The sequence below is a fragment of the Hymenobacter nivis genome (assembly GCF_003149515.1).
Classification (GTDB): domain Bacteria; phylum Bacteroidota; class Bacteroidia; order Cytophagales; family Hymenobacteraceae; genus Hymenobacter; species Hymenobacter nivis.
The window spans coordinates 459,078-516,748 of the sequence record NZ_CP029145.1; the positions used below are offsets into that span (position 1 = coordinate 459,078).

The window sequence follows — 57,671 nt, forward strand, 5'->3', positions numbered from 1 at the left end:
CTTTAACCACTGGAGTCATTTGGCGTAGTTGCGGGCCGCTAAGAAGCTCTGCAGGTAGGTGTTAAGCTCCGCCTTCGTCTCGTGATGGAACCGCTTAATTATCGCCTCCTTCACCATGCGGTTCACCCGCTCGACCTGGCCGTTCGTCTAGGGGTGCGTGGGCTTGGTAAAGCGCTGCTCAATGCCCTGCCCGTCGCAGAACTGGCCGACCGGGTGGTGGCCTACCCGCGTATGGTGGGGCAAGCAGTAAAACTGGATACTGTTGTAAGTCAGTAGCTTATGTACTTTTTAGGGAATCTGAGGCACTAGCCAGCACAGGAGGTTCACCGCGAGGGCCTGTGTGGCCTGCGGGTGCAGTTCGGCAAAGGCCAGCTGGCTGGTGCGGTCGATGGCCGTAAACAAGTACTGTTTGCCCTCTTCGGTCTGGATTTCGGCAAAATCGAGGCGCAGGTAGCCGAGCGGATAGGCCTTGAAGTTCGCCTTTTTCGCCCCGTCAGCCGACGCGTCGGCGGGCGGTAGCCGGCTGCTGTCGTGGCGCTGAAAACAGCGGTGCAAAGCCGAGCGACGCAGGTGGAGAATCGATTCCTGCAGGGCGTAGAGGCAGTCATCCGGGGGCAACAGGGTCTGCTGGCGGAAGAGGACGATCGCCGCTTCTTCGGCCGGGCTCAGGACCGTGGAAGCCGGTCTGGGGCCGCGCACGGCCTCTTCGGTGCCGGTGCGCCGGTGCCACTTGTGCGCCGTTTTGGGGTTGAGGCCCGAGCGGGTAGCTAGCGTTTGTACGCCTGCTGCACTTTGCTGGATAAGGCGCCGAGTTGCCGGCGTTGTCGTGGCGCAGCCGTGCGGTATTTCCCCCATAAGTTTGCCTGAAAACTACGACTCAAAATTCCTTCCCCATCCTCCGAGACCATACAGCTACCCCGATTTATTCTTGAAGCGGTTTCAGGTTTAGTGCCCGGTCCGCCGGCTTTTTCAGCCGTCCGACCGGTGGCAACGCTCCAAACCTTGCAACAACCTGGAAACCGCGCTCGACATGATGTTCTTTTAAATTCCCAACCCCGCCCTTACTGCCCCACCTTATGCCCGATTCTTGGCCGTGCCGCCAGCTGCGCCTGCTGCTAACGGCCGTGATGTTTTACACGCGGCTGCCCGTGCCGCCCTGGGTGGGGCACTCCGACGACCAGCTCAACCGGGCCACGGTGTACTTTCCGCTCATCGGCTGGCTGGTGGGCGGAGTGGCGGCGGGCGTGTACTGGGGCGCGGCGCAGCTCTGGCCGCCGCTGGTGGCCGTGCTGCTGAGCACCGGCGCAGGCGTGCTGCTCACCGGCGCGTTTCACGAAGACGGGCTGGCCGACACCTGCGACGGCTTCGGCGGGGGCTGGACGCGGGAGCGCATCCTCACCATTATGAAGGACAGCCGCGTGGGCACCTACGGCGTAGTGGGCCTGGGCCTGGTGCTGGCCACCAAAGTGGCGGCGCTGGCCGGGGCCCCCGGGCCGCGCGCCGGGGCCCTATCGGTGCCTGTGCTGCTGCTGGTGGCGCACCCACTGAGCCGGTTGGTGGCCGCCAGCTTCGTGCGCACCCTGCCCTACGCCCGCGCCGACCTGGCCGACGGCAAGGCCAAACCCATCGCCCAAAGCCTGCCTCCCGGCCGGCTGGCCGCGGCTGCGCTGCTGGGGCTGCTGCCGCTGCTAGCGGTGGCGCTGTGGCAGCGGCGGCCGGGGCTGCTCCTGGTGCTGGGGCCCCTGGCAGTGCTGCAAGTGGTGCTGGGCCGCTGGTTCAAAAAATGGCTGGGCGGCTACACCGGCGACTGCCTGGGGGCCGCGCAGCAGCTGGCCGAAGCCCTGATTTATTTGTTCTTAACCGCCCACTTGGTATGACTATCCACCTCATTCGCCACACCGCCGTGCAGGCGCCCGGCATTTGCTACGGCCACCACGACGTGCCCCTGGCCGACACCTTCGCCGCCGAAGCCACCGCGCTGCTAGCCAAGCTGCCGCCCGCGCCGGCTGGCGGCTACCGCGCCTTCAGCAGCCCCGCCGCCCGCTGCCGGGCCCTGGCCGACGTCGTGACGAGCGACTACGCGCTTGACGAGCGCCTGCGCGAAATGCACTTCGGGGCCTGGGAAAACCGTCCCTGGACCGACCTGCCCCGCGCCGAAACCGAGCCCTGGATGGCCGACTACGTGGCCCTGGCGCCGCCTGCCGGCGAAACCTTCGGAGCTCTGCAACGGCGCGCTGCCGCCTTCCTCGCCGAGCTGGCCGCCGTGGCCGACGGCGCCCCGGGGGCACCCGTGCTGGTGTTTACCCACGGCGGCACCATCCGGGCGCTGCTCTGCCACTGCCTCGAAATACCGCTGCGTAACGCTTTCCAGCTGCGGATTGATTACGCTTCCGTCACCAAAATCGAGCAGCAGCACGGCAAATGGAACGTGCTGACCATGAATGGATAAGCGGGCAACTTGCCCTGGAATATGGTTGTCGATTCTATTTGGAAAACCGCCAGAAATAATTAAAACGTCATGCTGAGCTTATCGAAGCATCTCTACCGCGCAACTAATCAATTTTAGTGCTGCGGTAGAGATGCTCCGACAAACTCGGCATGACAGCCTGTTTTTACAAGGTTTCTAATTTTAGGAACAAGTGTATTATATAAACATCAACATATTTATGCTTTACTTGCCGCGCGCAGTCATTTTCTAACGCTTGCTTCCGCCGCCGTCATGCAGATTTTGCCGCCTTCCGAATTGGAAACCCGCCAGTGGGCCACGTTTTTGCACCTGTCGCTGCTGGCGGGCCTACTGGTGCCGGGCGCGGGGTTTATCCTACCCATTATCCTGTGGCAAGTGAAGAAAGAGGAACTGCCTGGCATCGACGCCCACGGCAAAGTGGTGGCCAACTGGATTGTCAGCGCCCTTATTTATGGCGCGGTCGCCGGGGGCCTTTGCTTCGTACTGGTGGGCTTTCCGCTGCTGGGGCTCCTGGCACTACTGGCTTTCGTGTTTCCCATCATCGGGGCCCTGAAGGCCAGCGACGGCGTGGTGTGGGCGTACCCGCTCGTCATTCGCTTTTTCTCCTAATAAACTGTTTGCGTTAATGCCAACTCGCTGTAGAGATGCAAGTATGCGTCTCTGCAGCGCTTTAAGAGCCAAAAAATTAAGTTGAACAGCTTCTAAGCAACAGCAGTAAATGGCCGGCTGATGGCGGATAATTCTTGAGCCGGAGGGGCTGGATGCGGCGCGGCCGCGGCATTCTGTGAATACCTTGCGGCCCCAATAATTCTGAGCTTCTGGTCAACCCTATGCATAAGTATTTACTGGCTTTCACCGCGGCGGCGGTTGCCATGGCTACGGCGGCTTCGGCCCAGCAATTGCCCGCCCTTACGGCCGACGACTACGCCCGGGCCGAGCGCTTCCTGAGCTACAACACCCAGCCGCTGGTGGATGGCACCGCCGGCGAGCCCCACTGGCTGCCCAACGACCGGTTATGGTACCAGGCGTCAACGGCGCAGGGCAGCGAGTTCATCTTGGTGGACCCGGCCCGCAAAGCCCGCACCGCGGCCTTCGACCAGACACGGCTGGCCGCGGCGCTGTCGGCGGCCAGCGGTCAGCAATACACCGGGGCCCGACTGCCGTTCCGCAGCTTCACGTTTTCACCCGATGAGAAGAAGGTTTCCTTCACGGTGCAAGGCAAGGACTGGCAATACGACCTGGCCAGCGGGCAGGTGCGGCCCGCAGCCGCCGAGGGCCCCAGCGATAGCCCCAACGCGGCCAACGAAATTGAGTCGCCCGACGGTCGCCTGGCCGCCTACATCAAGGACAACAACCTGTGGGTGCGCGACACGAAAACCAATCAGCAAACCCAGCTCACCACCGACGGGGCCCCTAATTACGGCTACGCTACCGACAACGCCGGCTGGACCCACAGCGACCGACCGATCCTGCAATGGTCGCCCGATTCACGCAAAATCGCCACCTTCCAGCAGGACCAGCGCAAGGCCAGCGACATGTACCTGGTGACCACCAGCGTGGGCCGGCCAACCTTGAAAACGTGGAAGTACCCGCTGCCCGGCGATAAGGACATCGTCACCATCGAGCGGGTGATTGTGGAAGTGAGCCCGGCCAAAGTGGTGCGCCTGCAAGTGCCGCCCGACCCGCACCGCGGCTCGCTCTCCGACGATATTTCCAGCAGCGGCACTTTTGATGACGTGGACTGGGCCCCAGACGGCTCGCAGCTGGCGTTCGTATCCACCTCGCGCGACCACAAGCAGGAGAAATTCCGGGTGGCCGACGCCGCGACCGGTGCCGTACGCGAGGTATTCACGGAAACCGTGCCCACGCAGTACGAGTCGGGCCAACACGCCATCAACTGGCGCTACCTACCCAAAACCAAGGAGGCCATCTGGTACTCGGAGCGCGACAATTGGGGCCACCTTTACCGCTACGACGCCGCCACCGGCCAGGTCAAAAACCTGATTACCAAGGGAGATTTTGTGGTGACGCAGCTTCTGCGCGTGGACGAGCAGAAGCGCCAACTCTACTTCGTGGCCGATGGCCGCGAGCCGGGCAACCCGTACTTCAGCCACTTTTACCGCGTCGGGCTGGACGGGAAGGGGCTGAAGCTGCTCACGCCCGAAGCCGGCAACCACCGCATCGAGCTCTCGCCCTCGGGCCGCTACTTTGTGGATAGCTACTCGCAGCCCGACCGCCCCGGCGCCACCGTGCTGCGCGACTCGGACGGCAAGCTCGTGGCCACGCTGGAAAAAACCGACATCTCCCGCCTCACCGCCACCGGCTGGAAGGCGCCCACGCCCATCGCCGTGAAGGACCAGGACGGGCGCGCCGACCTCTACGGCCTGATGTTCGTGCCCACCGCGCTGGACCCGGCCCGCAAGTACCCCATCATCAACTACATCTACCCGGGGCCCCAGGGCGGCGGTGTGGGCAACTGGTCGTTCGCGGCGGCGCGCAACGACAACCAGGCGCTAGCCGAGCTGGGCTTCGTGGTCGTTGTCATCGAAGGCAGCTGCAACCCGCTGCGTTCCAAGAGCTTCCACGACGCCTGCTACGGCCACATGGAAGCCAATACCCTCGCCGACCAGGTGGCCGGCATGCGGCAGCTGGCCCAGCGCTACCCCTACATCGACCTCGACCGGGCCGGCATCTGGGGGCACTCGGGCGGCGGCTACGCCACGGCGGCGGCCATGTTCCGCTACCCCGATTTCTTCAAGGTCGGCATCTCGGAATCGGGCAACCACGAGAACCGCAACTACGAGGACGACTGGGGCGAACGCTACATCGGCCTGCTCACCCCGAACCCCGACGGCACCTCCAACTACGACGCCCAAGCCAACGCGCCCCTGGCCAAGAACCTCAAGGGCAAGCTAATGCTGGCCCACGGGCTGATGGACGATAACGTACCGTCCTCCAACACGATGCTGGTAGTTGAAGCCCTGATCAAGGCTAACAAGAGCTTCGACCTGGTAGTATTCCCCAACGCCGCCCACGGCTACGGCCTCTACTCGCCCTACATGATGCGCCGCCGCTGGGACTACTTCGTGCGCAACCTGGCCGGCGCTGAGCCACCCCACGACTACGAAATGCAGCCCCGGCCCGACCTGCGCAACGGGGGGCAATAGGGGGCTGCTTGTAGATGAGCATGACCTAATAAAGCTGTCATGCTGAGCGCAGCCGAAGCATCTCTACCGCAGCAGTAACCATTATTACTGCCACAGTAGAGATGCTTCGGCTGCGCTCAGCATGACGGTCTTATTTTGGGGCCCTGAAGGTGCGAAACGTCGCATCTCCAGGGCCCCAATGTGTGCAAACCTCCTTCAACTCACGCCGCCGCCCAGCAGCTTGTCCGGCGTAATCGGCAGCTCGCGCACCTACTTGCCGGTGGCGTGGAACCCAGCATTGGCCACAACGGTGTGAAGTCGATAAGGCCGATTTCGCCCAAGCCCTTGGCGGCGATGGGGTTGAGCACAGGGTCGAGCTCGCCGAGGAGGATAGCGTCGATGGCGGGCACCAAATGCCCCCACCCCGGGCGGCCGCGCAGGCGGGCCGTTCAGGGTGGGGGCATTGGCAATTGTGCGGCGAACCAGCGGCCGAGCCCGGGCTGGGGGCCCCGGCGGGTGGCGCTACTATTTCTTTTCCGCAACCGGGAATTTATCGAGGATGTCTTTGGCCACGCGGCTGAACTCGCTGCCCAGGCGGGCGGGGTCATCGACGGGGTTGGCAATGGAGCCGCGCCACACCAGGTTCTTGGTGCGGGCGTCGATGAAGTCGATAATCAGCGTGCCCTCGTTGTACTGCTCGGTATGGGCCGTTTGGTAGTATCTGGGGGTGTACCAGTAGCCGTAGTTAATGGGCAGGAAACCACCGCGGTACGACACAGCATACGGGTAGGCATAGCCATAGCCGGGCTGGGTGTTGTACACAGTTCGCTCGGCCTGTTCCACGTAGGTGTGGGTGGTGACGAGTAGGTTGGGCCGTTTGTCGGCTTGGCGCAGGCCGCGCTTCACGAGTTCCTCGGTAATGGCTTGCTTGATTCTGTCCTGTGCGATGGGGCTGTGCAGCAGCGGGTTGTCGTTGCCGTTGGTCTTCACCTTCATGTCGGCAAAGTCGAAGGTTCGGTACTTACTGAAGTTGACGTTGGCGCGCTGCTCCACGTTCACGGTAGGTGCGCAGGCTGTAACGCCCAGCGTCAGGGCCACGGCTACCGCTAAAAATATCCTTTTCATGCAATAAAATCTGAAATGAATGATGCCATTCATACTGGTTCTGCCGCCGGCAGGTTTCCGAGGAGCTTACTTAAGCCCGCCTTTCCGAAGCGGCCCAGAACCAAACAAAGTACCGGGGCCCCGGCGGCGCGGCCAATAAAGCCGTGCCGCCGGGGCCCCCGTTTCCCGAACCAACCGGGCTGCCTACAGCTCCATAATGTCCTCGTTCCAGAGCGTGGGTTCGGCTGCGATGAACTCATTCATCAGGTCCACGCACTCCTGCAAGTCGAGGATGACGACCTCTACACCGTGGCTCTCGAGGAATTCCTTCGACTCGCCGAACGTGCGCGACTCGCCCACCACGACCTTAGGAATCTTGAACTGCACGATGGTACCGGCGCACATGTAGCAGGGCATCAGCGTGGTATACAGCACGGTGTCGCGGTAGGTGCGCTGGCGGCCAGCGTTCATTAGCGCGTCCATTTCGCCGTGCTTGATGGCGTTGTTTTCCTGCACCCGCTTGTTGCGGCCGCGGCTCACGAGCTGGCCGTCGCGCACCAGCACCGAGCCGATGGGAATGCCGCCCTGCGCCCGCCCCATCCGGGCTTCGTCGATGGCGGCTTGCATGAATTCGTCTTTGGTAGCGGCGGTATTTTGGTCAGACATGGGTAGTGAGGGGTGGGGGCCCCAAGATTACGGGTAGAACGGATCAGAAATAAAAGCTACCGGGCGCAAATGCCGCGGTAGTCGCAAAACTCGCACTTAGCGAAGTCGTCGGTTTTGCGGATGGGCTCGGCGGGGTCGAGGATTTTGAGGATGATTTTCGTGATTAATTCTTCCGAAACCTTCACGAAATCCTGGCCCTCGCTGGTCAGAAACGATAAATCAGCCGAGAGCAGGCCGGCGTCGAGGTTGCGCATCGACACGATGGCGGTGTTGGCGGTTTCGCGCTTTTCGGTGCTGGCCAGCATAAAGCGGTAGAGCCAGAGCTGGCGCACCTTGTCGGCGCTGCTGCTGGCCTCGCCCACGAGGCGCTCGGTGGCTTCGGCGGGCGAGTAGCGGTTGCGGTAGCCGCTCAGGTTTAGCTCGTTGGCATCGACGAGGCCGGTTTTGTAGTCCACTACCCGCAGGCGGCCGTCGGGCAGCTGGTCCACGCGGTCGGCCATGCCGAAGAGGCGCACGGACAGGGGCCCCGAGCCGGGCACGTCCACGAACACGGTGGCGGCCAGGGGCTTTTCGAGGCTGAAGAGGCGCAGCGGCAGGCCCTCGCGGGTGGGCAGGCCCTGGAGGTAGCGGGCCACGAGGCGCGCGGCCACCTGGCCGTACACGTGGTTCAGGCCCTCGTCGGGGCGGGCGTAGCGTTCGGTGTCTTCCTGGCGCAGGGCCCTGGTCACTTCGGCGGGCACCTGGGCCAGCAGGGCGGGTAGGTCGGCTTCGGTGAGGGGGCGGGCGTCCTGCTCGAAGGGGCGGAGCAGGTTTTCCAGCGCCGCGTGCACCATCGTGCCGAAGCTGCTGGCTTCCAGGGTTTCCTCCACAGCCTCGTTCTCGTGGAAACGGGCCACCTTGGAGAAGTAAAACCGTAGCGAGCAGGCCAGAAAGTCGTTCAGGCGCGAGGGCGAAATGTTGCGCTCCAGCACGCCGCGCAGGGCCCCCAGCAGCTCGTCGTCCTTCTCTAGCACGAAGTCGCCGGCGTAGCTGGCGGTGGCTTCGGCACTGTCGGGCACGGCCACGGTCAGGTCGTCCACGGTCAGCAGCGGGTTTTGGGGGCGCAGGTCGTTTTCGAGCTGCAACAAAAACCGGCTGCGCTCGCCGCTTTTGGTGCCCTCGGCGCCGGGTAGCACGTGCACCAGGTCCACGCGCTGGGCGCGCTGGAGCAGGCGCCAGAAGTTGTAGGCCGTGCCGGCCTCGGCGTCCACGTTGGTGGGCAGGCCGAACTCTTGGAGCACGTCGTACGGGAACAGCGACTGCTGGCGCTTGGGCGCGGGCAGCACGCCCTCGTTGCAGCTCAGGATGATGACGTGGTCGAAGTCCAGGGCCCGGGTTTCGAGCAGGCCCATCACCTGCACGTCGGCCAGCGGCTCGCCGGCGAAGGGCAGGCGCGTGCGGCCCATCTGCTCGTACAAAAACCGCCGGAACGAGGCCACTGACAGGCGCTGCTCGCGGCAGTCGAAGGCCGAATCGAGCTGCTTGACGAGCGTATAAAACAGGTACAGGTACTCGGCGCCGAGGGCCGGCTCGTGGTCGGGGCTGGGCTTTTCGGCGGCGTACACCTGGTGCAGCAGGTCAATCAGCGCGTAGCAGGCCTTGAGGATGTCGTCGCAGTTGTTCCAGGTTTGGAACAGGGCTTCGAGCAGCGGCTGGTGCTTGCCCAGGGCCAGCAAATCTGTGGCGGGCAGCAGCACAGCGTTCAGGCGCACGATTTCGCGGCACACGTGGTCCAATATGCCGTGGTACTGCTCGTCGGGCTGCTGGTTCAGCCAGAGCTGGTAGCGGCGCAAGAAGGGGTGGGCCAGCAGCTTGCTCACCGCCAGGTGGTGGTAGCGGGGCACGCCGTAGCCGGTTTCGGCGCTGCCCTCCCGAATGCCGGTGAGGTGCACCTCGAACAGTAAATCGACCAGGTTGAACAGCGGCGTGGCCTGGAAGCTCAGGCCCATTGTCACGTTGTAGGCGGGCACGGCATCGGGCGGCAGGCCGTGCAGCACCGGCAGCAGCAGGGTTTCGTCGGGCAGCACCACGGCCACGGTGGCGGTGGGGTAGTCGCGCCGGGCTTCGGCCAGGAGCTGGCCGGCCAGCTTGCCCTGCATGCTGGGGTTGGCCACGCCCAGCAGGCGCACGTGGTGGGCGTGGCCGCGCAGCCACTCGGTGCCGCCGCCCAGGGCTCCCGCCGGCAAACCCCACTTTTTGACGTACAGGCGCAGGTGCTGGCCGGCGCGGTTGGGCGAGTCGGGGGCCAGGTAAAACGGGTCACCGTCGAAGCGCAGCTCGGCCCGCCCGGCCCGGTAGAGCAGGTGAATGAGCTTCTGCTCGGCCTTCGACAAATTGCCCAGGCCCACGAACACGTGGTGGGCTACGGCCGGGGCCCCCGGGTCGGCGTCCAGGGTATCCAGGCGCTTCTGCAACTTATTCACGGCCAGGCGGTAGGCCAGGCCGGGGTAGGCGAGGTGCTGGGCCAGCATACGGCGCTTCAACTCGCGGTACACCTTTTCAAGCTGGTCCCAGAAGCTGAATGCGCGGCCCGCCAGGTGGCTGCGCTCGGGCAGCGCCTCCAGCTTCCAGCGCTCCAGGGCCTTGGCCTGGCTGAGGTACTCGAATACCTTGCGCGGCTGGGCCAGGCTCTGGTCGAGGTTGGAAAAGTCGTTGAGCAGCAGGCCCGACCAGCCCACGAACCGGTCGAAGTTCAGGCTGGTGTCGTAGCCTTTCAGGATGTCGTAGAGCAGCAATTGCAACGCAATGGGCTCCTCCACCTGCACGCCGGCCAGCTCTACCATGTAGTCTTCCATGGCCGCCACGCGCGGGGCCCACAGGGCCTGGCCGGGGGGCAGGGCCAGGGCCAGCTCGTTCTTTAAGTACACCACCGCGCGGCGCGTGGGCACCACCACCACCAGCTCCGATAGCTCGTCATCGGGGCCCGCGCCGTAGCGCTCCAGTAGGTGGCGGGCCGTGTCGGCCAGGAACGTGGGGGCGTGGTCGGGCGGGGCGAAGGAAGGCAGGGTAGCGGGCGCGGCGGCGGGCATTGGGAGGGCAACTGGAAAGGGCCGGTAAGGTACGGCCGGGCGCGGCGGGTCCCCGGCAACTGGTCGGATTGCCGCGTCGGCCGCGCCGTGCGTTGGCTGCATTGTGGGCAGCAGGCCAGCATTTTAGGGCCCCCGAAAGTGCCGCCTGACATTGCCCGGCCCGCCGCCACCCACCTCAACCTTGCCGCAATGGAAGAAATACCCAATCTGCTGGCTGAAGGCCGCGCCGCGCCGTGGGCAACGCCCCCGCCCCCCGCGCACGCCGCCGCCGCCACAATTACCTGATCAATAAAATCGCGGCCGTAGCGGCCGTTGTGGAATAGTTTTTAGAGATTAGGCTTGGGTTGAGTGCCCGGTACCAGGTAAGCACCCGGCAGGAGTGGGGCCCCGGCGCGGCCAGTAGTGGGTGAGGACTGTTACTTTAGCCCGGTATTTTGCCCTCCCTGTATTTCCGTTTATGTCCCTTGTCGAGGCCCCCACACCTGCCAACTTCTCCCCCGAGTTGCTGCCCGCCCTGCTCGACCTCTCGCTGACGGGCGTGGTGTTGTACGAGCCCGTGCGCGGTGCGGGCGGCGCGGTGGTGGACCTGGCCTTTGCCTACCTCAACCCCGCCGCCCAGCGGATGCTGCGCCTGCCGGCCCGGCCCGCGGCCACCTTCCTGGCGCAGTTTCCGGACGCCCGCACCAGCGGGAGCTTTACCTTTCACCGCGATACCTTGTTGGGCGATGCGCCGGGCCAGTTCGAGATTAATTACCAGGCCGATGGCTACGACAACTACTTCCGGGTAGCGGCCCGGCGGGTGGGTGGCCAGCTGCTGGTGAGCTTCATCGACACCGCCGGCCAGCCCCGCACGCCCGTGGAAGAGGCCCTGCGCGCCAGCCAGGCCCGCGAGCAGGCTGCCGGTGCCAAGGCCGAGTGCCAGCGCCGCCAGCTCGACAACGTGCTGATGCAGGCCCCGGCCATGATTTGCGTATTTGAGGGCCCTGGCCACCGCCTCCAGTTCGCGAGCGGGCCCTACCAGGCCCTGGTAGGCAGCCGCCCGCTGTTGGGCCGGCCCATTGCCGAGGCCGTGCCCGTGCTGGCTGGCCAGCCCATTATTGGCTTGCTCGACGTCGTATACCGCACCGGCGAGGCATTTTTTGCTGCCGAGAGGCTCGTGCGGCTCGACCTCGACGGCCCGGGCCCCGCCGCGCTGGGGGAGCGCTACTACAACTTCACCTACCAGCCCCGCCGCGACTTGGCCGGGACCGTCGACGGCATCCTGGTGTTTGCCTACGACGTGACGGGCCAGGTGCAGGCCCGCCGCACAGTGGAAGCCAGTGCCTGGCCGGCGGCGGCGCTGAACGGCCAGCTGGATGTGCTCAACGAGGAGCTAGCCGCCACCAACGAGGAGCTAGCCGCCACCAACGAGGAGCTAGCCGCCACCAACGAGGAGCTAGCCGTCACCAACGAGGAGCTAGCCGTCACCAACGAGGAGCTAGCCGTCACCAACGAGGAGCTAGCCGTCACCAACGAGGAATCGCGGGTCACCAACGAAGAATCGCGGGTTACCAACGAGGAACTGCTGATCACCAACGAGGAGTTGGGGCGCACCCAGCAGAAGCTGGAAGCCACCAACCGGGCCCTGGTGAACGCTGCCTGCCGTGCCGCCGACGCGCAAGCCGCCGCCGAAGCCGCGCGCGCCGAGCTGGCGCGGGTGCTGGAGGGGGCCCCGGTGGCTTTTTCCTTGTTTCGGGGGGCCACGCACGTCGTCGAGTTGGCCAACGCCGAAATGACTGGCATTTGGGGCCAGCCGCCGGCCCAGGTGCTAGGCCGGCCCATCCTGGAAGTTCTGCCCGAAATCGTGGCCCAGGGCTTCGCGGACATTTTTGACGACATTTTCCGCAACGGCACGCCCTACGATTTTCAGGAAGCTCCCGTAACCATCAACCGGCCCCACGCTGGCCGGCCTACGCTGGGCTACTTCAACATCGCCTACCGGCCCCAGTACGACGCGCAGGGATGCATTGGGGGCATCGTGACGCTGGCCACGGAGGTAACCGAGCAGGTGCTGGCCCGCCAGCAGGTGCAGGCGCTGAATGAGGAGCTGGCCGCCATCAACGAGGAGCTGCGGGCCAGCAACGAAGAGTTTTTGTCGTCCAATACGGCCCTGGCCGAGGCCCAGCAGGCGCTGGGGGCCCTCAACCAGGAGCTGGAGGCCCGCGTGGCGCGGCGCACCGAGGAGGTGCGCGCCGCCCTGGCCGCGGCCGAGCAGCAGCGCGAGCAGCTGCGGGTGCAGCAGGGCCTGCTGCGCCAGATACTGGGGCAGGTGCCGGCCGCCATTGCCACGCTCATGGGCCCCCAGCACCGCTATTCGTTCTTCAACGACCAGTACCAGGGCCTGGTCACCGGCCGCGCCCGGTTGGATGCGGCCGTGGCCGAGGTGCTCCCCGAATTGGTGACGCAGGGTCTCGTCGATTTGCTGGACAAAGTGTACGCCACGGGCCAGCCCTGGGCGGGCGTCGAAACGCCTATCCTGTTCCACGACGTGCACACCGGCCAGCCCGTGCAGCGGTACCTGGACTTTGCGTACCAGCCGCTGTTCGACGGGCAAGACCAGATTCAAGGTGTTCTGGCCTTCGTTGTGGACGCGACCGAAAAAGTGCTGGCCCGCCAGCAGCTCGACGCCCTGCAGGCCGAGCTGCTGGCCACTGCCCAGCACCGGGCTGAGGAGCGCGAGGCCCTCTACCTGGTGTTCGAGCAAACCCCGGCCGCCGTGCTGCTGCTGCGCGAGGCCGGGCACCGAATCGAATACTTCAACCCCGCCTACCAAGCCCTGTTTCCGGGCCGGTTGCTGCGGGGCCACCTCCTGGCCGATGTTCAGCTCGAAATCGTCGAGCAGGGTTTCGTGGCCTTGCTCGACGAGGTGTACCGCACGGGCCGGCCCTACATGGGCACCGAGGTCCCCATGCGCTTCGTGCCTGCCCCGGGCCAATCGGCCGAAACTGCCTACTTCAATTTTACCTACCAGCCCCACGTCGAGCAGGGCCAGGTGGTGGGTATTTCCGTGTTTGCCTACGAAGTAACCGAGCAAGTGAAGGCCCGCCAGCAGCGCGAGGCCCAGCAGGGCGAGTTGCAGCGGGTGTTCGAGCAGGCCCCGGTGGCCATCTGCGTGTTCCGGGGCCCCCACTACACGCTGGACGTCATCAACCCCTCCATGGCCCTGATACTGGGCCGCCCGCTGGCGCACTTGCTGGGCCAGCCCATTTTTGAGGTCCTGCCCGAGCTGCAAACCCAGGGCTTGCCCGAGCTGCTGGCCGAGGTGTGGCGCACCGGGCAGCCATTTGTGGCCTTGGAGCGGCCGGTGCAGTTTGGCTACCACCCCCTGGGCGCGCCGGGCTACTTCAACTTCGTGTACGAGCCCTTGCGCGACGAGCAGGGCCAGGTGGTGGCCGTTATCAGCATGGCCGTGGAGGTGACGGACCAGGTGCTGGCCCAGGCCCAGGTGCAGGCGCTGAACGAGGAGCTGGCCGCCATCAACGAAGAATTGCGGGCTACCAACGAAGAGCTGGGCGACACTAACGACCGCCTCAGCCGCACCAACGCCGACCTGGACACGTTCGTGTACATGGCCTCGCACGACCTCAAGGCGCCCATTGCCAACATTGAGGGCCTGCTCGAAGCCCTGCGCGAGCAGCTGCCCCCGGCGGCCCTGCAAGCCGAGCTGGTGCCCCGCCTGCTGGCCATGATGCAGGGGGCCGTCGAGCGCTTCCAGCAAACGCTGGGGCACCTCACCGATGTATCCAAGCTCCAGCTGTACCAGTCCCAGCCCCCCGAGCCCGTGGAGCTGACAACCCTGGTCGAGGCCATCCGCCTCGACCTGGCCCCGCTGCTGGCCGCCACCCGCGCCACCCTGGTGGTGGAGCTGGCAGCGGTGCCCACCGTCAATTTCTCGCCCAAAAACCTGCGTAGCATCCTCTACAACCTACTCAGCAACGCGGCCAAGTACCACGCGCCCGGCCGCCCGCCCGTGGTGGTCCTGCGCGGCCGCCGCGCCGCTGGCCGGGTGCTGCTCGAAGTAGAAGACAACGGCCTCGGCCTTAGCCCTGAGCAGCAGGAACGGCTGTTTGGCATGTTTCAGCGGTTGCATGACCACGTGGAGGGCTCGGGCGTGGGCCTGTACACGGTCAAGAAAATTGTGGAAAACGCCGGCGGCACCATCGCCGTGCACAGCCAGCTGGGCGTGGGTTCTACCTTCACCGTAACCTTGCCCGGCTAGCTCCCGCCGGTTATTCGTGCCCCATGCCCCTGCTTTCCTGCGTGCTGCTCGTCGATGACGCCCCCACCACTAATTTTCTGAACCAGCTGCTGCTGAAGAATATGGCTGTGGCCATCCGCTGCCTGGTAGCCGAAAACGGCGCCCAGGCCCTGGCCCTGCTCGACAGCGCCTGCGCGACGCCGGGCCCCGTCCTGGTACTGCTCGACGTGAACATGCCCGTGCTCGGCGGCATTGCCTTTTTGGAAGCCTACCAGCAGTTGCTCGCGGCCCAGCGGGCGGCCGTGGTGGTGGTGCTCACCACTACCCCGCACCCCCACGACCTGGCCCGCCTCCAGGCGCTGCCCATCGCCGGGCTCGTCAGCAAGCCCCTCACCCGGCCCAAAATAGCCGAGTTGCTGGCGCTGCACTTTTGAGCGGATAGTTGCCAGTTGTTCATTGTCCGTTGTTCGCTTTTGACCGATGCCTACTCTACCCTACGATTTCCACAGGTATTTGATACAGAGTAATTTGCCTGATTAGCCAATCGAATAGGGTTTCGACCATTCGGGCTACCTTGGTTGATGCATCCGTTTCGGGGCGGGTGAGTTGGCGAACGATATTCAAGCCGTGGCGGCTCAAACTCGTGGCGCGATAGCCGTGGTTTTTGTGCGCGAGTGGCTTGCGCCGGTCCGCCGCCTGTCCCACACTCAGGCAAAACGCGTAGGCCAGGCTGACCAGGGCGACGAGTTTGCGCAGCTTGTCGTGGCAGCGCAAGTGGCTGTTTTCCAGGTTAAATCCCCTGCCTTTCAGGTTCTGAAAACACTGTTCGATGGTCCAGCGCTTCGCGTAGAATTGCCCCAGTGACGTCAGGCCGGACGTGCCAAAGAGAAAGAGGAACTCCCCGCCTTCGAGCGCTTTGACCCAGGCTTGCCCCCACACGCCATCGACCTGCACCTGGGCGAAACGCCGGACCTGCCCCACGCTCAGGCCCAGGTCGGCAATGGCGCGACGGCTCCCGCTTTCAGCGGTCAGCAAGTGGTGCTTGGGCAGGCGCATGACAAAATTCAAGCCGTTGTCTTTGAGCCACTTCAGCCACATATGACCGACGAACTCGCGGTCCCCGAGCACCAGCCCGATGCGTTCGCGGCCCAGCAGGGCCACGCAGGCTTCGAGCACGGCGATGCGCTGGGCGGCGTTGGAGTTGCCGCTGCGGTTGTCGAGCAATTCCCAGTAGAGCGGTACGTGCCACGCCCCGCAGCCCACGGTGACGAGCAGGATGTTGACCTGGCACCGGCCAAAGTCCCATTCGGTGCGGTCCAGGCACAGGCGCAGCTTGCCCGTGGCCGGTAATAAGGCGATTACCAGACGGGCCAGGGCCAGGTAGTCGGGTTGCACGGTGCGAAAGAAGTGCTGAATCCGGGTTTCGTTCGAGGCCGGTTTGACCGCGTCGTTCAGGTGCTGGGCGACTTCGCAGAAGTGCACGTTGCGGCTCTTTATCAGGCCGATAACGAACTGGGCGATGAACTTCTGCCGCGAGAGGTGGCCCACCAGGGGCACCAGCTGTAAAACGGTCGTAATTTTGGCGATGAGGCGTTGCTTCACGGGGCGGGAAGGGCTTTGTTGGCGTTGGAACCACAAAGGTCGGCCCGCCCCGTTTAGCAAAAAAACCCTGCAAACACGCCGTAGAGGCTGTTATAAGGCCTCAAAAACCTGAATAGCAAATAGTTGAAAAATCGTAGGGTAGAGTAACCGATGCCTTATCCCCTTACCGACAACTGACAACTAACGGGCTCCTACACTGTGTGCAGAATCACGTACAGCGAAACCGTGGAAATAACTGCCCACAGCAGCATGCCCAGCACGTAGGGTTTGGCGCCCACCGAGCGTACCACCGCGGCCGACAGCCCCGCGCCGATGAAAAAAAGCGTCACCGTAAGGCCAATTTTGGCCAGGTGAACCATCGGGGCCCCCAAGGGCTGCACGGCGGGCACAAAGGTATTGAGGAGCATGGCCCCGATAAAGCCGAAGATGAAGTAGGGGATCTTAACTTTTACGTCTTTCTGTTTGAAGATCAATGAGGTGCCAATGGCAACGGGGATGATCCACAGGGCCCGGGCCAGCTTCACGGTGGTAGCTACTCCCAAGGCTTGGTTGCCGTAGGCGGCCGCCGCGCCCACCACCGAGCTGGTGTCGTGGATGGCAATGGCGCACCACAGGCCAAACTGGTTCTGGCTCATGTGCAGGGCATGGCCGATGGGCGGAAAGGCAAACAGCGCCAGGGCATTCAGCACGAACACCGTGCCCAGGGCCACCGACATTTCCTCGTCTTTGGCCCGCAGCACCGGCCCGATGGCCGCAATGGCCGAGCCCCCGCAAATAGCAGTGCCGCACGAGATGAGGTGCACCACGCGCCGCCCCAGCCCCAGCCACCTGCCCACGAAGTAGCCCAGCGTGAGCGTGCCGAAAATGGAAACAACCGTGAACAGGATGCCTTCCTTGCCGGCCTGCACCGCGGCGTGGGCGTTCATGCCGAAGCCCAGCCCAATTACCGAAAATTGCAGCAGTTTGTGGGTGAGGGCCTTGGTGCGGGCCGGGAAGGGGTTGCCCACCGTTTGGGCTAGCACCAGGCCCAGCGCCAAGGCCACAGGCGGCGAGGCCCAGGGCGTGAGGCAGAACGCCAGGAATAGCCCAAACACCACCTGGCGCAGCGTAAATGCCCGCCCAAAAACCACGCGCGGCGTGTGCAGGTGGCGAAAGAAGCCCGTGGTTTCGTTGGGCGCAGGGGCCCCAGCAGTGGCCGGAACGGTAGCAGGGTCAGGCTGGGTGGTATGCGGTGAAGGAAACAAGGTCGACACAGCGCAGTGGGTTAAAAGCTGCCCAAAAGTACGACGTTGACTATCAGATAATTCATTCAGAAATGTTATTCTGAATAACCTCAGGTTATAATGGACCCCGGACTGCCGCGCCTGCCCTGCCTTGCCAGTCCCCGGGCGTGGGGAAAGGTTGAGGAAAACTAAAAAGAACGTCTGGCGGCCCCGCGAGGCCGCCCGGCGAGCACAACCAAACGGCTTTGCCTACGTGCGCTCAGGCGCCCCGGGTTGGCACGCGCTTTGGGCAAAGCTTAAAAAGCGCTGCGCCGGCCGGGCCAGTGGCTGCCCTTGCACCCACACGGCCTCGAATTGCCGGGGCAGGCCCAGGCCCGCCACGGGCACAATTTCGAGCAGCCCCGCCGCCAGTTCGTGGTCCAGGGCCCGGCGCGACACGAAGCCCAGGGCCCCCGGCGCCGCCCCCAAGTAGCCCTTGATGGCCTCGGTACTATCCAGGTAAATAGCGACGGTGAGGTCGCTGAGCTTGATTTTGGCCGCCCGCAGGGCAAATTCCAGGATTTCCAGCGTGCCCGAGCCGCGCTCGCGCAGCACCAGCGGGTGGGCCAGGGCCCCGGCCAGCGGCAATGGCTGGCCCGGCGGCCCGGCGGGCGTGGCCCGGCGTACGGCCACCAGCTCGTCGGGCAGCAGCAGCTCGTAGTGCAAATCGCGGCTCCGTGAGCGGCCTTCCACGAAGCCCAGGTCCAGCTCGCCGCGCAGCAGTGCGTCGGCAATATGCTCAGAATTCGCGCTCAGAAATGTGAGCTGCACCTGCGGGTAGCGCGCCTGAAACGCGGGCAGCAGGCCCGGCAGCACGTACTGGCTGAGGGTGGTGCTGGCCCCCAGGCGCAGGCGGCCGGCGGCCTCGTCGGGGTTGCGCAGGGCCAGCAGCTGGTCGTCGAGCACCTGCTGGGCGGCGGCTACGGCCTCAGCGTGGGCCAGCAGCAGGCGGCCGGCTTCGGTGAGGGCTACGCGGTTGCCGCGCCGCGCCAGCAGCCGCTGGCCGTACTGGGCCTCCAGCTCGCGGATGTGCTTGGTAACGGCCGGCTGGCTCACAAACAGCTCCTGGCCGGCTTTGGTAAAGCTCAGGTGCCGGGCCACGGCGGCAAACACGCGAAGGCGAAAATCGGACATGGTAGCAAAGTACGGGGCCCCGCGGTGGGGGGGGATGCCCTCCAAGGCCCTCGGCCACGCGGTGGGGGCCCTGGCCCTGGCACGGCGCTGGGCATAGCGGCGCGGAATTAGCCAAAAAGGAAAGGCGAGGAATGGTAAAATACTTTTCTTTGCAAGAACATCATGTCATCATTCTATGAAAATACGCTATATACTTGCCCTATTAGCTCTAGCCGTTACGCCCGCCCTGGCCCAAACCGCGCCGGGGGCCCTGCCCGCCGCGCCGCCGCCTGCCGCTGCACCCGCTACTGTGCCGCTGTGGCGCACCCAGGCCAAGGCCGGCCTCAACCTCAACGAGGCCACGCTGAGCAGCAACTGGCGCGGCGGTGGCGCCAATAGCCTGGGCCTGAGTGCGCTGGCCAACCTGCGGGCCGACCGCAAGCAGGGTATCCACAGCTTCGATAACGAGGCCGACTTACTGTTCGCCTTCTCCCAAACGGCCGGCCTCGGCTACCGCAAAACCCAGGACCGCCTCTACCTCGACACCAAGTACGGCCGGGGCCTGAGCGCGAAGTGGGACATGTTCCTGTCGCTGAACCTGCTTTCGCAGTTTGCCCCCGGCTACCGCTACGACGACAGCGGCGTGCAGCAGGTGTCGGACCTGTTCGCGCCCGCTTTTTTCACGGCTGCCTATGGCTTCGAATACCACCCCAATCCCACGTTTCACGTGCGCTTGTCGCCGTTTGCCCCGCGCCTCACAGTGGTAGGCCGCGTCGAGCGGTTTGTGCCGGCGCTGGGGGCCACGCCCTACGGCGTGAACCCCGGCCACAGCACCCGTTGGGAGATTCTGGCCGCCCAGGTGCTGGCCGAGCTCGACCGCAACCTGGGCGCCAACATAAACCTGAAGGCGCGCTACGTGCTGTTTGCCAACTACGAAACCTTGGACCCCAAGCGCATCGACCACCGCCTCGACCTCACGCTCACAGCCAAGGTATCGCGCTTCGTCAACGTGTCGCTCAACGGCACGGCCCTCTACGATTACGACCAGGACAGCGCCATTCAGTACAGCCAGGGCCTGACGCTGGGCGTGGCCTACGCCTTCCAGAACTTCGTCGATCCACCCAAGAAGTAGGCCGCACAGGGCCTAGTCCAGTGGCTCCTCACGTTCGGGCGTGCCGTCGTACTCGGCCACGAAGCGCAGCATCAGCAGCAGCATGTCGGCGGGTATATTGTGGGCGCGGGGCAGTAGGAAACGGCCATTTTCAGTATCAAAATAACCAATAATTCGCTGTAGGTCAATGTCCTGTGCAGGACGGAAGCCCATGCCCCAGTCGGGGAAGCTGCGATGGTCGGTGGGGCCCTCGCCCAGCACTTCGCAGTCGTGGTGGCGCGGGTCGCGGGCAATTTTGTCGTAGTACAGGTGGCGCACTACTGCCTTTTCGCCCTCGATGACCTGCATAAACTGGCCATTCGCGGTCGCGGTGTAGAGCAACATGCCCGTGATGCGCTTGGCGTGGTTGATAGGTCGCCAGCGTTGCAGCGACGCCGCTAGCTGGGCCGTGGTGAACAGGCGCTGCGTCTGGCTCCGATAAATCAGGTAGTACAAATTCATTAGGCTCTGATACGGGCGGCGGCCAAAAAAGTGTCGGGCCCCAACAACTCGCGCAAAGTAGCCCCGTTTGCCGCGCCGCAACAAAAAAGAGCGGGCAGCCGGCCGGTGCCAACGGCCCGCCCCTGCGGGTACCGTCCCAGAAACAGGGTTGCTCCAGTAGCCGTGCAAAAGTACACGGGTTGCCAATTGCCCGTTGCCAATAAGCCATGGGTTTATTGCCGACGAGCAACCAATGCCTACGAACTTAATGCGCCACCAGCTCGGCGGGGCCCTCGGCCAGGGGCACGTACTTGGTGTGCTCGGCGCGGTAGAAGCGCTCGAATACCAGCGGGAAGATGAACAGCGTGAGGACGGTGCCCGTGATGAGGCCCCCAATTACGACAATGGCCAGGGGCTTAGAGGTTTCCGAGCCGATGCCGGTGCTGATGGCGGCCGGCATCAGGCCGATGGTAGCCATGAGGGCCGTCATTACCACGGGGCGCACGCGGCTGGCCACGCCCTCGCGGATGCTGTCGTCGAGCATCAGCTTGCGCACCAGGTTTTGCTTGAAGACGGAGATGAGAATCACGCCGTTCTGAATGCAAATACCAAACAGGGCGATGAAGCCGATGCCGGCTGAAATCGAGAAGTTGGTGTGCGTAATGAGCAGCGCCGCAATGCCGCCGATGATGGCAAACGGCACGTTGAGCAGCACTAAGCCGGCGTCTTTCAGGTTGCCAAACAGGATGAACAGGATGAAAAAGATGAGGGCCAGCGATACCGGCACCACTTGCGTGAGGCGCTGCTGGGCCCGTTTCTGGTTCTCGAAGTCGCCGGTCCAGCGCATGCTGTAGCCCTTGGGCAGGTGCACCACGGCGTCCACTTTGCGCTGGGCTTCCTCGATGGTGCTGCCCATGTCGCGGCCCCGGATGCTGAACTTCACGGCGGCGAAGCGCTTGTTGTCGTCGCGGTAAATTAGGCTGGGGCCCGTCACGCTGCTGATGGTGGCAATTTCGGTAATCGGAATGGTTTTGCCGCTCTGGGTGGGCACCATCAGGCGGGCAATTTCCTCGGGCGTCTGGCGGAAGTTCTCCTCATAGCGCACCCGAATCGGGAATTTGCGCTCGCCCTCGTACAGCTGCGAAGCCTCCTTGCCGCCGATGGCCGTTTCGAGCACCGACTGGGCGTCGGCCTTGCTCACGCCGTAGGCCGCCATGCGCTGCTCATCCAGCTCCACGTGCAGCTCGGGCTGGCCGATGTTGCGCAGCAGGCCCAGGTCGCCGATGCCGTCCACCTTCTTCAAAATGCCGTACACCTGGCGGGCGTTGGCCTCCAGCGTTTTCAGGTCGGGCCCGTAAATCTTCACGGCAATGCTGCCCTTCACGCCCGACGCGGCTTCCTCCACGTTGTCGGTAATGGGCTGCGAGAAGTTGAAGTCCACGCCCGGGAAGCGGTTCAGCTTCTCCTGCATGTGCTCAATCAGGGCCTCGCGGTTGGCCTTGCTCTTCATTTCCTTGTTCACCGCGTCGGTGTGCTTGAGCTGCACCAGGAACTCGTTGTTGTAGAAGCCCGTGGGGTCGGTGCCGTCGTTGGGGCGGCCGGTCTGGCTCACTACGTCGCCCACCTCGGGGAAGCTCAGAAACACGCGCCGCATCTCGTTGCACAGCTTGTTCGACTGCTGCAAGTTGATGCTCAACGGTAGTTGGGCACGCACGTAAATCGAGCCCTCGTTCAGCTCCGGCAGAAACTCCGAGCCCAGGAAGTGGAAGGACCCCAGGCCCAGCACCACCGCCACCGCGGCCACCAGCAGGCTCACGGTTTTGCGGGCGTAGGTGAAAGCCAGGAAGCGCTGGGCCCCGTTGTTGATGCCGCGCACGAAGAAGTTGTCCTTCTCGCGCACATTCTTGTTGAGCAGCAGTGAGGCAAGCACCGGCACCAGCGTGAGCGTAAAGATCAGGGCCCCCAGCAGGGCGAAGCCCAGCGTCCAGGCCAGGGGCGAGAACACTTTGCCCTCCACCTTCTCGAAGGAGAAAATGGGTAGCAGCGCCGTAATGATAATGGCCTTGGCAAAGAAGATGGACTTGCCCATTTCGCGCCCGGTTTTCTTAATCAGGCCCAGCTTGGCGAGCTTGTTGAAGCGCTCCATGCCCACCTCGTGGGCCTTGTGGTCGAGGGCCACGAACAGCCCTTCCACCATCACCACGGCCCCGTCGATGATGATGCCGAAGTCGATGGCGCCCATGCTGAGCAGGTTGGCGCTCATGCCGCGCAGGCGCAGGCAGATGAAGGCAAAGAGCAGCGCCAGCGGGATGATGATGCTCACAATTACCGTGGTGCGCCAGTCGGCCATGAACACCAGCACGATGAGCGTTACCAGCACAATGCCCTCCATGAGGTTGTGAATCACGGTTTCCGTCGAGAAGTCAATCAGCTGCTGGCGGTCATAGAAGGTTTTGATGTGCACGCCGGGCGGCAAAATCTTGGTGTTCAGCTCCTCCACTTTGTCCTTGAGGCGGGCAATGACTTCCGAGGGGTTTTCGCCCTTGCGCATCACCACGATGCCTTCGAGCTTGTCGTTCTCGTAGTTGCGGCCCACCTGGCCCAGGCGTGGCAGCGCCGACTCGTGCACGATGGCCACGTCCTTGATGAGGATGGGCGTACCGTTCACGTTCTTGATGACCGTATTGTTGATGTCGTTGATGTTGTTGAGCAGGCCAATGCCGCGCACCACGTAGTTCTGCTGGCCCGAGTTGATGACGTCGCCGCCCACGTTCACGTTCGAGCGCTGCACGGCCTGGTACACGTCGAGCGGCGTGATGCCGAAGTCCTGGAGCTGGCCCGGGTTCACGCTCACCTCGTATTCCTTGGCCTCGCCGCCGAAGCTGTTCACGTCGGCCACGCCGGGCACCGATTTCAGCTGGCGGTCGAGCACCCAGTCTTGCAGCGTTTTCAGCTGCCGGATGGTCTGGTCCTTGCCCTCCAGGGTGTAGCGGTAAATCTCGCCCGTGGGGCCGTAGGGCGGCTGCACGTCGGGCTGGATGCCGTCGGGCAGGTCCACCTCGCGCAGCAGGTTGTTCACCTGCGGGCGGGCAAAGGCGTCGTCCACGCCGTCGTCGAAAATGACCTTCACCACCGACAGCCCGAAGAGCGTGGTGGAGCGCACCGACGCCTTTTTCTGCACCGGGTTGAGGGCAATTTCGATGGGCACCGTCACGAACTTCTCAATCTCCTCGGCCGAGCGGCCGGGCCATTGCGTAATGATGGTGATTTCGGTGTTCGTCACGTCCGGAAACGCCTCAATCGGCGTGTTCCGGTAGCTAATGGCCCCCGCGACGACCGCCAGAATGGTCATCAGGAACACAAAGCCCCGATTTTTAAGTGAAAAGGCAATAATGCCCTGGATGAACTTATTCACTGCGGTTAATTATGAATTAGCAATTATGAATTATGAATTAGACAAAGCCTTATTTATCAAAGGATTTGCAGTCGTTTCTAAACCGAATTATTAATTAGGAAATGCAAGGCTGGCACTCATTGCTGGGTTGCAATTCATAATTCATAATTACTAATTCATAATTAAAAACTAGTCGTTCAGCTCGTCGTAAATCAGTAGCTGGTTTTGGGAGATGAACCGCTCGCCAGCCTTCAGGCCCGCGGCCACGTAGCTGAAGTCGCCCACGGTGCTGGCAATTTTCACGGGGCGGGTTTCCACGTGGCTGCGGTCTTTGTACACCATCACAAACGTGCGGTCCTTGTCGAACACCACGGCGCTGGCGGGCACGGCCAGCATGGTGCCGCCGGCGGCATTCTGCACCTTAATCTGGGCGTACATCTCGGGTTTGAGCAGGTAGCCGGGGTTGCGCAGCTTCACGCGCACCTTCATCACCTTGCTGTCGGGGTCGAGGATGTTGAACACCTTGTCGACGTGGCCCGTGAAGTGGCGGCCGGGGTAGGCCAGCGTCGTCACGTCGGCGGTGAAGCCGGGCTGCACCTTGGAGATGTCGGACTGGAACACGCTGGCCAGAATCCATACCTCATCCAAGTCACTCACCGTGAATAGGTTCTCCACGTTGCTGTTGTTGAACTGCATCGAGGTGGTCACGTTCTTATCGGTGATGAAGCCCGAGATGGGCGACTTCAGCGAATACTTGCCGTCGGGCGTCACGCCGTAGATGGCGAGCTGCTTGCGGCTTTTGCCGGCCGTGCCCCGGGCCTTTTGCAGCTCGCTGCGGGCCAGCAGCACGTCGCGCTCCGAGCTCAGGCCAGCCTTGAACATGTCCTGGGCCACGGCCACGTTTTTCTGGGCAATGGCCAGGTCGGAGCCGGCGGCGGTGCCCTGGTTTTGCAGGTCGGCAATCTCGCCCGAGCGGATGATGGCCAGCTGCTGGCCCTGGCGCACATAGTCGCCCAGCTCCACGTTCACCTTTTCCACCACGCCGCCCACCAGCGGGAAAATCTTGGCCGTGTGGTCTTCGTCGGGCGTAATCTGGCCGGTCAGGCTCAGCTCGTTGAGCATGGGGCGCTCCTTCACCGTGTCGATGCGCAACTCCTTCATCACTTCGTCGGTGATGTGAAAGGCCGGGGCGGCGGCTGTTTCGGGGGCTTTCTTTTCGGCCGAGGAGCAGGCGCTCAGCGTGCCCAGCAGCAGGGCCGGGGCCAGCAGGGAAATACGGGTCATTGGGATATCTAGGCTGTTGGCTAATAGCTATTAGCTGTTGCGAATCGAATTAAAAAGCGGCCGGTACAAAAAAGCCAGGAGCCAAAAGCCAGCAGCCAATGACTAAAAAAATCTACTCGGCCCGGAACACCGGGCGGCCCACGGCGGCGTTCAGCTGCTCGAAGGCGCGCATGCGGCTGGCCCGCAGCTGGTTGAGCTGTACCAGGTTGTCGTTGTAAGACTGGTAGTAGTCCAGGAACTCCACCAGGCCGATCAGGCGCCGCGCGTAGGCCTGCTCAATACCGCCGATGATGCGGTCGAAGGGCGTAGTGTCGCGGTCGGCCTCCCGGAACTGGGCATCAATCAGGCCCACGAGCTGGTAGTTCTGCTGCACCTCGTTCTGCACTACCAGGCGGGCTTGGCCAAGCTGGGCCTGGCCGCTCTGGATGAGGGCCTCGGCGGTGCGGATGTTGCCCTGGTTGCGGTTGAATACGGGCACGGCCACGCCCAGCGTCAGGGCGTTGTAGTTCTGGATGTAGGAGCCGGCGCGGTCGTAGGTGTAGCCTACCAGCAGGTCGGGGGCCACCAGGGCGCGCTGGTAGCGCAGGTTGTTGCCCTGCTGCTGCAAGTAGGCGGTGCGGGCCAGTAAGTCGCCGCGCAGCACATGGGCCGAGTCCACGAGCTGCTGCATGGCGTAGGGCCCCAGGCTCAGGTCGCGGGTGCGGGGCAGGTCCACCTGGGGCACGAGGTAGGCCCCCGAGGTGTCGCGCGTCAGTATCCGCAAGTCGCTCATGTTCGGGGCCATGTCCACGAACAGCTGCTGGCGCTGGTTCTGGAGCACGAATAAAAACGCCTTGAGGCGGACGACCTCTTTCTGGGCGATGTTGCCCTTCTCGTACTGCTGCTGGTAGGCCGGAATGATGCGCTGGAACGACGTAATTTCCGTGTCGTACACGGCCAGCGTGCGCTGCTTGTAGTACAGGTCGTAGAAGGCGGTGCGCAGTTGGAAGCGCAGCGTGCGCAGTAGGTCCTGCAGGTTGTACTGCTCGACAAGGGCGGCTGCCTGGGCCACGTTGACGGCGGCGCGGCGGCGCCCGGCAATGACGATGAGCTGCTGCACCTGCAAGATGCTCTCACCGGTGCGGGTCACGTCGAAGGTGCGGCCCGTTTCAGGGTTGTGGATGTTCTGCTCCACGCTCACCACGGGGTTGTCCCACAGGCGGGCTTGCAAAATCTGGGCCTGGGCGGCCGTGATGTTGAAGCGCTGGGAAAGCAGCTGCAAGTTGCCCTGTACGAAGCGCTGCTCGGCCTGGGCCAGTGTCAGCTGCGCTGTATCCACGGCCAAGGCCCCGGGTAGGGGCGCCACCGGCCGGGGCGCCGGGGCTGGGGGCCCCACGCGGAGGGCGGGCGCCGGGGCCCCATTCTGGGCCCGGCCCGGCAGCGTGGCGCCTACTTCACAACATACCAGCCAGCCAACTAACAAGAAAAATGAGCGCAGCATAAAACGTTAAATAGTGCCATTAAGCCCCATGTTATGTAATACACAAAACGCGGGAGGTTAAAGATCTAGCGTACGCAATGATTGCAAGATGAAGATACAAAGCGTTTTTTAGGAGATTTCACAAAAAACACAGTTCAAATATTTATTAAAATATTGATTAATAGCTAGTTTATTTGCTAATTATTTTGCCCAGTGCCCGGCCCTAAAGCGGGCGGGGCGGCTTAGTCGGCGGCCGGGAGCAGCGGGTGGAAGCGCACGCCGTCGCGCGGGTTGAACTCAAGGGCCGGGGCCGGGAGCTTTATAAACTGGGAGGCCCCGAGCAGCATCCGGCCCGTGGAGCCGGCCGGCACGAGGCGGGCAAAGTCGGCGTCGGGCGAGAGGTAGAACTGGCGCACGCGCCGGAACTGCACCGGCCGGCCGTCGGCGCCGTACAGCGGCGGGTTGGCGTGGCCGCCCGTCAGGCCGCTGCCGCTGTAGCCCAGGTCCAGGTTCAGCCAGCGCGGGAAGGAGGGCCCCACGGGCAGCACCGACGCCACGTTTACCGAGAGCCAGTACTGCTGGCCGTTGTAGTCCTTCAGCATTTGGGCCCCGCGGGTGCGGCCCAGCAGCTCGGGCCGGTACTTGGCGTACAGGCTGCCGCTGAAGCCGTAGCGCAGGCTGGCCCGCTGCTCGCCGAAGCCGTACTGCTGGCCCGCGAACAAGGCAATGCCGGCCGCGTTGGCCGCCATGTCGCCCTTCGAGAAGCCCCAGCCCTGCGAGTAGCCGTCGAATACCTCGATGGTGCTTTGGTAGAGCAGTGCGATGAGGCCCCCGGTGAGGACGGCCGTGCGGTCGGGCACGCCGCTCCAGCGAAACAGCTCGTACTCGCCCCGGCTGATGGCGTAGGCCGTGGTGGCGTGGCCCACCTTGTCCATTTGCAGCCACTCGCCGTTGTCGTCGAAGGTGTGGAAGGGCACGCGCTTGGTGTACCAGGTTTTGCCCAGCAAATACGAAGTGAGGGCGTACACCACGGCCGTGCCCATCACCACGCCCACCAGCCGCCCGGTGTGTACGCCGCCGGCCGCCAGCGGGTCGGGCGGCAGTGGCGGGGGCGGGGTGGGCGGCAGGCCCTGGGCCACGGCCGGGGCCCCCAGCGCCGCGGCGGCCCACAGGGCACCGGTAAGCAGGCGCAGGGTACGGGGAATAACAAACACAGGCAGCGGCAGAAAAAAAACCAGCCGCCGGGGCCCCGGCGACGGCCGAAACTACGGCCCCCGGCGGGGTTTGGCTGCGGCCTGGGGCCCAAAACGCAAAAAGCGCCAGCCCCACCGGGCCGGCGCTTTTCTACTTTCGGCGGCTACGGGCCGCATCCCGGTACTTACGCGCCGGTGGGGCGGGGCTGCCCGGGGGCAACTGCCGCAGCCGGCACACGGGGCCCGCTGGCCGCGGCGCGGGCCTTGCGGTAGCGGCTGACGTGCGGCAGGTCCACGTGGCGCAGCTCGTCAGGGGTGGCCCCCAGCGCGTAGGCCAGCCGTTCCAGCATTTCCGCGCCGGGGGTGGCATGGCCCTGCTCGTAGCGGCTGAGGCCGTTGGCGGACAGGCCCACGTGCTGGGCCAGCGCCGCTTGGGAGAGCCGGGCCCGCCGCCGCAGGTAACGCAGGTTTTTGGCGATATGCATGGTTGGCGGGGGCCCTGGGGCGAGGTTATTTCTGCTTGCGGGCGCGCTCCAGCTTGCTGCTGTACACCCACTCGTACACGGTGGGCAGCACCAGCAGCGAGAGCACGGTGGCCGTAATGAGGCCCCCGATGACGACGATGGCCAGCGGCTTCTGGGTTTCGGAGCCAATGCCGTGGCTGAGGGCGGCGGGCAGCAAGCCCAGCGAGGCCATCAGGGCCGTCATCACCACCGGGCGCAGGCGGGTGCGGGCCCCGTCCTTGATGGCGGGTACCAGGTCCATCTTCTCGCGCAGGTTCTGGCGGAACTTGTTCACCAGAATCACACCGTCCTGCGTGGCCACCCCGAACAGGGCGATGAAGCCCACCCCGGCCGAGATGCTGAAGTTGGTGTGCGTGATGAGCAGCGCCGCGATGCCGCCGATGAGGGCAAACGGCACGTTGAGCAGCACCAGCGTCGAGTCCAGGGCGTTGCCAAACGAGATGAACAGGATGAAGAAGATGGCCAAAATGCTGATGGGCACCACGATGGCGAGCTGCTTCTGGGCGCGCTCCTGGTTCTCAAACTCGCCGTTCCACTGGGTGTGGTAGCCCTGAGGCAGGGCCACGTTTTTGGTCACCAGGGCCTGGGCCTCGGCAATGGTGCTGCCCAGGTCGCGGCCCCGCACCGAGAACTTCACGGCGATGAAGCGCGTGTTGTCTTCGCGGTAGATGAAGGCCGGGCCCGACACGTTCTGGATGGTGGCGATTTCACCGAGCTTGATTTTGCCGCCGTTCAGCGTGGGCACCGTCAGGTTGCCGATGGCGTCCATGTTCGAGCGGTACGACTGGTCGTAGCGCAGGCGCAGGTCGAACTTGCGCTCGCCCTCGTACACGGCGCTCACGGCCTTGCCCCCGATGGCCAGCTCAATCACGGCGTTGGCGTCGGCGGCGGCCACCCCGTACTGGGCCATCTTGTCGGGGTCGAGGGTGATGCGCAGCTCGGGCTGGCCCAGGTTGCGGAACACGCCCAGGTCCTCGATGCCCTTCACCTTCTTGAGCTGGTCGTACACTTGGGTGGCTCTCTTATCCAGAATGTCGAGGTCGGCGCCCGTAATTTTCACCGCAATGCTGCCCTTCACGCCCGACACGGCTTCCTCCACATTGTCGGAAATCGGCTGCGAGAAGTTAAAGTCCACGCCGCGGTATTGGGCCAGGGCCCCCTGCATCTCGGCAATCAGCTGGTCCTTTGTGATGTGGCGCTTCCACTCGTCGGCCGGGTACAGGTCCACGAAAAACTCCTGGTTGAAGAAGCCCGTGGCGTCGGTGCCGTCGTTGGGCCGTCCGGTTTGCGAAATTACGCCCCGCACCTCGGGGTACTTCTCAAACACCTGGCGGAACTTCTCGGTGTACTGGTAGCTGTCTTCCAGCGCGATGGAGAGCGGCATGGAGGCCCGCACGTAGATGGAGCCCTCGTTGAGGTGGGGCAGAAACTCAGTGCCCACGAAGTGGAACGAGCCCACGCCCACCACCAGCGCCAGCACGGCCACCGACATGGTGCGGCGCGGGTAGGCCATCACCTTGTCGAGCAGCGGCAGGTACGCTTTGTTGAGGCCCTCCAAGATGGGGTTGTGGCGCTCGCGCACGTTCTTTTTCAGCAGGATGGACGAGAGCACCGGCACCAGCGTGAGGGCCAGTAGCAGGGCCCCCAGCAGGGCAAAGCCCAGCGTGTAGGCCAGTGGCGAGAACAGCTTGCCCTCCACTTTCTGGAACGAGAAAATCGGAATTAACGCCGTGACGATGATGAGCTTGGAGGTGAAGATGGACTTGCCCATCTCGGTGCCCGTGTGCAAAATCCGGCTCAGCTTGGCGCGCTTGTTGAAGTTTTCCATGCCCTCGTGCTCGGCCCAGTGGGCCAGCATCACGAACAGGCCCTCCACCATTACCACGGCCCCGTCGATGATGATGCCGAAGTCAATAGCCCCGATGCTGAGGAGGTTGGCGCTCATCCCCTTGAGGCGCATCAGGATGAAGGCGAACAGCAGGGCCAGCGGAATAATCAGCGCCACGGTTACGGTCGTGCGCCAGTCGGCCAAAAAAAGTAGCAGGATGATGGTCACCAGCAAAATACCCATCGCCACGTTTTCGCCCACCGTGTGCAGCGTGTGGTTGTTCAGCTCCGAGCGGTCGTAGAACACCTTGATGCGCACGTCGCCGGGCAGCACCGTTTTGTTGAGGTAAGCGACCTTGGCCTCCAGCAAGGGCAGCACGGCGCCGGGGTTTTCGCCCTTGCGCATCAGCACGATGCCCTCCACCACGTCGTCGTCGTTGTCGCGCCCCACAATGCCCAGCGGGGGCAGAAACGAGGTTTGCACCGTGCCGATGTTGCGCACCAGCACCGGCACGCCGTTCACGTTCTTGATGATGATTTTCTCAATGTCGGGCACGTTTTTCACAATGCCGATGCCGCGCACCACAAACGCCTGCTGCCCCTCGCGCAAAATGTCGCCGCCCACGTTCACGTTGGCGCGTTGCAGGGCCTGGTACACGTCGAGGGCCGTCAGGCCGTACTTGTTGAGCAGGGCCGGGTTGGCGGCCACCTCAAAGGTGCGCACCTTGCCGCCGAAGCTCACCACGTCGGCCACGCCGGGCACGGCGCGCAGGTTTTTCTCAATCACCCAGTCCTCCAGCGTTTTAAGGTCGGTCACCGACTTCTGCTTCGAGGTGAGGGTGTAGCGGTAAATTTCGCCGGTGGGGCCCGTGGGGGGCTGCACGCCGGCCGTCACGCCGTCGGGCAGGTTCACGTTGGCCAGCTTCTGGGCCGTTTCCATGCGGGCGTTGAAGCCGTCGGTGCCGTCCTCGAACACAATTTTGATGAACGAGAGCCCGAACAGGTTGATGCTGCGGATGACCGTTTTGTGGGTCACCGAGTTCATCTCGGTTTCGATGGGGATGGAGATGAAGCGCTCCACTTCCTCGGCCGAGCGGCCCGGCCACTGGGTGATGATGACCACCTCGGTATTGGTCACGTCGGGGTAGGCCTCGACGGGGGTGTAGTAGAAGCTGATGGCCCCGGCAATGGCCACCAGCCCCGTCACGAAGAACACGACGTAGGGGTGGCGCAGCGAGAAGCCAATCAGGCCCTTGATGAATTTATTCATGGCAAACAAGAAGGCAAAGGGAGGGAGGGCAGGCGGCTGGCTTTTCGCCGGCTGCCCGCTAATCGTGGAGGCGGGGGAGCACCCTGGGGGCCCTGGCAATTACCGGGCAGCCGGCGAAAAGCCAGCCGCCCGGGCCGGGCCGTAGGGTTCCCTAGTTAGCGCTTAAGTCGTTGAATAACAATAAGCTGCCCTGAGTTACCACTTGGTCGTTGGCGTGCAGGCTGCCGGTCACGTAGGTGTAGCGGCTGGTGTTGCGTAGCACCTTCACGGGCACCAGCTCGTAGGATTTGCTGGCGTCGTCGCCCGACTTTAGCTCGGGCGTGCCCGGCCGGCGGCGGACGACGAAGTAGCGGTCGTTGCTGAAAATCACCGCCTTGGGGTTTACGGCCAGGGCCTGGCCGGGGCGCTGCAAGTTGAGGGTGATGCTGCAAAACATGTCGGGCTTGAGCAGGCCCCCCGGGTTGGGCAGTTCCACGCGGGCCTGGAGCACCTTGGTGTCGGCGTCCACTACGTTGCTGATGTTAGTGATGGTGCCCTTAAACGTGCGGTCGGGGTAGGCCAAAGCCGTGATGCTCACCGGCTGGCCCACCTTCACGGCGGCCACGTCGCTCTCGTACACGTTGAGCAGCACCCAGACGCGGCTCAGGTCTGAGATGGTGAAGAGCGGGGTGTTGTTGTCGGGCCGCAGCTGCATCCCGGCGTTGATATTGCGCTCCACGACGAAGCCGCTGGCGGGGGCCCGCACCACGTAGGTGGGCAGGGCCCCGCCGGTGCCCTGGGCGTTGCCGCCGTAAATTTTGAGTACCTGCGACGTGCGGTTCAGGGCCGAGCGGGTTTTTTCGAGCTGGGCTCGGGCGGCAATCAGGTCGTTCTGCGAGGCGAAGTTGGACTTGTAGAGCTGCTCGGTGTTGGCGGCGTTGCGCTCGGCCACGGCGTAGTCGGAGCGGGCCCCGTTGTAGTCGTTCTGGTAGCCGCTCACGTCGGCGCTTTGCACGCGGGCCAGGGCCTGGCCCTGCTGCACCTGCTGGCCCAGGGCGGCCGTCACGTCGAGCACGTTGCCGCTCACCACCGGAAACACCCGGTCCACGCGCCGCTGGTCGTAGCTCACCTTGCCGGTGAAGCGCAGCTCCTGGTCGGGGCTGCGCAGCAGCACCGTGTCGGTGCGGTAGCCCGAGCCCAGGTCTTTGGTATTAACGGGAAGCTTCTCTTCCGTTTTGCTTTGGCAACCAGATAAATAACCGGCCGCGCCCACAACCAGGAGCACGGGCAACAAATGGGAAATGCGCATTACAAGGAAAAAAGTAGCAGTTGCAAAAGGGGAGGATGGAGCCGCGCCGCGGGCCCCCAGGGGCGGGCAGCCGGCGAAAAGCTGGCTGCCCGCTAATCGTTGCAGCGGCTTGAACCGCAGCTTAGGGCCCCTGGGAAGTAGTCCAGCGATTACCGGGCAGCCGGCGAAAAGCCGGCAGCCCGGGATGGGGCCCCTAGTCTTTGAAGACGGGGGTATTGGTTACGAAATTGACTTGCTGCTTGGCCTGCTCCAGGCGGTTGCCGATGTCAATCAGGTTGAGCTGGGCGGCGTTGTAGGCCCGGAACTTGTCGATGAAGCTCACCAGATCAATCAGCCGGCGCTTGTAGTCGGCGGCGGCGTTGCGGCTCACGTCGGCGATGGTGGCCACGTATTCGGGCGTCACGCTGCTGCGCAGCTCGGTGGCGCGCTGCACCTGCTCCACGGCGGCGGCTACGTCCTGCTCCACCTGCAACTTATTCTGGTTCAGGCCCTGGGCGCTCTGCTGGATGCCCACCTGCGCCGCCTGAATGTTGCCCTGGTTGCGGTTGGCCACGGGCAGGTCGATGGCGGTTTGCAGGCCGTAGTAGTGGGCGTAGGCGTTGCCGTAGCTGGCGTAGTCGGCCCCGATGGTGAGCTTGGGCACGGCCAGCGCGTGCTGCAAGCGTAGGTTTTGCTCGGCGTAAGTGGTTTGCTTGGTGGCGGCGCGCAGGTCGGGCCGGTACTGGTAGGCCAGGGCCGTGAGGTCGGCCAGGGTGGGCAGGGTGGCGGGCGGCGCGGGCAGCAGGTCCTGGCCGATGGGGTCCACAAACGTGGTGCCCGGCAGCGCCAGAAACACGCGCAGCGCGGCCTCGTCCTGTCCGAGCTGGGTGAGCTGATCGGAGCGGTCCTTTTCCAGGCTCTGGCGCTCCAGCTCCAGGCGCGTCACCTCGAAGCCGGCCACCGTGCCCAGCCGCAGCTGCTCGCGGAAGCCCACCAGCAGGCGCGCCAACTGGTCGCGCTGGTCGCGCAGCAAGTCCAGCTTGCGCCGCTCGGCCACCACGTTAAAAAACGTTTGCGAAAGCTGGAAGCGCGAGTTGCGCAGCAAATCCTCAAAGGCGGCCTGCTGCACCTCGGCGTTGGTGCTGCTGAGCTGCACCAGCTTGGCGCGGCTGCCCGAAAGGTTGAGGAGCTGCTGCAATTGCAGTATTACCGTGTTGCCGGTGGGGTTGTTAGGATCGAGGGCTTTATCGGCGCCAAACGGGAAAAACTGCCGCGTGCTGGGGTTGTAAGCGTTGACTTCGGCCGATAGGTTGGGGTTGTCGCGCAGGGCCGACTGCACTACTGTGGCCTGCGCCAGGTTCACATTGAAGCGCTGGGCCAGCAACTGGAAGTTGGTTTGCACGAACTGCTGCTGCGCTTCTGGTAGCGTGAGGCGCAGCGTGTCGGCGGTTCCCAGCGCCGCCCGGATGGGCACGCCGGCGGGCATGCCCGGCACCACGGGGTACTGGCCGTAGCCGGGGCTGCCGGCCACCGGCGCGGGGCCGGCCTGGCCGGGCTGGGCCAGCTGGTTGCTGGGCAGGGCCCCGGCGGCGGGCGTTTGGCCGGGGGCCTGGGCCGGGCGGCCGGTGGGCTGGCCCGGGGTGGCCGGTAGGGCATTAGGGGTGCCGGCCTGGGGGCGCGACATGCTCGACTGGGGCCGGGGGGTGGCCATGCGCTGGGCCCGGCCCAGGCCCGGCAGCAGCCCCAGCCCGCCAGCTACAGCCAGGGTTTGGAAAAAACGTGCGTTCAATCGCATAAAAACACGCCGGCCCAACGGCCGGCCAGCAACAAGAAAGGGGTGAAGGGGCTCCGGGGCAGCGCTGCCCCGAAGACTTACACAAAATTCCTGTGGCCGTATTAGACCGGGATTAGAGGCACATTAGAGGCGGATTAGAATTCATCTTTTTTGCAAAAAAAAGAGGGCCCCGGGGCCCTCTTTTGATTTTATTGCTCTGCTGGCTGCAAATCTGTGCTGCAAGCCTGTGCTTGTCGTCCTCGGGGAACCTCACGGGACCCCAAGCGCAAGTCCAAGCGCAGCTTAGCGGCACAGTAAATCGTTTAGTACATCACGTTGGCCCCAGATACGGTGTAGAGCGGGTCTTCCTCGATGTTGACGTCGACTAGGGGCCCGGCCTGGCCCAGCAGGCGCCGCGAGTCGGGGCTGAGGTGGCGCAGGCGCACGGTTTTGCCCAGGCGCTGGTAGCGCTCGGTGAGCTTGTGCAACGCGTCGATGGCCGACATATCCGCCACCCGGCTCTCTTTGAAGTCGATGATGACCTCGGCGGGGTCGTCGGCTACGTCGAACTTCTCGCCGAAAGCCTGCGCCGAGCCGAAGAACAGGGGCCCGAAGATTTCGTAGTGCCGCACGCCGGCCGCGTCCACGTGCTTGCGGGCCCGGATGCGCCTGGCGTTTTCCCAGGCAAAGGCCAGGGCCGACACCACCACGCCCAGCAGTACGGCCAGCGCCAGGTTCTGCGACACGGCTGTGACGATGGTTACGAGTAGCATCACCAGCACGTCGGTGCGGGGCATGCGGCGCAAAATGCGCAGGCTAGCCCACTCAAACGTGCCGATGACGACCATGAACATCACGCCCACCAGCGCCGCCAGCGGCAGCCGCTCGATGAGCCCCGCGCCTGCCACCACAAACAGCGCCAGGGCCCCCGCCGCCACCACGCCCGAGAGCCGCCCGCGCCCGCGCGACTCCAGGTTGACCATCGTTTGGCCAATCATAGCGCAGCCGCCCATGCCGCCGGTCAGGCCCGAGGCCACGTTGGCCAGGCCCTGGGCTACGCAATCCTGGTTGCCGCGGCCGCGGGTGTCGGTCATCTCATCCACCACCGTCAGCGTCAGCAGGCTTTCGGTGAGGCCCACCAGTGCCATAATGAAGGCGTAGGGCCCCACCAGCGCTAGCGTGGCCCACGTGAAGGGCACCTGCGGCACGTGCAACGTGGGCAGCCCGCCAGCAATGGAGGCAATATCGCCCACCGATTTCGTGTGCAGCCCGCCCAAAATCACGAGCGCCGACACGACGACAATGGCCACTAGCGAAGGAGGCACAGCCTTCGTCAGCCGGGGCAGGAAGTATATAATAGCCATGGTAAGGGCCACCAGCCCCGCCATCAGCAGTAGCGGGGCCCCCACCAGCCAGTGCTCGGCGCCGGCCGTGTCGCGCACCTTGAACTGCTCCAGTTGCGCCATGAAGATGATGACCGCCAAGCCGTTGACGAAGCCGTACACCACCGGCTGCGGCACCAGCCGGATGAACTTGCCCAGCCGCAGCAGCCCGATGCCGATTTGAATGAGGCCCATCAGCACCACGGCCACGAACAGGTATTCGATGCCGTGCTGCGCCACCAGGGCCACAATAACGACGGCCACCGAACCGGCCGCGCCCGATATCATGCCCGGCCTCCCACCGAATACGCTGGTGATTAAACAAATAACGAAGGCCGAGCCGATGCCCACCAGCGGGCTAATGTGGGCTAGCAGCGCAAACGCCACCACCTCGGGCACCAGGGCGAGGGCGGTGGTCAGGCCCGCCAGCACTTCATTTTTAGCGTTGTGTTTGTACTGGGTGAAATACGAAAGTTGCAATTGCATACAAAGGGTAAAGAACGGCCACAAGAAAAGCCGCACGCTCCCGGCAGGAAGCGGCGGCCGGAGGATTCCAAACCGATTTTCAGGGCGGCGTGAGCCAAAAAATTAACGAAAGTGCGAAGGGCATAAAAGAGGAATGCGCACAAAAGTACGGCGGTGCTTTGGCCGGGCCCCCAGCTGAAGCACCGCTGGGGGGGCCGGCCAAGGCAAGCCAAATGCGAGGCGGCACTCCGCGCAAATCGTACCGGGTAACGCAGTGTGGCTTAAATTAGAACGAGTTGGCCAGCGTCAGGGTTGGCCGCGGCAGCTTAGCGAACCTTGTTGTACGGGATTGCATTTCCGCTGGCCTGGCCCAGGGGCCCCTAGGCCGGTAGCCACACCTCGGCCACGGTGCCCCGGCCGGGGTCCGATTGCAGGGCCAGGGTGCCGCTGTGCAGCTCCACGATGCGGCGAGCCAGTGGCAGGCCCACGCCGTGGCCCACCACGCCCCGCGCATCGGCGGCCCGGAAGAATGGCTGGAACACGTTGGCCAAGTCATCGGGGGCGATGCCGGGGCCTGCGTCGGCCACTTCCAGGCGAAAGCCACCCGCCTGGCAGCGCAAGCGCAGGTCTACGGCGGCGGCGGCTGGCGAGTACTTCAGGGCGTTGTCGACGAGGTTGCCCACAGCCCGGGCCAGCAGGGCCCGGTGCCCGACGATTTCCAGCGCGGCCGGGTCGTCGGGCAGGGGCCCCAGGTCGACGCGCACGCGCCCGCGCTGGGCCGGCGGCAGGGCCCCGCGCACCTCCCACAGCAGCTCGTCAAGGCGCACTTCCTCGGTAAGGGCCCCGGCGGCGTCGGCCTGGGCCATGTCCAGTAAGTTGTTGATGAGGGTTTTGAGCTGCTGTAATTCGGCTAGCACCGAGGCGGCGCCCTCGCGGTAGGCAGCCGGCTCGCGCGCGCGCGCAAGCAGCACCTGCAGCTCGCCGATGCTGGCCGTGAGCGGCGTGCGCAGCTCGTGCGAGGCGTTGCGCACGAAGGTGCGCTGGCCCTCAAAGCTGGTCTCGAGCCGGGCCAGCAGGCGGTTGAAGGTGCGGGCGAGGCGCGTCAGCTCGTCGCGCTCGGAGGTGCGCAGCGGGGTTTCGTCCACGCGCCGGTGCAGGTCCTGGGCCGTAATGCGGTCTACTTGGTCGTTGAGGGCCGCGATGGGGGCCAGCGCCCGCCCCGCAAACCCCCGCCCGGTCAGGTAAATCATCAGCAGGCTCACCACAAATACCACCCCCATGATGCTGGCCAGGTACTCCAGGCGCTGGTCCCCGTACGTGTTTTCGGCCGCGGCCACAATGATATAGTCGCCCTGGTTGTCGCGGTAAAAGATGCCCACTGCCTGCCGGGGCCCCAGCGTAAAGTACAATTCCTTGGAGGCCACAATGCGCGCCAGTATGGCGTCGGAGAGTTGCACCCGGTGGTCGGCGGCTACGAAGCGCACCCGCATCTGGTCGTCGTACACCTGCAAAATCTCGTTGTTGAGGGATTGCAGGTACTTCTTTTCGAAGTCGCGGAAGGCCTCGGCGCGCATCTCATCTTTTTTCAGGTAGATGTAGCCCGTCACCTGGGCCCGCTCGCGCAGCCGCTGCCGGAACTCGCGCCGCGTGTAGCTCTCCTGCAAGGCAAACACGCCCGCTAGCACGGCCAGCAGCAGCACCGCCACCACGCCCAGAAACAGCCACGTCAGCCGGTTGCGAATGGTCATTCTTTGATAATATGAAAAATATGAAAATGTACTGAATATGAAAGATGTACTTACCGGTTAATTTGGCAAATACGAAAAGGCAAAAATCATTGCCCTTGCTTGGTTACAAAGGCATTTTCACATTCAGCACATCTACTAAGTACCTGTTGGTAAATAGTTTATGTTAAAACAAACGGCTATGCTGAGCTTGTTTAAGCATATATCCACGTAACTAACTCTAAATGTTGTAGTTATTCCCGAATGAGAGATGCTTCGACTGCGCTTAGCATGACGTTCTTTACATCAAACTAATTAGCAACGGGTACTTACATCTACCACATTGTAAAGAATTATTCTTCCCGCATCACGTATCCCATGCCCACTACGGTGTGAATCAACTTCTTATTGAAGCCTTTGTCCACTTTGTTGCGCAGGTAGTTCACGTACACGTCAATCACATTCGAGCCCGTGTCGAACGACTCTTCCCAGGTGTGCTCAGCAATTTCGCCCCGGCTCAGCACGCGGCCCTGGTGGCGCAGCAGCAGCTCCAGCAGGTTGAATTCGCGGGCGGTGAGCTTGACGGGCTGGCCGGCCCGCACCACGGTTTTAGCGGCCGTGTCCATGGTTAGGTCGGCCAAGTGCAGCTGGTTGCCCTTGGCCCCGGGGCCCTGGCCGCGGCGGCGCGTGAGGGCCCGCACCCGGGCCAGCAGTTCCACAAAGTCGAAGGGCTTCACCAGGTAGTCGTCGGCCCCACCGTCGAAGCCCAGCAGCTTGTCCTCGGTGGTGCCCAGGGCCGTGAGCATGAGGATGGGCAGGTTTTGGTCTTGGGCGCGCACGGCCCGCAGCACCTCCAGCCCGCTCTGGCCGGGCAGAATCACGTCCAGAATCAGCAGGTCAAATTCCTGGTCTAGGGCCAGGCGCTGGCCGTAGGGCCCGTCGTAGGCCACGGCCACGTCGTAGCCCTCCTCCTCCAGCCCGCGCCGGATGAAGGCCGACACCTTGGGTTCGTCTTCGACCAGCAGAATCTTCGTTGCCATGGCCCGCAAAGAAAGCGCCCGGCCGTCCATGCGGCCCGCCCCGGGGCCCAAAAAAGTCCCGGCCGCAACCGGCCGGGGCTCAAAAAGGACAATAAATGCCGGGGCGCTACGGCCCGACAAAGGGTCGCGGCGACGCCTGAGGCCTCTTATTTCGTCGTCACGCGCACGTCCACCCGGCGGTTTTGCTGGCGGCCGTCGGGCGTGTCGTTGCTGGCCATGGGGTGGGCCACGCCGTAGCCTTCCGCGGTGAGGCGGCCGGTGGTCACACGCCCAGGCCCTCCAGTTTGGCCAGCACGGCGGCGGCCCGCTGGCCCGAAAGCTTCAGGTTCGAAGCCGCATTGCCGCGGGTGTCGGTGTAGCCACCCAGTTTCAGCTTTACGGCCGGGTAGGTTTTCAGGATGGCGGCCACGTTGCCAAGCTGCTCCTGCGAATCGGGCAGCAAGTCGCTGGTGCCGGTTTGGAACAGCAAGCGGTCGAGCGAGAACCAGGTGGTCTTGTCCACCGCCTTGCTTTTGTCTTCGATGAACGCCACCAGCCGCCGCTCCACGCCGTTGGCGGGTACTTGCAGGGCGGTGCCGTCGGCCAGTTTCAGCTCGCCCAGGGTGCCCAGTTTGTTCCACCCGGCCTTCAGGGCCAGTTCGGCCGAGTCGAGGGCCGCGCCCGCCGTGGCGCCCAGCGTGCGGGTGGTACCGGACGGGCTAGTGGTGGTATCGACGGTGGGGGTAGCTGCGGGCGTGTTGTTGCGGCCCTTCAGGAAATAAATCAGCCCCGCAATAACTGCCAGCACCAGCAGAATGAGCGGCCAGCGCGAGCTGCCGCCCGTGGGGGCCGGCTCGGGAATTACCGTGCGCACCGGGCTAGGCAGGGGCGGGGCGGCGGTGGGCGCTGGGGCCCCCAGGCCACTGGCAAAGCTGGATGCGGTGGCGCCCAGGCCCTCCAGCCCCACCAGCCCGGCCAGGCTGCTGAGGCCACTGGGCAGCTTGGCCATTACCTGGGTTTTCAGGCTCTGCAACATGCTCGATAAGACGCTGGCGTCTAGGCTATCGGTGCTGGTATGCTGCCCTAGCAGGCCCAGGATGGCCGGCCCGGCCATGTCCATCAACGAGCCTGCTGAAGCCGACGATACCCCAGCGTAATTACCAAGCGCGGAAGCCACCGCGCCGGTGATGCCCGCGTTGCCAAACAGCGACGCGAGCAGGCCGGGGCCCGTAGCTCCCGCGTCGCTGCTGCCGCTGCTTAGCAGGTCCAGCAGGCCGCTGGGGGCGGCCAGGTGGCTGCCCTCGGTCTGGTAGGCTTGTTGGCTGAGGGCCAGGGTTTCCTGGGCCCCGCCCGGGGTGCTGGCGCGGTTGATAACGGCGCCCAGCACCAGCGGAATGATGCCACCCGGTGCTCTCTGCACCGCCCCTTCGCTCTCGCCGAGCTTGGCCGCTACACCGCCCGCCAACTGGCTAGAGAATAGATCTTTGATTGTGCTCAGAAAATCTGCAGTTAGTAAGGAATGGATGGGTGAAAGACATGATAATGAGCATCTAAATATATAAATGTAATGCCAGCGTGTAACAAAAGCCCCGAGTTGTTCTATTCTATCTCTAGCCTGGGTAGCTCCCGCCCGGGCGTATTTACTCTGCTCGCTGGGCCCCGGGACTCACTAAAAAAGACCGCCCAGCTTGGCTAGGCGGTCTTTTTTGTGAGCCCTAGGGCTCAAGTGGTTCCGTGCGTTTTAGTCTTCGTCCTCGTAGTCCAAGCCCAGGCAGCTGTTTAGCGCCTGTTGCAGCTCGCTGGCGGCGTGCAGCTGGCCGGCCTTGCGGCTCACCACCAAGCCTTTGCGGTACACCTGCTCGGCCTCGTCCTTGCGGCCGAAGCCTTCGAGCAGCTTGCCGGCGTGGTAGTAAGTGCCCACGTAGTCGGGGTGTTCGGCCAGGAGTTTTTGGTAGTATTCCCAGGCCACCAGGGGCTCGGCGGCGCGGTATTCGGTGGCCAGGGCGTAGGCGGTGAACGGGTCGGCGGGGTCGTTGGCGTAAAAGGCCAGCAGTTGTTCTAAACGGGTGGGGGCGGCGCTCATCGGAATGGGAGATTTGGCTATCTTTGGGCCGGCAAAAGTGCGGCTTTTACGCCGCATATTAACGGTAGCGCTTACCGGGGCCCCACGGATGAACCTCTGCGGTGCGCGGCCGGTTATTATGCATGCCGCTTATTTTGCGCTCTCTGCTCACTCAAATTCTGCCTAGATGAAGTTTCTGGTTTGCATTTCCAACGTGCCCGACACGACCACCAAAATCAGCTTTACGCCCGATAACAAGGAGTTCAACAAAGCCGGGGTACAGTTCGTCATCAACCCCTGGGACGAATACGCCCTCACCCGCGCCATCGAGCTGAAGGAGGCCAACGCCGGCAGCACTGTGACGGTGCTGAACGTGGGCGAGGCCGACACCGAGCCTAATATCCGCAAGGCTTTGGCCATCGGGGCCGACGACGCCATTCGCGTCAACGCTGCCCCGCAGGACGCCTTTTTCGTGGCCGAGCAGATTGCGGCTGTGGCTAAAGACGGCGGCTACGACGTGATTCTGATGGGCAAGGAAAGCATCGACTACAACGGCTTCCAGGTGCACGGCATGGTGGGCGAGCTGCTCGGCATCCCCACGGTAGCCCCGGCCATGAAACTGGACCTGGCTGGCACCACCGCCACGCTGGAGCGCGAGATTGAGGGCGGCAAGGAGATTGTGGAAGTGAGCACGCCCTTTGTGGCCTCGTGCCAGCAGCCCATGTGCGAGCCCCGCATCCCCAACATGCGCGGCATCATGACGGCCCGCACCAAGCCCCTGAAGGTGGTGCCCCCAGTGGGCGACCCCGCCCGCACTCAGGTGGCCGAATTTGCGTTGCCCCCCAAGAAGCAGGGCGTCAAGCTTATCGACGCTGCCAACGCTGGCGAGCTTATCAAGCTGCTGCGCAACGAAGCCAAAGTCATTTAATTCTATTTGTCATGCTGACGAAGGAAGCATCTTATCACGGCTGCTTTCGTCGCAATCACTAATTCTAACGGCGCCAGCGTGATAAGGTCCTTCGCTGCGCTCAGGATGACAAAAAAGTAAAAATCATGTCCGTTCTAGTAGTTGTTGAATGCGCCGAGGGCGAAGTTAAAAAGTCGTCGCTTGAAGTGGCCACCTACGGGGCCCGGGTGGCCGCCATGTTGGGCACCACGGCCACGGCCATCGCCGTGGGCGAGGCCACGGAAGCCAGCCTGGCCAAGCTCGGTGAGCAGGGCATCACGAAAGTGCTGTACGACGCTGAGCCCCGCCTCAAGGATTTTGTGAACAACGCCTACACTAAGCTCATCGCCACGGCGGCCGAGCAGGAGGGGGTCCAGGTGCTGGTGCTGGCCAATTCCAACATCGGTGCTTCGGTGGGCTCGCGCCTGTCGGTGCGCCTCAAGGCCAGCCTGGCCACCAACGTGGTGGAGTTGCCCAAAACCGACGGCGGCCAGTTCGTGGTGAAGCGCGGCGCGTTTTCGGGTAAGGCGTTTTCGGATGTGGTGCTGAGCGGCGACCGCAAAATCGTTGCCGTGAAAAAGAACAGCCTGGAGGCCCGGCACGAGGCTGGCAAAACCGCCGAGGTGGTGGCCTTCGCCGCCCAGCTCACCGACGCCGACTTTGCCGACGCGCCCAAGCAAGTAGTGATGCAGGAGCAAACCGGCGGCGTGCTGCTGCCCGAGGCCGCACTCGTGGTATCGGGCGGCCGCGGCATGAAGGGCCCCGAGAACTGGCACCTCATCGAGGAGCTGGCCCAGGCCCTGCACGCCGGCACCGCCTGCTCGAAGCCGGTGAGCGACGTGGACTGGCGCCCTCACCACGAGCACGTGGGCCAAACGGGCATCACCATTTCGCCCAACCTGTACATCGCCTGCGGCATTTCGGGCGCCATCCAGCACCTGGCCGGCGTGAACAGCTCGAAGGTCATCGTGGTCATCAATAAAGACCCTGAGGCGCCGTTTTTCAAAGCCGCCGACTACGGCATTGTGGGCGACGTGTTCGACGTGCTGCCCAAGCTGACGGCCGCCGTAAAAGAATTGAACTAGCCCCGCGGGGCCGGTAAGAACCTGGGGCCCCGGAACATATTCCGGGGCCCCAGGTTCTTTTTTTTGGGCGGCACGCTATTCTTCCGGGCCGTTCTCCTTTATTTGCCGTAACGTTCAACTATTCATCCTACCTTCTAAGGCCCCCCGTTCGCCCGGGGCCCCAACCGCAGGTCAGCGGTAGCCAACTTCCCTTGAAAAAAATCCAGCTTGAAATTTTAGGCCTTTCCTCCAGCCAGTCGCAGTCCGGCTCTTTCGCCCTGATCCTGGGCGAGAAGCACGGCAACCGCCGCTTGCCCATCATCATCGGCATGTTTGAGGCCCAGAGCATCGCCATCCAGATTGAGAAAATCAGCCCTACCCGGCCGCTGACGCACGATTTGTTCAAGGCTTTCGCCGAACACGTGCACGTGGCCATCATCGAGGTGGTGATTTCCGACCTCAAAGAGGGCGTGTTTTACTCGCGCATTGTGTGCTCGGATGGTGCCACCACGTTTGAGATTGACGCCCGGCCCTCCGATGCCATCGCCATCGGCCTGCGCTTCGACGTGCCCATCTTCACGGTGGAAAGTGTGCTGAGCGAAGCCGGTATCATCCTGTCCGACCTTGATGAGGGCGGTGAGGAAACCGACGATGACGACGATGACGACACCGACGGCGAAAAGGAAACCCCCAAGGCCCCGCGCCCCACCGAGCCCAGCGGCCAGGTGCCGGTCGAAGAGCTCAGCAAGATGCTGAGCCAGGCCCTTGAAAAGGAGGATTACGAAAAAGCCGCCAAAATCCGCGACGAGCTCAACAAGCGCAACGGCCAGTAGGGCCCCCGCTGTTTGTACCAATAGCGCCTTTCCCGCCCGGAGAGGCGCTATTGCTTTTCGCCTATTCACTACCAATTTCGATGAATCCTTCCGACGAGGCCCTGCGCTATCCTATTGGCCACTTCCAGCTGCCCACCGCCCCGCTGGGGGCCCGCGGCCGCGCGCCCTATTTGCAGCAGCTGGCCGACCTGCCGGCTCTGCTGGCAGCGGCGGCCCAGGCCGTGGGCGGCGTGCGCCTGGAGCAGCCTTACCGCCCCGGCGGCTGGAGCGGCCGCCAGCTCATCCACCACGTGGCCGACTCGCACATGAACTGCTATTTCCGGTTCCGGCTGGCCCTAACGGAGGATAACCCCACCGTCCGGCCCTACAACGAAGCGGCCTGGGCCGCGCTGCCCGACGTGGCCGCCACGCCCATTACCGTGTCGCTGGCGCTGCTGGAGGCCCTGCACACGCGCTGGCTGGTGCTGCTGCACCACCTGAGCGAGGCGCAGTGGCAGCGCACCTTCTACCACCCCGGCTACAAAACCACGTCCACGTTGGAGCAGGCGCTGGTGCAGTACACTTGGCACGGGCAGCACCACCTGGCCCACGTGGAGTTGCTGCTGCCTCGCGGATAGGGCCCCCAACGCTGCCAAAGCAAAAGCCCCGGCTGCAAACGCAACTTTGTCCTTACCCAAATCTTTAGCTGGCTTCTTGGAAGTAGCGTGAGCGCTTTTTTTCGCTGGCTAACACCACTCGAAAAGCCGCAATCTGGGCAAGCATTCGTCTAAAAAAGCCCTTCCGGCCGCATGGCCGAAAGGGCTTTTGAGTTTTGGGGAAGGACAAGGTTGCAAACGCAACCAGGGCTTTTCTACTGATCAGTCTTCACTACCTAAAAAATCAGTGAAATCACGCTTAATCACAGTGATTCAGTGATTTAAATGTTAGCACCTTGCTCGTCGGTGATGGCAGCAAGGCCGCCCTCGTCGTCCACCCGCTTGGCGGCGCGCACCAAGCTGCTGCTGAAGATAAACTCTTTAAGCTCGGGTACTTCCACGTTCAAAATTTCGTCCTTGGTGCCGTCCCATAGCTTTTGGCCTTCGTAGAGGAAGATGATGTGTTCGCCGATTTCAATCACCGAGTTCATGTCGTGGGTCACAATGACGGTGGTGATGTTGTACTCGTGGGTGATTTCGTGGATCAGGTTGTCAATCTTGATGCTCGTGGCCGGGTCGAGGCCGGAGTTGGGCTCGTCGCAAAACAGGTAGGTACACTGCGGAGCAATGGCGCGGGCAATGCCCACGCGCTTTTTCATGCCGCCTGAAACTTCGGCCGGCATTTTGGTACCCGCGTTTTCGAGGCCTACGCGCTTGAGGCAAAATTCTACCCGGTCGCGGCGCTCTTCGGCCGACATTTCAGGCGTGAGCATTTGCAGCGGGAAGGCCACGTTTTCGGCCACCGTCATCGAGTCGAACAGCGCCGAGCCCTGAAACAGCATCCCGATTTTGCGGCGGATTTCCTGGCGGATGCCCACTTTGTTGTTGGTGTACACCGTGCCATCGAAGGTGATAGAGCCGATGTCGGGCTTCATCAGGCCCACAATGCACTGCAAGAGCACGCTTTTGCCAGTGCCTGAGCCGCCGAGCAACAGGTTGCACTTGCCCGTTTCGAAGGTGCAGTTGATGCCTTTAAGCACGGGGTTGCCGTCGAAAGCTTTCTGGACGTTAGATACCTCAATCATATTCAGTGAGTTAATGATTGAATGAGCGAATGAGCGAATGAGTGTTGGGCCAGTAACTGGCACCTCGCTCATTTACGCATTCGCTCATTCGCTCCTTATAAAAGAACGGCGGCCAGCACGAAGTCGGCGATGAGGATGGCGATAATGGAATTGGTAACGGCGCCGGTGCTGGCCGCGCCCACTTCCAGGGCCCCACCCGTGGTATTGAACCCCTTGAAGGAGGAGATGCCCGAGATTAAAAACGCAAAAACTACCGATTTAATCAGCGCGAATACGATGTTGTAGGGCACGAAATCCTCGCGGATGCCTTCGATGAAGTCCTGCGGGGCTATGGCGCCGGTGAGCGTGCCAGCCAAGTAGCCCCCCAGAATGGATAGTACCATCGCCAGAACAACGAGCAGCGGGAACATGAGGATGGCTGCCAACATGCGCGGAAACACCAGGTACGAGGTCGAGTTGATGCCCATTACTTCCAGGGCCGACACCTGCTCGGTGATGCGCATGGTGCCCAGGCCCCCGGCGATGCTGCTGCCCACCTTGCCCGCCAGCACGATGCAGGTGATGGTGGGGGCCAACTCCAGAATTGTCATCTCGCGCACCATGTAGCCGATGGTAGCCTTGGGAATGAGCGGGTTGGTGAGGTTGTAGGCAATCTGCACGCAGGTTACGGCCCCGATAAAGGCCGACACAATGGCGACGATAAACACCGAATCGACGCCGATGAGTATGGCCTCGTCAACGGTGCGGGCCCAGAGCACCGCCATTCGTTCACGCCGGACGAGCATACTTTGCAGGAAAAGGATAAACTTGCCAAAAGTTGTAAACATAAAGTCAGGTGCGGAGCGATAAGGGATAACGGGATAACAACCGGGCGCGCGAAATGCTGCCGGGCAGCTTACGTAAAAACCAGAAAAACGAAGTGGAAGCAAACCAAAATTTAGTCGTCGTCACCGGCGGTACCAAAGGTATTGGCCGGGCCCTAGTGTTGCGCTTTGCCCGGGCCGGCTACGCGGTGGCCACCTGCGCCCGCGCCGCCAGCGAGCTGGCCGTGCTGGCCACCACCGTGGCGCACCACGTGCCCGGGGCCGTGCTGCATACCCTCCCCGCCGATCTGGCCGACCCAGCCGGCTGCGCGCGCTTCGCCGACTTTGTGCTGGCCCAGCCGGGTACGCTGGCCGCCGTGGTGCACAACGCCGGGGCCTTTGCGCCGGGCCGCCTGCAAGACGAGCCCGCCGACGGCTCGCAGCTGCGCCAGCTGCTGGCCGTAAACTTACTCAGCGCCTACGACCTCACGCGGGCGTTGCTGCCCGCGCTCATCCGGCAGGGCAGCGGGCACATTTTCACGCTCTGCTCCACGGCCAGCATTACGGCCTACCCCACGGGCGGCTCCTACGGCATCGCCAAGCACGCCCTCTACGGCTTCACCCGCAACCTGCGCGAAGAGCTTAAGGACCAAGGTATCCGGGTAACGGCCGTGCTGCCTGGGGCCACCCTCACCGCCAGCTGGGAAGGCGTGGACCTGCCCGCCGAACGCTTCATCCGGGCCGACGACGTGGCCGAGGCCATCTTCGGGGCCTTTAGCCTCTCGCCCCAGGCCGTGGTCGAAGAGCTGCTAATTCGGCCCCAGCTGGGCGACATTTAACCGGGGCCCCGGGGCGCGGCGGCACCGGGGCCGTTACTTTGCTGTCCGGACCCCGCCCGCGTTGCGGTGGGGCCCCCGCATTATTTTTAAAAGTACCCTATGGACTTAACCGGTAAAATCGCCATCGTTACGGGCCCCGCCAAGGGCATCGGCCGCGCTACTGCCGAGGCGCTACTGCAAAAAGGGGCCCTGGTGGCCGGCTGGGGCCGCACCGCGCCCGAGGGCCTGGACCACGAGCGGTTCCAGTTCTTCGAGTGCGACGTGCGCGACGAGCACGACGTGGCCGAGGCCCTCACTAATACCCAGCGCGAACTGGGCCCTGAAATCCACGTGCTGGTGAACAATGCCGGTGTAGGCGTGATGGGCGACGTGGACGGCTTCGACAGCGCCGACTGGCAGTTGATGTTCGAAACCAACGTGAACGGGCCGTTTTTCTGCACCCGGGCCGTATTGCCCCAGATGAAAAAGCAGCAGGCTGGCCACATCGTCAACGTGGCCTCGCTGGCCGGCACGGTGGGCACCGAGGGTATGGCGGGCTATTGCGCCACCAAGTTTGCGTTGCGTGGTTTCTCCGAGGCGCTGTTTAAGGAACTGCGGCCCGACGGTATCCGCGTCACCTGCATCATGCCTGGCTCGGTCGAAACTAACTTCAACGGCGGCCACCCCGGGGCCCAACCCAACCCCCACAAGATGCAGCCCGAGGATATTGCCGCCGCCATTGTGCACGCCCTGGAAGCCTCCGCGGCCACAATGGTATCGGAAATCCAGCTCCGACCAGCGCAGGTAAAGAAAAAGTAGGCGCTACGCTAGTTGCTCGTTGTCAGTTGTTAGGGCGGTACCTGGTTAACTGATAACTGGCAACGAGCAACTGACAACTAATAACTAAAATGGTAGAAATAGAGCACCTGAGTAAAATCTACGGTACCCAGAATGCCGTGGACGACATCAGCTTCGTGGCGGGCAAGGGCGAGATTGTGGGCTTCCTGGGGCCCAACGGGGCGGGCAAGAGCACGACCATGAAAATTGCCACCGGCTACCTGCCGCCCAGCGCCGGCACTGTGCGCGTGGCCGGCTACGACGTGCAAACCGAGAGCCTGGCCGTGCGCCGCGAAGTAGGCTACCTGCCCGAGCATAACCCGCTCTATCTGGATATGTACGTGCACGAGTACCTCGAATTCATCGGGGCGGTGCACGGCCTGCGGGGCCCCGGCCTGCGCAACCGCGTGGCCGAGCTGGTGCGCCGCGTGGGCCTCAGCCGCGAGCAGAACAAGCAAATTGGGGCCCTGAGCAAAGGCTACCGCCAGCGCGTGGGCCTCGCCCAGGCGCTGCTGCACGATCCCAGCGTGCTCATCCTCGACGAGCCCACCACGGGCCTCGACCCCAACCAAATCCAGGAAATACGGGAGCTGATTCGGGAAGTGAGCCACGACAAAACGGTAATTTTTAGCACCCACATCCTGCCCGAAGTCACAGCTCTGTGTTCGCGGGTCATCATCATCAGTCGGGGCAAGCTGGTGGCTGACAGTCCGGTGGCCGAGCTGGCCGCCCGCGCCGCCGGCGAAACCGTCGTCCGTGCTGAGTTTGAGGGCCCTGTGGACACGGCCCGGCTGGCCCGGCTGCCCGGCGTGCGCAGCGTGGAGGCGGGCCCCGGCGGCCTCGTCAGCCTGCGCAGCGCGCCCGATACCGACTTGCGCGGCGCCATTTCGCGCCTCGCCGCCCAGGAAGGCTGGGTGCTACTTGGGCTTCGGCAGGAGCAGCAGTCGCTGGAGGCGGTGTTTGGGGAGCTGACGAAGTAGCTATGGATTAAAAAATATAAGGCCGTCATGCTGAGCGCAGCCGAAGCATCTCTCCCACAGCAGTAATTAATTAGTCAGCGGGAGAGATGCTTCACTGCGCTCAGCATGACGGCCTTTCGTAACGGGTTCAAGAATACAATGCTAACAATCCTCAATAAAGAATTCAACGCCTTCCTGAACTCCGCCGTTGCCTATGTGGTGCTCGGCGTGTTTCTGGTGGCGACGGGCCTGTTCGTCTGGGTGTTCCCCGACAGCAGCATCCTCGATTATGGGTTTGCCGACTTGCAGACGCTGTTTTCGCTGGCCCCCTGGCTGTTCCTGTTCCTGATTCCGGCCATCACCATGCGCACGTTTGCCGAGGAGAAAAAGGCCGGCACCATCGAGCTGCTGCTGACGCGCCCGCTCACCGACGGCCAGATTATCGGCGGTAAGTACCTGGCCTGTTTGCTGCTGGCGCTGCTGGCGCTGGTGCCTACGCTGCTCTACTACTTCTCGGTGTACCGGCTGGGCAGCCCCCCCGGCAACATCGATTCGGCGGCTACCGTGGGCTCGTACCTGGGGCTGGCGCTGCTGGCGGCGGTATTTGCGGCGGTGGGCATTCTGGCTTCGGCCCTCACGCGCGACCAGATTATTGCCTTCCTGGTGGCCGTGGTGGGGTGCTTCCTGCTGTATTCGGGCTTCGATTCGCTGGCCTCGGTGCTCGATGGCAGCGCGGCCTACTACGTGAGCCAGCTCGGCATCGCGGCCCACTACCGCGACCTCAGCAAGGGCTTGGTGGACTCGCGCGACGTATTGTACTTTTTGAGTGTGGTGGCCGTGGCGCTGCAAGCCACGCGGTTGGTTTTGCGCAGCCGCAACTGGTAAATGGAAACGACGACCAACGACCACCTGCCCGCTCCCGGGGCCCCCGCTGTGCCCTCGCGCAAGCGGGCCGACTTGCTGCGTTTCGCCGCCGTGCTGGGGGCCCTACTGCTGCTGAATTTCCTCGGCCAGCGCCTATTTTTTCGCCTCGACCTTACCGAGGAAAAGCGCTACACGATGGCCCCGGCAACCAAAAAGCTGCTCTCCGATTTAAAAGAGCCGGTCACCATCACCGTGTACCTCACCGGCGATTTTCCGCCCGCCTTCCGCCGCCTGGAGCAGGGCGTGCGCGAAACGCTGAACGAGTTCAAGGTGTACGGCGGGGCCAACCTGAACTACATTTTCATCGACCCCAGCGCGGGCAGCACCGAGGCCAACCGCAACAAGTTCTACCAGACGCTCTTTAAAAAAGGCCTGAAACCCACCAACCTGGGGGCTACCGAAAACGGCAAGCGCGTCGAGAAAATCATCTTCCCCTGGGCCGTGGTGAGCGTGGGCGGCAAGGAGAAAAACGTGCTGCTGCTGCGCGGCAGCCAAACCGCCGCGCCCGACGTGCGCCTCAACCAAAGCATTGAGGGCCTGGAGTATGAGCTGGCCAGTACCGTGCGCAACCTGGTGCCCGGCCGCCGCAAGATCATCGGCGTGGTGCAGGGCCACGGCGAGCTGACCAACGCCGAAGCGGGCGACATATTAGGGGCCTGGCAGCAGCAGTACGACGTGTACCGCGTGAACCTCAGCCAAATGCCCGACCTGCGGGCCCTAGACGCTATTGTGGTGGCCCAGCCCAAATCGCCGTATTCGGAGGCAGAGAAATTTAAACTCGACCAGTTCATCACTCAGGGCGGCCGGGCGCTGTTTTTCGTCGATGCTCTGCGCGTGGACCTCGACAGCGTGAGCCGTAACGGCGTCGCCCTGGCCACGCCTTACAACCTGAACCTTGACGACCTCCTCTTCAAGTACGGCCTACGCCTGAACCAGAACCTCGTGCTCGACCTAAACTCGGGCCAAATCCCGCTGGTGACGGGCATGGAGGGCAATAAGCCTAAAATTGAGCCCATGCCCTGGCAGCTCTACCCGCTGATTAACAAGTTCAGCGCGCACCCCATCACCCGCAACCTCGACGCGGTGTACCTCAAGTTTGCCGGTAATCTCGACACGGTGAAGGCCGTGGGCGTGCGCAAAACGGCCCTCATGACCACCTCGCGCTACACCCGCGTGCTGCCCGCCCCGGTGCCCATCAACTTCAACGACGCCCGCCTCGAGCCCAACCCCAAGCTCTACCAGAACGGTTTCCAGCCGGTGGCCTACCTGCTCGAAGGCCAGTTCAAGTCGCTGTTTGCCAACCGCACGCGGCCCGGCACCATGCAGTACCAGCCCGAGAAAAACGCCCAGGCCAAGCCCAGCAAAATCCTGGTCATCTCCGACGGCGACTTCATCCGTAGCGAAATCGACCAGAAGACCGGCCGCCCCCTGCGCCTGGGCTTCGACCGCCTCGCCAACACCGAATTCGCCAACCGCGAGCTGGTCCTGAACGCCACCGATTACCTGCTCGACGACACCGGCCTCATTGCCGTCCGCGGCAAGCAAATCACCCTCCGCCCCCTCGACAAAGTGCGCCTCGCCGAGGAGCGCCGCCGCTGGCAAATCCTCAACCTGGGGGCCCCACTGGTTATACTGGGCCTGTTCGGGGCCCTGCGCGCCTGGCGGCGCAAGCGGCGGTACGCGGGTTTCGCGGCGTAAAAACAAATAAATATTATATTTGCACTATACATGCTCAATTGCGAGTATCAAATGCCTTGGTTGGCTGGTTTATTTGAAAGATGGGCACGCGCATGAAGTTGTTGTGATAATTCTGTCAGAACTTTTCACTTTATCAAAAATGGGAACTATGAAAGAACTAATCAACAAAATCAGCATTCACCTGATGTTCTCAGGTCTTCTAACAAGCTTGGGATGCATGATAATAGACGCTGGTGGGCAGGCCATTCCCCTCGACAGGTTGTTCCAGCTAAACTTTGATTGCAGTGCTTCAAATAGATTAGTTAGCTAGGGAGTGGATGAGGTTCGATTCCTCGGCCTGTCGCAAAAAAGCACTGCTTAGTTATAAGCAGTGCTTTTTTTTGAAAAATCACCTCAGTTCTAGATTTGGCTAGACTATCTACGCCACGCTTTCACCAATGCTTCTACTTCTTCCTGCGTTTTAAATTCGCCGCGTTCAGCAGCAGCAAATCCTTCCTCTACCTTCTCAATAAAAATCAGGCGTTCGAATAAAGTATCTAAATCAAATGATTCGGATAGCGTAGCCATTGCTTGATTAACAGTTTCCTTAGTCATGGCGAACGGCGTTTAGCTTTTGTTAAAGATAAGGAGCAAATAGCTTCTCAATGCCTACACCAAAATCCCAACTTCCTCCGCTTCCATCAGCCCCTGCGCGTTCACGGCGCTGAGGCGGAGGGCCCTGGTTTCGCCCACCAGCAGCGGGTCGTACTTGGCTACTACGCGGATGTAGTTGGGCGTGAAGCCTTCCATGCGGCCGTCCCGCACGTCGTCCTCGAAGAGAACTTCGGTTTCCCGGCCCAGGTGTTCTTCGTAGAAGGCGCGCTTTTTCTTTTCCGAGAGGCTGCGCAGCTGAGTGGTGCGCGCGTGGCGCACTCGGTCTTGTACGCGGCCGGGCAGGGTGGGAGCCAGCGTATCGGGGCGCTCCGAATACGGGAATACGTGGAGGTAGCTGATTGGTAGCTTGTTGAGGAACTGGTAAGTGTCCAGGAAATCGGCGTCTGTCTCGCCTGGGAAGCCCACAATCACGTCCACGCCGATGCAGGCGTGCGGCATCAGCTCCTTAATGCGGGCCACGCGCTGGGCGTAGAGGTCGCGGCGGTAGCGGCGGCGCATCAGGCCCAGGATTTTATCAGACCCGCTTTGCAGCGGAATGTGGAAGTGGGGCATGAAGCGCCGCGAGGTCGCCACCGTCGTCAAAATCTCGTCCGTCAGCAAGTTGGGCTCGCAGCTGCTGATGCGGAAGCGGCGAATACCTGCAACTTTATCGAGCGCCGCCACCAGTTGGGTGAAGTCTTCGCGCCGCTCGCGCCCGGGGCCCTGGATGCCGAAGTCGCCCAGATTCACGCCAGTGAGCACGATTTCGGGTACGCCCTGGGCCGCCAAATCTTCCACCCGCGCCACCACGCTGGCGATGCTGCCCGAGCGGCTGCCGCCCCGCGCCAGCGGAATGGTGCAAAACGAGCACGAGTAGTCGCAGCCGTCCTGCACCTTCAGAAATGTGCGGGTGCGGTCGCCAAACGAGTGGGCCGGGTGAAATTCGGTGGCCGCCGAAATGGGGGAGGCCCGCACGTGGCCAGGGGCCCCGGCCGCCGGGCGCGGCAGGCCGGCAATGGTGTCGGCGAGCTGGAATTTCTCGGCCGCGCCAAGCACCGCGGCCACGCCGGGAATGTTGGAAATCTCCTCGGGCTTGAGCTGGGCGTAGCAGCCCACGATGGCCACGAAAGCCGCTGGGTTATGCTTCAGGGCCTGCTGCACCACCTTGCGGCACTTACGGTCGGCGTGGTCCGTGACGGAGCAGGTATTGATAACGTAGTAGTCGGCGCCGGCCTCAAAGGCCACCGGCCGGAAGCCCTTGTCCTCAAACTGCCGGCCAATAGCCGACGTTTCGGAAAAGTTCAGCTTGCAGCCCAGCGTGTAAAAGGCGACGGATTGGGGAGTTGCCATAGCCCGCAAAGATACGGCCGGTGCTGCCGGGGCCCCCGCGCCGCATTGCTCTGGGCCGGTCAGTAGCGCGCCTCCCCAAAAACTGGTACGGCGACGGTGGGCGGACGCAGCTTTTGGGAACGGTTGCATGAAATTATGTACTTGACCAGTTTTTTAATTTTAGGACTTCTGGTCATAAAAAGCGTTTTTTTTAAATTATGCCTTGTATTTTTGGGTAGTTAATCAAAAAAGTTATCTGCCTTGTATCTTTGCCCTGCCAATAAGTAGTTGTTTTTCAAAATCCCATACATTTTATAATTACTCGCTTCGCATGGCAATTCTTCGTTTCAAAGCACTCGAACTGGTCAATGAGCGCAAAGCCATTACTATAAAGCCCGCTCACGCGCGGCGCTCCGACAGCTTCGGCCAAAACGTATTCAACCTGGAAGCTATGCGGGCCAACATGGCTGGCGAATACTTTAAGAAGCTGCAAGCCGCTGTAAAGCAGGGAGCCGCCGTGGAGCGCAACGTAGCCGACGCCGTAGCTTCGGCCATGAAAACCTGGGCCATGGCCAAGGGGGCCACGCACTACACGCATTGGTTCCAGCCCCTAACTGGCGCTACCGCCGAAAAGCACGATTCGTTTTTTGACCTGAACTCGGAGGGTCGTGCCATCGAGAGCTTCAAAGGCTCGGCGTTGGTGCAGCAGGAGCCCGATGCTTCGTCGTTTCCCAACGGCGGCATCCGCAACACGTTTGAGGCCCGCGGCTACACCGCCTGGGACCCTACCTCGCCGGCTTTCATCATCGAAACCGTGGGCGCTAAAACGCTGTGCATCCCCACCATTTTTGTGGCCTACACTGGCGAGGCGCTCGATTACAAGGCCCCGCTGCTGAAGTCGCTGGCCGTGCTCGAAAAAGCAGCCCTGGACGTGTGTCAGTATTTTGACAAGGACGTGAGTCGGGTGCACACCACGCTGGGCATCGAGCAGGAATACTTCTTGGTAGATAAGGCGTTGTACGACGCCCGCCCCGACCTGGTGATGACCGGCCGCACCCTGTTTGGCCACGCCCCGGCCAAGGGCCAGCAGCTTGATGACCACTACTTCGGCTCGATTCCGGCGCGGGCCCACGGCTTCATGCTCGAATTTGAGGAAGAAGCCAACCAGCTTGGCATTCCGCTGCGTACCCGCCACAACGAGGTGGCCCCCAACCAGTTTGAGTGTGCCCCCACCTTTGAGGATGCCAACCTAGCCGTGGACCACAACCAGCTGCTGATGGACATCATGGGGCGGGTGGCTGAGCGCCACAACCTCAAGGTGCTGCTGCACGAGAAGCCTTTTGCCGGCGTGAACGGCTCGGGCAAGCACAACAACTGGGCAATGAGCACCGACACGGGCGTGAACCTGCTCGCCCCCGGCCGCCGGCCCAAGGAAAACCTGCAATTTCTCACGTTCTTCATCACCACCATCAAGGCAGTGCACCGCTACGGCGACTTGCTGCGCGCCAGCATCGCCTCGGCTTCGAACGACCATCGCTTAGGGGCTAACGAGGCCCCGCCGGCCATCATGTCGGTGTTTGTAGGCTCGATGCTGGACTCGGTGCTCGACGAGCTGGAGCGCACGGCCAAGGTGCCGCTCGACAAGGGCGACAACATTTACCTCAAGCTGGGCATCGACAAGATTCCGGCCATCTTGCTCGACAACACCGACCGCAACCGCACGTCGCCGTTCGCCTTCACCGGCAATAAGTTTGAGTTCCGCGCCGTGGGCTCGTCGGCCAACTGCTCGTCGGCCATGACGACACTGAACGCCATTGTGGCCGACCAGCTCATCGACTTCAAAACCGAAGTGGACGAACTGATTGACCAAGGCAAAAAGAAGGAAGTAGCCATCGTGGAGGTGCTGCGCCAGTACGTTATCAGCTCGAAAAACATCCGTTTTGAGGGCAATGGCTACTCGGACGAGTGGAAGGAAGAGGCGGCCCGCCGCGGCCTGAACAACGTGCCCACCACGCCCCTGGCCCTCGATGCCCTGGTGACGCCGGAAGCCACGGCGCTGTTTGCCCGCCACGGCATCTTGTCGAAGGTAGAGCTGCACGCCCGCCACGAGATTTTGCTGGAAGAATACCAGAAAAAGATTCAGATCGAAGCCCGCGTGATGGGCGATTTGGCCATCAACCACATCATTCCCACGGCCATTGCCTACCAGACCAAGCTCGTGGAAAACGTGCGCGGCCTGCGCGAGTTAGGCCTCGACACCGACCACGCCCAAGTGACGATTGAAATGATTAAGGCCATTTCGGGCTACGTGTCGACCATCAAAACCAACGTGGACGCGATGGTGGATGCCCGCAAAAACGCCAACAAACTGACCGATGTGCGCGCGCAGGCCATTGCCTACTGCGACGACATTAAGGCGAAATTCGCCCCCATCCGCCGCGCCGTGGACAAGCTTGAGCAGATGGTGGCCGATGAGGACTGGCCCTTGGTTAAGTACCGCGAGCTTTTGTTCCGGAACTAGGCCCCAAGGGGTAGGATCGGGTCCGGTGTTGGGTGGGAATTCTCGCCGCGCCCCGGTTTTGAAAGGGGCAGCCTGCGTAGGCTGCCTTTTTTTGTGGGCCGCGTTGGGCGGCTTGGGGCTCGGGGTACCTGCGGCCCAGGTGCGGCAGGCAAGGCGGCGAAGCGCCGAACCGACCGACGATGGGGCCCCGGCCCGGTGGCGGCTAGGCGGGGCCCCCGCCAGCAGCGCCGGGCAGCTGCGCGGGGGCTTCGTCGCCAATCAGTTCGGCGCTGCTGCCCGGGTCGGGCACGAGCAGGTGCCAGGCAGCCAGGCGCAGCTCGTCGAGCCGGCCGAGGGTTTCGCCCACGGTGGGGTTGGTCTTCAGCTTGTCGAGTAGGCCGCTTTTCAGGCCCGCCACCACCAGCTTTTCCAGCACGAAGGGCAGCACCCAGCCCACCACGTTGGAGGCCAGGGCCCCGCGCAAGCCCAGGCGGGCCAGCAGGCGCACGCTCATGCGTTCGAGCAGCAGTACCCGGGCGGCGGGCATGGCCTTGTTGGACAGAAAGTCGGCGACGAGCCTGAAATTACCCTTTTCCACCTCGGCCCGCAGTACCTCCTGTACCGCGTCGAGGGCCCGGGCGGCGAGCCGGCGAAACAAATGGCCCGTCTGCCAGGCCGTCAGGCCGGTGTGCCGGGCCGCACGGGCCACGAACGGAAACAAGGCGGGGGTCTTCATAAGGCGGGGAGCGGCGAGCAGTAAATATTTCCTTTATGGAAGTGCACAGGACCAGGAATGGAACAAGTACGCAAAGACGCAGTCATCGGCTGCGACCTGGGCCAGTGGCGGCGGGCAAAATGGCCCGTTTTTGGCTAATCTGGATCATTCTAATTTTTGTGCCTGGGGCTTTCCTGGCGTAGTTTATTCCTGTACATGACTGATTTGCTTCTGGATGTTAATCTACAACAAACCCCCGATGTGTATTTCGATGGCAATTGGGCGGTGCTCAGCCGGGTGCTGAACCGCAACGACCCCAGCGGCCTGCTGGCCCAGGCCACGCGACTGGTACTGGGCCCCGAGCAACTGGAGACGCACGCGGCGCCCGGCAGCCCGGCCGAAACCAGCCGCTGGGCCGTGGCGCGCGACGAGCTGCTGAACCGCCCGTGCCTGCGCTTTGAGCTGCCTACCGAGGACACCCGGGCCCTGGTGACGCGCCTGCGCCGTTCGGCCGACGGGCTGCGCAGCCAGATCAGCCCATACTTTGCGGCGGGCATGGAACTGCAGCTCGGCCGGCTGTAGGCACCCTGCGCGCCGATTGGCTCCTTTTCTCCGCTTTCCTATTCCCTTGCGAACCCCAACGCCGCCGCTGCCGCCGTGCCCGCCATTGGGGCGGAACAGTTTACGTTTTTGGTTGACATGATTCCGCAGCTTGTCTGGATAACCGACGCGGCCGGCTTTCACATCTACTTCAACCAGCGGTGGACCGATTTCACCGGCTACACGCTGGCCGGCAGCGTGGGCCCCGATATGTGGAACAACCTGCTGCACCCCGACGACCGGGCCCGGGCGTGCGACGGGGCCACTCGCTGGCCACGGGCGACGATGATGAAATCGAGTACCGCTTCCGGGCGGCCGATGGCAGCTACCGCTGGTTTTTGGGCCAGGCCCGCCCGTGGCGCGACGCCCAGGGGGCCCCTCACCACCTGGTT

General features: G+C 63.1%; 44 protein-coding genes and 3 pseudogenes (1 of these 47 only partly in view). 21 read left to right on the top strand and 26 right to left on the bottom strand.

All coding sequences use genetic code 11. From position 1 onward, the window contains the following. A pseudogene (locus DDQ68_RS01915) lies at positions 1-855 on the bottom strand (transposase family protein) (its annotated part extends 48 nt beyond the left edge of the window); the annotation flags it as partial. Positions 856-1,076: 221 nt separating this feature from the next. On the opposite strand from DDQ68_RS01915, the gene DDQ68_RS01920 reads away from it, so the two are divergent. The 4 genes from DDQ68_RS01920 (at position 1,077) to DDQ68_RS01935 (ending at position 5,634) form a co-directional block, all read left to right on the top strand. After that, entirely contained in the window at positions 1,077-1,877 is an 801-nt protein-coding gene (locus tag DDQ68_RS01920; RefSeq protein ID WP_109652666.1) for an adenosylcobinamide-GDP ribazoletransferase, read from the top strand. Then, positions 1,874-2,449 (top strand): alpha-ribazole phosphatase family protein, encoded by a 576-nt coding sequence (cobC, locus tag DDQ68_RS01925; RefSeq protein ID WP_109652669.1) that lies wholly within the window; start codon positions 1,874-1,876, stop codon positions 2,447-2,449. The genes DDQ68_RS01920 and cobC overlap by 4 nt, the downstream gene beginning before the upstream one ends. A 270-nt stretch (positions 2,450-2,719) precedes the next feature. Then, positions 2,720-3,076 carry a DUF4870 domain-containing protein gene (locus DDQ68_RS01930; RefSeq protein WP_109652672.1) on the top strand — a complete coding sequence of 119 codons (357 nt, stop codon included), beginning with the start codon at positions 2,720-2,722 and terminating at the stop codon, positions 3,074-3,076. 221 nt (positions 3,077-3,297) lie between these two features. Further along, the gene (locus DDQ68_RS01935; RefSeq protein ID WP_109652675.1) at positions 3,298-5,634 is read left to right on the top strand and encodes a S9 family peptidase; all 2,337 of its coding nucleotides are present in this window, start codon (positions 3,298-3,300) and stop codon (positions 5,632-5,634) included. 504 nt (positions 5,635-6,138) lie between these two features. Here the strand turns inward: DDQ68_RS01935 and DDQ68_RS01940 are convergent. The 3 genes from DDQ68_RS01940 to DDQ68_RS01950 all read right to left on the bottom strand — a co-directional run bounded on the left by DDQ68_RS01940 (position 6,139) and on the right by DDQ68_RS01950 (position 10,451). Then, the gene (locus tag DDQ68_RS01940) at positions 6,139-6,738 is read right to left on the bottom strand and encodes a DUF4136 domain-containing protein (RefSeq protein ID WP_162549734.1); all 600 of its coding nucleotides are present in this window, start codon (positions 6,736-6,738) and stop codon (positions 6,139-6,141) included. A gap of 183 nt (positions 6,739-6,921) precedes the next feature. Further along, positions 6,922-7,383, bottom strand: a complete 462-nt coding sequence (locus tag DDQ68_RS01945; protein WP_109652681.1) for a nucleoside deaminase — start codon at positions 7,381-7,383, stop codon at positions 6,922-6,924. Positions 7,384-7,439: 56 nt separating this feature from the next. Further along, entirely contained in the window at positions 7,440-10,451 is a 3,012-nt protein-coding gene (locus DDQ68_RS01950) for a PD-(D/E)XK nuclease family protein (protein ID WP_109652684.1), read from the bottom strand. A 138-nt stretch (positions 10,452-10,589) separates the two neighbouring features. On the opposite strand from DDQ68_RS01950, the gene DDQ68_RS23340 reads away from it, so the two are divergent. The 3 genes from DDQ68_RS23340 (at position 10,590) to DDQ68_RS01960 (ending at position 15,122) form a co-directional block, all read left to right on the top strand. Beyond that, the gene (locus DDQ68_RS23340) at positions 10,590-10,736 is read left to right on the top strand and encodes a hypothetical protein (protein WP_211320218.1); all 147 of its coding nucleotides are present in this window, start codon (positions 10,590-10,592) and stop codon (positions 10,734-10,736) included. Positions 10,737-10,908: 172 nt separating this feature from the next. Continuing rightward, positions 10,909-14,709, top strand: a complete 3,801-nt coding sequence (locus tag DDQ68_RS01955) for a PAS domain-containing protein (RefSeq protein ID WP_109652687.1) — start codon at positions 10,909-10,911, stop codon at positions 14,707-14,709. A 23-nt stretch (positions 14,710-14,732) separates the two neighbouring features. Then, on the top strand, positions 14,733-15,122 hold the full coding sequence (locus tag DDQ68_RS01960) for a response regulator (protein ID WP_109652689.1): 390 nt from the start codon (positions 14,733-14,735) through the stop codon (positions 15,120-15,122). A gap of 55 nt (positions 15,123-15,177) precedes the next feature. On the opposite strand, the gene DDQ68_RS01965 is transcribed toward DDQ68_RS01960, so the two are convergent. The 3 genes from DDQ68_RS01965 to DDQ68_RS01975 form a co-directional block, all read right to left on the bottom strand. After that, the gene (locus tag DDQ68_RS01965) at positions 15,178-16,290 is read right to left on the bottom strand and encodes an IS4 family transposase (protein WP_162549735.1); all 1,113 of its coding nucleotides are present in this window, start codon (positions 16,288-16,290) and stop codon (positions 15,178-15,180) included. A gap of 191 nt (positions 16,291-16,481) precedes the next feature. Continuing rightward, a complete protein-coding gene (locus DDQ68_RS01970) occupies positions 16,482-17,543 on the bottom strand; it encodes a YeiH family protein (RefSeq protein WP_245897242.1) in 1,062 nt (353 codons plus the stop codon). A gap of 219 nt (positions 17,544-17,762) precedes the next feature. After that, complete coding sequence (locus DDQ68_RS01975) at positions 17,763-18,686, bottom strand: LysR substrate-binding domain-containing protein (RefSeq protein WP_109652695.1); 924 nt, start codon at positions 18,684-18,686, stop codon at positions 17,763-17,765. A 175-nt stretch (positions 18,687-18,861) separates the two neighbouring features. Between DDQ68_RS01975 and DDQ68_RS01980 the strand changes: the two genes are divergently transcribed. Beyond that, a complete protein-coding gene (locus DDQ68_RS01980; RefSeq protein WP_109652698.1) occupies positions 18,862-19,797 on the top strand; it encodes a DUF3078 domain-containing protein in 936 nt (311 codons plus the stop codon). A gap of 12 nt (positions 19,798-19,809) precedes the next feature. Here DDQ68_RS01980 and DDQ68_RS01985 read toward each other — a convergent pair whose 3' ends face one another. The 14 genes from DDQ68_RS01985 to DDQ68_RS02050 form a co-directional block, all read right to left on the bottom strand. Next, positions 19,810-20,277: a BLUF domain-containing protein gene (locus tag DDQ68_RS01985; protein ID WP_109652701.1), complete on the bottom strand. Its 468-nt coding sequence runs from the start codon at positions 20,275-20,277 to the stop codon at positions 19,810-19,812. Positions 20,278-20,521: 244 nt separating this feature from the next. Then, positions 20,522-23,671, bottom strand: a complete 3,150-nt coding sequence (locus DDQ68_RS01990; protein WP_109652704.1) for an efflux RND transporter permease subunit — start codon at positions 23,669-23,671, stop codon at positions 20,522-20,524. A 168-nt stretch (positions 23,672-23,839) separates the two neighbouring features. Next, the gene (locus tag DDQ68_RS01995) at positions 23,840-24,934 is read right to left on the bottom strand and encodes an efflux RND transporter periplasmic adaptor subunit (protein ID WP_109652707.1); all 1,095 of its coding nucleotides are present in this window, start codon (positions 24,932-24,934) and stop codon (positions 23,840-23,842) included. 112 nt (positions 24,935-25,046) lie between these two features. Further along, complete coding sequence (locus tag DDQ68_RS02000) at positions 25,047-26,414, bottom strand: TolC family protein (protein WP_109652710.1); 1,368 nt, start codon at positions 26,412-26,414, stop codon at positions 25,047-25,049. A gap of 221 nt (positions 26,415-26,635) precedes the next feature. Then, a complete protein-coding gene (locus DDQ68_RS02005; RefSeq protein ID WP_245897244.1) occupies positions 26,636-27,607 on the bottom strand; it encodes a DUF2279 domain-containing protein in 972 nt (323 codons plus the stop codon). A 164-nt stretch (positions 27,608-27,771) separates the two neighbouring features. Then, positions 27,772-28,071, bottom strand: coding sequence for a helix-turn-helix domain-containing protein (locus DDQ68_RS02010; protein WP_109652713.1), 300 nt, complete (start codon positions 28,069-28,071; stop codon positions 27,772-27,774). A 25-nt stretch (positions 28,072-28,096) separates the two neighbouring features. Then, a complete protein-coding gene (locus tag DDQ68_RS02015; protein ID WP_109652717.1) occupies positions 28,097-31,207 on the bottom strand; it encodes an efflux RND transporter permease subunit in 3,111 nt (1,036 codons plus the stop codon). A gap of 151 nt (positions 31,208-31,358) precedes the next feature. Continuing rightward, positions 31,359-32,495 (bottom strand): efflux RND transporter periplasmic adaptor subunit, encoded by a 1,137-nt coding sequence (locus tag DDQ68_RS02020; RefSeq protein ID WP_109652719.1) that lies wholly within the window; start codon positions 32,493-32,495, stop codon positions 31,359-31,361. Between the two features lie 193 nt (positions 32,496-32,688). Beyond that, entirely contained in the window at positions 32,689-34,263 is a 1,575-nt protein-coding gene (locus DDQ68_RS02025) for a TolC family protein (protein ID WP_109652722.1), read from the bottom strand. A gap of 308 nt (positions 34,264-34,571) precedes the next feature. Next, on the bottom strand, positions 34,572-36,116 hold the full coding sequence (locus tag DDQ68_RS02030) for a SulP family inorganic anion transporter (protein WP_109652725.1): 1,545 nt from the start codon (positions 36,114-36,116) through the stop codon (positions 34,572-34,574). Positions 36,117-36,475: 359 nt separating this feature from the next. Continuing rightward, positions 36,476-37,843 (bottom strand): HAMP domain-containing sensor histidine kinase, encoded by a 1,368-nt coding sequence (locus DDQ68_RS02035; RefSeq protein WP_109652728.1) that lies wholly within the window; start codon positions 37,841-37,843, stop codon positions 36,476-36,478. 329 nt (positions 37,844-38,172) lie between these two features. Continuing rightward, entirely contained in the window at positions 38,173-38,859 is a 687-nt protein-coding gene (locus DDQ68_RS02040; RefSeq protein ID WP_109658288.1) for a response regulator transcription factor, read from the bottom strand. A 262-nt stretch (positions 38,860-39,121) separates the two neighbouring features. Further along, positions 39,122-40,303, bottom strand: a complete 1,182-nt coding sequence (locus tag DDQ68_RS02045; RefSeq protein ID WP_245897246.1) for an OmpA family protein — start codon at positions 40,301-40,303, stop codon at positions 39,122-39,124. 276 nt (positions 40,304-40,579) lie between these two features. After that, on the bottom strand, positions 40,580-40,921 hold the full coding sequence (locus DDQ68_RS02050) for a tetratricopeptide repeat protein (RefSeq protein ID WP_109652731.1): 342 nt from the start codon (positions 40,919-40,921) through the stop codon (positions 40,580-40,582). 166 nt (positions 40,922-41,087) lie between these two features. Here DDQ68_RS02050 and DDQ68_RS02055 point away from each other — a divergent pair, with 166 nt between their 5' ends. From DDQ68_RS02055 to DDQ68_RS02070, 4 genes are all read left to right on the top strand, one after another. Continuing rightward, positions 41,088-41,828, top strand: a complete 741-nt coding sequence (locus tag DDQ68_RS02055) for an electron transfer flavoprotein subunit beta/FixA family protein (protein WP_109652734.1) — start codon at positions 41,088-41,090, stop codon at positions 41,826-41,828. A gap of 125 nt (positions 41,829-41,953) precedes the next feature. Beyond that, positions 41,954-42,931 carry an electron transfer flavoprotein subunit alpha/FixB family protein gene (locus DDQ68_RS02060; protein ID WP_109652737.1) on the top strand — a complete coding sequence of 326 codons (978 nt, stop codon included), beginning with the start codon at positions 41,954-41,956 and terminating at the stop codon, positions 42,929-42,931. A 191-nt stretch (positions 42,932-43,122) separates the two neighbouring features. Further along, positions 43,123-43,743 carry a bifunctional nuclease family protein gene (locus tag DDQ68_RS02065; RefSeq protein WP_109652740.1) on the top strand — a complete coding sequence of 207 codons (621 nt, stop codon included), beginning with the start codon at positions 43,123-43,125 and terminating at the stop codon, positions 43,741-43,743. Positions 43,744-43,823: 80 nt separating this feature from the next. Continuing rightward, positions 43,824-44,360: a YfiT family bacillithiol transferase gene (locus tag DDQ68_RS02070; protein ID WP_109652743.1), complete on the top strand. Its 537-nt coding sequence runs from the start codon at positions 43,824-43,826 to the stop codon at positions 44,358-44,360. Between the two features lie 299 nt (positions 44,361-44,659). Here the strand turns inward: DDQ68_RS02070 and DDQ68_RS02075 are convergent, their stop codons facing one another. Together DDQ68_RS02075 and DDQ68_RS02080 are read right to left on the bottom strand one after the other, a co-directional pair. Next, complete coding sequence (locus DDQ68_RS02075) at positions 44,660-45,463, bottom strand: ABC transporter ATP-binding protein (protein WP_109652746.1); 804 nt, start codon at positions 45,461-45,463, stop codon at positions 44,660-44,662. 95 nt (positions 45,464-45,558) lie between these two features. Continuing rightward, the gene (locus DDQ68_RS02080) at positions 45,559-46,290 is read right to left on the bottom strand and encodes an MlaE family ABC transporter permease (RefSeq protein WP_109652750.1); all 732 of its coding nucleotides are present in this window, start codon (positions 46,288-46,290) and stop codon (positions 45,559-45,561) included. Positions 46,291-46,382: 92 nt separating this feature from the next. Here DDQ68_RS02080 and DDQ68_RS02085 point away from each other — a divergent pair, with 92 nt between their 5' ends. The 5 genes from DDQ68_RS02085 to gldG all read left to right on the top strand — a co-directional run bounded on the left by DDQ68_RS02085 (position 46,383) and on the right by gldG (position 51,502). Beyond that, on the top strand, positions 46,383-47,105 hold the full coding sequence (locus DDQ68_RS02085; RefSeq protein WP_245897248.1) for an SDR family oxidoreductase: 723 nt from the start codon (positions 46,383-46,385) through the stop codon (positions 47,103-47,105). A 99-nt stretch (positions 47,106-47,204) separates the two neighbouring features. Next, entirely contained in the window at positions 47,205-47,903 is a 699-nt protein-coding gene (locus DDQ68_RS02090; protein ID WP_109652756.1) for an SDR family oxidoreductase, read from the top strand. An 89-nt stretch (positions 47,904-47,992) separates the two neighbouring features. Next, entirely contained in the window at positions 47,993-48,901 is a 909-nt protein-coding gene (gene gldA / locus DDQ68_RS02095) for a gliding motility-associated ABC transporter ATP-binding subunit GldA (protein ID WP_109652759.1), read from the top strand. 138 nt (positions 48,902-49,039) lie between these two features. Further along, on the top strand, positions 49,040-49,765 hold the full coding sequence (gldF, locus tag DDQ68_RS02100) for a gliding motility-associated ABC transporter permease subunit GldF (protein WP_109658289.1): 726 nt from the start codon (positions 49,040-49,042) through the stop codon (positions 49,763-49,765). After that, positions 49,766-51,502: a gliding motility-associated ABC transporter substrate-binding protein GldG gene (gene gldG, locus DDQ68_RS02105; protein ID WP_109652762.1), complete on the top strand. Its 1,737-nt coding sequence runs from the start codon at positions 49,766-49,768 to the stop codon at positions 51,500-51,502. Between the two features lie 414 nt (positions 51,503-51,916). On the opposite strand, the gene DDQ68_RS22385 is transcribed toward gldG, so the two are convergent. Together DDQ68_RS22385 and mtaB are read right to left on the bottom strand one after the other, a co-directional pair. Continuing rightward, positions 51,917-52,096, bottom strand: coding sequence for a hypothetical protein (locus DDQ68_RS22385; RefSeq protein ID WP_162549736.1), 180 nt, complete (start codon positions 52,094-52,096; stop codon positions 51,917-51,919). 54 nt (positions 52,097-52,150) lie between these two features. After that, complete coding sequence (gene mtaB / locus DDQ68_RS02110; RefSeq protein WP_109652765.1) at positions 52,151-53,485, bottom strand: tRNA (N(6)-L-threonylcarbamoyladenosine(37)-C(2))-methylthiotransferase MtaB; 1,335 nt, start codon at positions 53,483-53,485, stop codon at positions 52,151-52,153. A 310-nt stretch (positions 53,486-53,795) separates the two neighbouring features. Here mtaB and DDQ68_RS02115 point away from each other — a divergent pair, with 310 nt between their 5' ends. Further along, complete coding sequence (locus tag DDQ68_RS02115) at positions 53,796-55,985, top strand: glutamine synthetase III family protein (protein ID WP_109652768.1); 2,190 nt, start codon at positions 53,796-53,798, stop codon at positions 55,983-55,985. Between the two features lie 202 nt (positions 55,986-56,187). Here the strand turns inward: DDQ68_RS02115 and DDQ68_RS02120 are convergent, their stop codons facing one another. Next, positions 56,188-56,700 (bottom strand): hypothetical protein, encoded by a 513-nt coding sequence (locus DDQ68_RS02120; protein WP_109652771.1) that lies wholly within the window; start codon positions 56,698-56,700, stop codon positions 56,188-56,190. Positions 56,701-56,895: 195 nt separating this feature from the next. Between DDQ68_RS02120 and DDQ68_RS02125 the strand changes: the two genes are divergently transcribed. From DDQ68_RS02125 to DDQ68_RS24550, 3 genes and pseudogenes are all read left to right on the top strand, one after another. Beyond that, positions 56,896-57,261, top strand: a complete 366-nt coding sequence (locus DDQ68_RS02125; RefSeq protein WP_162549737.1) for a hypothetical protein — start codon at positions 56,896-56,898, stop codon at positions 57,259-57,261. A gap of 117 nt (positions 57,262-57,378) precedes the next feature. Beyond that, positions 57,379-57,468 (top strand): annotated as a pseudogene (locus DDQ68_RS24545) (hypothetical protein); the annotation flags it as partial. A 62-nt stretch (positions 57,469-57,530) separates the two neighbouring features. Then, positions 57,531-57,614, top strand: a pseudogene (locus tag DDQ68_RS24550) (hypothetical protein); the annotation flags it as partial. Positions 57,615-57,671: the final 57 nt, after the last annotated feature.

Bases quoted from the DNA above. Each gene is read 5' to 3' on its own strand.
- DDQ68_RS01950 (WP_109652684.1), bottom strand. From the start codon at position 10,451: ATGCCCGCCGCCGCGCCCGCTACCCTGCCTTCCTTCGCCCCGCCCGAC.
- DDQ68_RS02060 (WP_109652737.1), top strand. From the start codon at position 41,954: ATGTCCGTTCTAGTAGTTGTTGAATGCGCCGAGGGCGAAGTTAAAAAG.
- DDQ68_RS01995 (WP_109652707.1), bottom strand. From the start codon at position 24,934: ATGACCCGTATTTCCCTGCTGGCCCCGGCCCTGCTGCTGGGCACGCTG.
- DDQ68_RS02125 (WP_162549737.1), top strand. From the start codon at position 56,896: ATGACTGATTTGCTTCTGGATGTTAATCTACAACAAACCCCCGATGTG.
- cobC (WP_109652669.1), top strand. From the start codon at position 1,874: ATGACTATCCACCTCATTCGCCACACCGCCGTGCAGGCGCCCGGCATT.
- DDQ68_RS01920 (WP_109652666.1), top strand. From the start codon at position 1,077: ATGCCCGATTCTTGGCCGTGCCGCCAGCTGCGCCTGCTGCTAACGGCC.
- DDQ68_RS02050 (WP_109652731.1), bottom strand. From the start codon at position 40,921: ATGAGCGCCGCCCCCACCCGTTTAGAACAACTGCTGGCCTTTTACGCC.
- DDQ68_RS02010 (WP_109652713.1), bottom strand. From the start codon at position 28,071: ATGCATATCGCCAAAAACCTGCGTTACCTGCGGCGGCGGGCCCGGCTC.
- DDQ68_RS01945 (WP_109652681.1), bottom strand. From the start codon at position 7,383: ATGTCTGACCAAAATACCGCCGCTACCAAAGACGAATTCATGCAAGCC.
- gldG (WP_109652762.1), top strand. From the start codon at position 49,766: ATGGAAACGACGACCAACGACCACCTGCCCGCTCCCGGGGCCCCCGCT.
- DDQ68_RS02080 (WP_109652750.1), bottom strand. From the start codon at position 46,290: ATGTTTACAACTTTTGGCAAGTTTATCCTTTTCCTGCAAAGTATGCTC.
- DDQ68_RS02035 (WP_109652728.1), bottom strand. From the start codon at position 37,843: ATGACCATTCGCAACCGGCTGACGTGGCTGTTTCTGGGCGTGGTGGCG.
- DDQ68_RS01935 (WP_109652675.1), top strand. From the start codon at position 3,298: ATGCATAAGTATTTACTGGCTTTCACCGCGGCGGCGGTTGCCATGGCT.
- DDQ68_RS02030 (WP_109652725.1), bottom strand. From the start codon at position 36,116: ATGCAATTGCAACTTTCGTATTTCACCCAGTACAAACACAACGCTAAA.
- mtaB (WP_109652765.1), bottom strand. From the start codon at position 53,485: ATGGCAACTCCCCAATCCGTCGCCTTTTACACGCTGGGCTGCAAGCTG.
- DDQ68_RS02090 (WP_109652756.1), top strand. From the start codon at position 47,205: ATGGACTTAACCGGTAAAATCGCCATCGTTACGGGCCCCGCCAAGGGC.
- DDQ68_RS02055 (WP_109652734.1), top strand. From the start codon at position 41,088: ATGAAGTTTCTGGTTTGCATTTCCAACGTGCCCGACACGACCACCAAA.
- DDQ68_RS01955 (WP_109652687.1), top strand. From the start codon at position 10,909: ATGTCCCTTGTCGAGGCCCCCACACCTGCCAACTTCTCCCCCGAGTTG.
- DDQ68_RS02020 (WP_109652719.1), bottom strand. From the start codon at position 32,495: ATGCGCATTTCCCATTTGTTGCCCGTGCTCCTGGTTGTGGGCGCGGCC.
- DDQ68_RS02070 (WP_109652743.1), top strand. From the start codon at position 43,824: ATGAATCCTTCCGACGAGGCCCTGCGCTATCCTATTGGCCACTTCCAG.
- DDQ68_RS01975 (WP_109652695.1), bottom strand. From the start codon at position 18,686: ATGTCCGATTTTCGCCTTCGCGTGTTTGCCGCCGTGGCCCGGCACCTG.
- gldA (WP_109652759.1), top strand. From the start codon at position 47,993: ATGGTAGAAATAGAGCACCTGAGTAAAATCTACGGTACCCAGAATGCC.
- DDQ68_RS01930 (WP_109652672.1), top strand. From the start codon at position 2,720: ATGCAGATTTTGCCGCCTTCCGAATTGGAAACCCGCCAGTGGGCCACG.
- DDQ68_RS02115 (WP_109652768.1), top strand. From the start codon at position 53,796: ATGGCAATTCTTCGTTTCAAAGCACTCGAACTGGTCAATGAGCGCAAA.
- DDQ68_RS01960 (WP_109652689.1), top strand. From the start codon at position 14,733: ATGCCCCTGCTTTCCTGCGTGCTGCTCGTCGATGACGCCCCCACCACT.
- DDQ68_RS02040 (WP_109658288.1), bottom strand. From the start codon at position 38,859: ATGGCAACGAAGATTCTGCTGGTCGAAGACGAACCCAAGGTGTCGGCC.
- DDQ68_RS02015 (WP_109652717.1), bottom strand. From the start codon at position 31,207: ATGAATAAATTCATCAAGGGCCTGATTGGCTTCTCGCTGCGCCACCCC.
- DDQ68_RS02075 (WP_109652746.1), bottom strand. From the start codon at position 45,463: ATGATTGAGGTATCTAACGTCCAGAAAGCTTTCGACGGCAACCCCGTG.
- DDQ68_RS22385 (WP_162549736.1), bottom strand. From the start codon at position 52,096: ATGACTAAGGAAACTGTTAATCAAGCAATGGCTACGCTATCCGAATCA.
- DDQ68_RS02000 (WP_109652710.1), bottom strand. From the start codon at position 26,414: ATGCTGCGCTCATTTTTCTTGTTAGTTGGCTGGCTGGTATGTTGTGAA.
- DDQ68_RS02120 (WP_109652771.1), bottom strand. From the start codon at position 56,700: ATGAAGACCCCCGCCTTGTTTCCGTTCGTGGCCCGTGCGGCCCGGCAC.
- gldF (WP_109658289.1), top strand. From the start codon at position 49,040: ATGCTAACAATCCTCAATAAAGAATTCAACGCCTTCCTGAACTCCGCC.
- DDQ68_RS01940 (WP_162549734.1), bottom strand. From the start codon at position 6,738: ATGAAAAGGATATTTTTAGCGGTAGCCGTGGCCCTGACGCTGGGCGTT.
- DDQ68_RS01985 (WP_109652701.1), bottom strand. From the start codon at position 20,277: ATGAATTTGTACTACCTGATTTATCGGAGCCAGACGCAGCGCCTGTTC.
- DDQ68_RS01980 (WP_109652698.1), top strand. From the start codon at position 18,862: ATGAAAATACGCTATATACTTGCCCTATTAGCTCTAGCCGTTACGCCC.